The sequence below is a fragment of the Castellaniella sp. UC4447_H14 genome (assembly GCF_052978285.1).
The window spans coordinates 3,161,443-3,218,345 of the sequence record NZ_CM129666.1 but is presented as its reverse complement, the minus strand read 5'-3'; the positions used below and the strand labels follow the sequence as shown (position 1 = coordinate 3,218,345).

Annotated in this window: 52 protein-coding genes, 3 tRNA genes and 1 other RNA gene (2 of these 56 only partly in view); 26 read left to right on the top strand and 30 right to left on the bottom strand. The window is 64.9% G+C overall.

Annotated features, from left to right (window positions below; all coding sequences use genetic code 11):
- The 4 genes from ACVCMJ_RS15450 to carA all read right to left on the bottom strand — a co-directional run.
- Positions 1-1,224, bottom strand: partial view of a solute carrier family 23 protein gene (locus ACVCMJ_RS15450; RefSeq protein WP_447082280.1) — the 5' portion only. It extends 135 nt beyond the left edge of the window; the window shows 1,224 of its 1,359 coding nt (coding positions 1-1,224); it begins with the start codon at positions 1,222-1,224; its stop codon lies beyond the left edge, outside the window.
- Between the two features lie 163 nt (positions 1,225-1,387).
- The gene (locus tag ACVCMJ_RS15445) at positions 1,388-2,233 is read right to left on the bottom strand and encodes an SDR family oxidoreductase (RefSeq protein WP_447082279.1); all 846 of its coding nucleotides are present in this window, start codon (positions 2,231-2,233) and stop codon (positions 1,388-1,390) included.
- Positions 2,234-2,239: 6 nt separating this feature from the next.
- Positions 2,240-5,482: a carbamoyl-phosphate synthase large subunit gene (gene carB, locus ACVCMJ_RS15440; protein ID WP_447082278.1), complete on the bottom strand. Its 3,243-nt coding sequence runs from the start codon at positions 5,480-5,482 to the stop codon at positions 2,240-2,242.
- A gap of 16 nt (positions 5,483-5,498) precedes the next feature.
- Positions 5,499-6,668 carry a glutamine-hydrolyzing carbamoyl-phosphate synthase small subunit gene (gene carA / locus ACVCMJ_RS15435; protein WP_447082613.1) on the bottom strand — a complete coding sequence of 390 codons (1,170 nt, stop codon included), beginning with the start codon at positions 6,666-6,668 and terminating at the stop codon, positions 5,499-5,501.
- A 224-nt stretch (positions 6,669-6,892) separates the two neighbouring features.
- Between carA and tal the strand changes: the two genes are divergently transcribed.
- The gene (tal, locus tag ACVCMJ_RS15430) at positions 6,893-7,846 is read left to right on the top strand and encodes a transaldolase (protein WP_447082277.1); all 954 of its coding nucleotides are present in this window, start codon (positions 6,893-6,895) and stop codon (positions 7,844-7,846) included.
- A 6-nt stretch (positions 7,847-7,852) separates the two neighbouring features.
- On the opposite strand, the gene ACVCMJ_RS15425 is transcribed toward tal, so the two are convergent.
- The 10 genes from ACVCMJ_RS15425 to tkt form a co-directional block, all read right to left on the bottom strand.
- Positions 7,853-8,641, bottom strand: coding sequence for an ABC transporter permease (locus tag ACVCMJ_RS15425; protein ID WP_447082276.1), 789 nt, complete (start codon positions 8,639-8,641; stop codon positions 7,853-7,855).
- On the bottom strand, positions 8,638-9,447 hold the full coding sequence (locus tag ACVCMJ_RS15420) for an ABC transporter ATP-binding protein (RefSeq protein WP_447082275.1): 810 nt from the start codon (positions 9,445-9,447) through the stop codon (positions 8,638-8,640). The genes ACVCMJ_RS15425 and ACVCMJ_RS15420 overlap by 4 nt, the downstream gene beginning before the upstream one ends.
- Positions 9,440-10,486 (bottom strand): ABC transporter substrate-binding protein, encoded by a 1,047-nt coding sequence (locus ACVCMJ_RS15415; RefSeq protein WP_447082274.1) that lies wholly within the window; start codon positions 10,484-10,486, stop codon positions 9,440-9,442. The genes ACVCMJ_RS15420 and ACVCMJ_RS15415 overlap by 8 nt, the downstream gene beginning before the upstream one ends.
- Before the next feature lie 134 nt (positions 10,487-10,620).
- Positions 10,621-11,229: a recombination mediator RecR gene (recR, locus tag ACVCMJ_RS15410; RefSeq protein WP_447082273.1), complete on the bottom strand. Its 609-nt coding sequence runs from the start codon at positions 11,227-11,229 to the stop codon at positions 10,621-10,623.
- Positions 11,230-11,232: 3 nt separating this feature from the next.
- A complete protein-coding gene (locus tag ACVCMJ_RS15405; protein ID WP_447082272.1) occupies positions 11,233-11,559 on the bottom strand; it encodes a YbaB/EbfC family nucleoid-associated protein in 327 nt (108 codons plus the stop codon).
- 79 nt (positions 11,560-11,638) lie between these two features.
- The gene (dnaX, locus tag ACVCMJ_RS15400; RefSeq protein ID WP_447082271.1) at positions 11,639-13,684 is read right to left on the bottom strand and encodes a DNA polymerase III subunit gamma/tau; all 2,046 of its coding nucleotides are present in this window, start codon (positions 13,682-13,684) and stop codon (positions 11,639-11,641) included.
- 28 nt (positions 13,685-13,712) lie between these two features.
- Positions 13,713-13,810, bottom strand: an RNA gene (ffs, locus tag ACVCMJ_RS15395) — signal recognition particle sRNA small type.
- A 168-nt stretch (positions 13,811-13,978) separates the two neighbouring features.
- On the bottom strand, positions 13,979-15,166 hold the full coding sequence (locus tag ACVCMJ_RS15390) for a phosphoglycerate kinase (RefSeq protein WP_447082270.1): 1,188 nt from the start codon (positions 15,164-15,166) through the stop codon (positions 13,979-13,981).
- A gap of 8 nt (positions 15,167-15,174) precedes the next feature.
- Positions 15,175-16,185 (bottom strand): type I glyceraldehyde-3-phosphate dehydrogenase, encoded by a 1,011-nt coding sequence (gene gap / locus ACVCMJ_RS15385; protein WP_447082269.1) that lies wholly within the window; start codon positions 16,183-16,185, stop codon positions 15,175-15,177.
- A 14-nt stretch (positions 16,186-16,199) separates the two neighbouring features.
- The gene (tkt, locus tag ACVCMJ_RS15380) at positions 16,200-18,245 is read right to left on the bottom strand and encodes a transketolase (protein WP_447082268.1); all 2,046 of its coding nucleotides are present in this window, start codon (positions 18,243-18,245) and stop codon (positions 16,200-16,202) included.
- A 94-nt stretch (positions 18,246-18,339) separates the two neighbouring features.
- On the opposite strand from tkt, the gene ACVCMJ_RS15375 reads away from it, so the two are divergent.
- On the top strand, positions 18,340-19,062 hold the full coding sequence (locus tag ACVCMJ_RS15375) for a 16S rRNA (uracil(1498)-N(3))-methyltransferase (protein ID WP_447082267.1): 723 nt from the start codon (positions 18,340-18,342) through the stop codon (positions 19,060-19,062).
- A 76-nt stretch (positions 19,063-19,138) separates the two neighbouring features.
- Here the strand turns inward: ACVCMJ_RS15375 and ACVCMJ_RS15370 are convergent, their stop codons facing one another.
- From ACVCMJ_RS15370 to ACVCMJ_RS15355, 4 genes are all read right to left on the bottom strand, one after another.
- A complete protein-coding gene (locus ACVCMJ_RS15370; RefSeq protein ID WP_447082266.1) occupies positions 19,139-19,609 on the bottom strand; it encodes a barstar family protein in 471 nt (156 codons plus the stop codon).
- A complete protein-coding gene (locus ACVCMJ_RS15365; RefSeq protein ID WP_447082265.1) occupies positions 19,597-20,811 on the bottom strand; it encodes a patatin-like phospholipase family protein in 1,215 nt (404 codons plus the stop codon). The genes ACVCMJ_RS15370 and ACVCMJ_RS15365 overlap by 13 nt, the downstream gene beginning before the upstream one ends.
- Entirely contained in the window at positions 20,786-23,080 is a 2,295-nt protein-coding gene (locus ACVCMJ_RS15360; RefSeq protein WP_447082264.1) for an NADP-dependent malic enzyme, read from the bottom strand. Before ACVCMJ_RS15360 ends, ACVCMJ_RS15365 begins: the two co-directional genes overlap by 26 nt.
- Positions 23,081-23,245: 165 nt before the next feature.
- Positions 23,246-24,154, bottom strand: coding sequence for a hypothetical protein (locus ACVCMJ_RS15355; protein ID WP_447082263.1), 909 nt, complete (start codon positions 24,152-24,154; stop codon positions 23,246-23,248).
- A gap of 60 nt (positions 24,155-24,214) precedes the next feature.
- Between ACVCMJ_RS15355 and ACVCMJ_RS15350 the strand changes: the two genes are divergently transcribed.
- Positions 24,215-25,420: a pyridoxal phosphate-dependent aminotransferase gene (locus tag ACVCMJ_RS15350; protein WP_447082262.1), complete on the top strand. Its 1,206-nt coding sequence runs from the start codon at positions 24,215-24,217 to the stop codon at positions 25,418-25,420.
- A gap of 17 nt (positions 25,421-25,437) precedes the next feature.
- Here the strand turns inward: ACVCMJ_RS15350 and ACVCMJ_RS15345 are convergent, their stop codons facing one another.
- On the bottom strand, positions 25,438-26,442 hold the full coding sequence (locus ACVCMJ_RS15345) for a transglycosylase SLT domain-containing protein (protein WP_447082261.1): 1,005 nt from the start codon (positions 26,440-26,442) through the stop codon (positions 25,438-25,440).
- Between the two features lie 80 nt (positions 26,443-26,522).
- On the opposite strand from ACVCMJ_RS15345, the gene ubiD reads away from it, so the two are divergent.
- On the top strand, positions 26,523-28,067 hold the full coding sequence (gene ubiD, locus ACVCMJ_RS15340) for a 4-hydroxy-3-polyprenylbenzoate decarboxylase (RefSeq protein ID WP_447082260.1): 1,545 nt from the start codon (positions 26,523-26,525) through the stop codon (positions 28,065-28,067).
- Positions 28,068-28,194: 127 nt separating this feature from the next.
- On the opposite strand, the gene ACVCMJ_RS15335 is transcribed toward ubiD, so the two are convergent.
- From ACVCMJ_RS15335 to dacB, 5 genes are all read right to left on the bottom strand, one after another.
- Entirely contained in the window at positions 28,195-28,560 is a 366-nt protein-coding gene (locus ACVCMJ_RS15335; RefSeq protein ID WP_447082259.1) for a hypothetical protein, read from the bottom strand.
- Positions 28,557-29,003, bottom strand: coding sequence for a phage holin family protein (locus ACVCMJ_RS15330; RefSeq protein WP_447082258.1), 447 nt, complete (start codon positions 29,001-29,003; stop codon positions 28,557-28,559). The genes ACVCMJ_RS15335 and ACVCMJ_RS15330 overlap by 4 nt, the downstream gene beginning before the upstream one ends.
- Before the next feature lie 4 nt (positions 29,004-29,007).
- Positions 29,008-29,334, bottom strand: a complete 327-nt coding sequence (locus ACVCMJ_RS15325; protein WP_447082257.1) for a DUF883 family protein — start codon at positions 29,332-29,334, stop codon at positions 29,008-29,010.
- 102 nt (positions 29,335-29,436) lie between these two features.
- Positions 29,437-30,075, bottom strand: a complete 639-nt coding sequence (gene upp / locus ACVCMJ_RS15320) for a uracil phosphoribosyltransferase (RefSeq protein ID WP_447082256.1) — start codon at positions 30,073-30,075, stop codon at positions 29,437-29,439.
- Positions 30,076-30,218: 143 nt separating this feature from the next.
- Positions 30,219-31,676: a D-alanyl-D-alanine carboxypeptidase/D-alanyl-D-alanine endopeptidase gene (gene dacB, locus ACVCMJ_RS15315; protein WP_447082255.1), complete on the bottom strand. Its 1,458-nt coding sequence runs from the start codon at positions 31,674-31,676 to the stop codon at positions 30,219-30,221.
- A 182-nt stretch (positions 31,677-31,858) separates the two neighbouring features.
- Between dacB and queA the strand changes: the two genes are divergently transcribed.
- The 10 genes from queA (at position 31,859) to lnt (ending at position 43,116) form a co-directional block, all read left to right on the top strand.
- Positions 31,859-32,905, top strand: a complete 1,047-nt coding sequence (gene queA / locus ACVCMJ_RS15310; protein WP_447082612.1) for a tRNA preQ1(34) S-adenosylmethionine ribosyltransferase-isomerase QueA — start codon at positions 31,859-31,861, stop codon at positions 32,903-32,905.
- The gene (gene tgt, locus ACVCMJ_RS15305) at positions 32,902-34,038 is read left to right on the top strand and encodes a tRNA guanosine(34) transglycosylase Tgt (protein WP_447082254.1); all 1,137 of its coding nucleotides are present in this window, start codon (positions 32,902-32,904) and stop codon (positions 34,036-34,038) included. Before queA ends, tgt begins: the two co-directional genes overlap by 4 nt.
- Positions 34,039-34,117: 79 nt before the next feature.
- Positions 34,118-34,462, top strand: a complete 345-nt coding sequence (yajC, locus tag ACVCMJ_RS15300; RefSeq protein WP_447082253.1) for a preprotein translocase subunit YajC — start codon at positions 34,118-34,120, stop codon at positions 34,460-34,462.
- A 54-nt stretch (positions 34,463-34,516) separates the two neighbouring features.
- Positions 34,517-36,394 (top strand): protein translocase subunit SecD, encoded by a 1,878-nt coding sequence (gene secD, locus ACVCMJ_RS15295; RefSeq protein ID WP_447082252.1) that lies wholly within the window; start codon positions 34,517-34,519, stop codon positions 36,392-36,394.
- A gap of 12 nt (positions 36,395-36,406) precedes the next feature.
- Entirely contained in the window at positions 36,407-37,342 is a 936-nt protein-coding gene (secF, locus tag ACVCMJ_RS15290; RefSeq protein WP_447082251.1) for a protein translocase subunit SecF, read from the top strand.
- Positions 37,343-37,569: 227 nt separating this feature from the next.
- Entirely contained in the window at positions 37,570-39,042 is a 1,473-nt protein-coding gene (gene miaB / locus ACVCMJ_RS15285; protein WP_447082250.1) for a tRNA (N6-isopentenyl adenosine(37)-C2)-methylthiotransferase MiaB, read from the top strand.
- Positions 39,039-40,073: a PhoH family protein gene (locus ACVCMJ_RS15280; RefSeq protein WP_447082249.1), complete on the top strand. Its 1,035-nt coding sequence runs from the start codon at positions 39,039-39,041 to the stop codon at positions 40,071-40,073. Before miaB ends, ACVCMJ_RS15280 begins: the two co-directional genes overlap by 4 nt.
- Positions 40,063-40,548 (top strand): rRNA maturation RNase YbeY, encoded by a 486-nt coding sequence (gene ybeY / locus ACVCMJ_RS15275; RefSeq protein ID WP_447082248.1) that lies wholly within the window; start codon positions 40,063-40,065, stop codon positions 40,546-40,548. Before ACVCMJ_RS15280 ends, ybeY begins: the two co-directional genes overlap by 11 nt.
- 59 nt (positions 40,549-40,607) lie before the next feature.
- Entirely contained in the window at positions 40,608-41,498 is an 891-nt protein-coding gene (locus tag ACVCMJ_RS15270; RefSeq protein WP_447082247.1) for an HlyC/CorC family transporter, read from the top strand.
- Positions 41,488-43,116, top strand: a complete 1,629-nt coding sequence (gene lnt / locus ACVCMJ_RS15265) for an apolipoprotein N-acyltransferase (protein ID WP_447082246.1) — start codon at positions 41,488-41,490, stop codon at positions 43,114-43,116. Before ACVCMJ_RS15270 ends, lnt begins: the two co-directional genes overlap by 11 nt.
- Here lnt and ACVCMJ_RS15260 read toward each other — a convergent pair.
- From ACVCMJ_RS15260 to ACVCMJ_RS15245, 4 genes are all read right to left on the bottom strand, one after another.
- Entirely contained in the window at positions 43,104-45,989 is a 2,886-nt protein-coding gene (locus tag ACVCMJ_RS15260) for an EAL domain-containing protein (protein ID WP_447082245.1), read from the bottom strand. The two genes, lnt and ACVCMJ_RS15260, sit on opposite strands and share 13 nt — an antisense overlap.
- A gap of 215 nt (positions 45,990-46,204) precedes the next feature.
- Positions 46,205-46,281: transfer RNA gene (locus ACVCMJ_RS15255), tRNA-Asp, on the bottom strand.
- Positions 46,282-46,300: 19 nt separating this feature from the next.
- Positions 46,301-46,376, bottom strand: a tRNA-Glu gene (locus ACVCMJ_RS15250).
- Positions 46,377-46,398: 22 nt separating this feature from the next.
- Positions 46,399-46,474 (bottom strand) — tRNA-Ala (locus tag ACVCMJ_RS15245).
- Between the two features lie 220 nt (positions 46,475-46,694).
- Between ACVCMJ_RS15245 and ACVCMJ_RS15240 the strand changes: the two genes are divergently transcribed.
- The 8 genes from ACVCMJ_RS15240 to ACVCMJ_RS15205 all read left to right on the top strand — a co-directional run bounded on the left by ACVCMJ_RS15240 (position 46,695) and on the right by ACVCMJ_RS15205 (position 52,831).
- A complete protein-coding gene (locus ACVCMJ_RS15240; protein WP_447082244.1) occupies positions 46,695-47,153 on the top strand; it encodes a curli production assembly/transport protein CsgE in 459 nt (152 codons plus the stop codon).
- Positions 47,154-47,534 (top strand): curli assembly protein CsgF, encoded by a 381-nt coding sequence (locus ACVCMJ_RS15235; RefSeq protein ID WP_447082243.1) that lies wholly within the window; start codon positions 47,154-47,156, stop codon positions 47,532-47,534. It abuts the gene before it with no gap.
- Between the two features lie 80 nt (positions 47,535-47,614).
- Positions 47,615-48,583: a CsgG/HfaB family protein gene (locus ACVCMJ_RS15230; protein WP_447082242.1), complete on the top strand. Its 969-nt coding sequence runs from the start codon at positions 47,615-47,617 to the stop codon at positions 48,581-48,583.
- Between the two features lie 356 nt (positions 48,584-48,939).
- Positions 48,940-49,638, top strand: a complete 699-nt coding sequence (locus ACVCMJ_RS15225; protein WP_447082241.1) for a hypothetical protein — start codon at positions 48,940-48,942, stop codon at positions 49,636-49,638.
- A 105-nt stretch (positions 49,639-49,743) separates the two neighbouring features.
- Entirely contained in the window at positions 49,744-50,286 is a 543-nt protein-coding gene (locus tag ACVCMJ_RS15220; RefSeq protein WP_447082240.1) for a hypothetical protein, read from the top strand.
- Between the two features lie 26 nt (positions 50,287-50,312).
- Positions 50,313-50,624, top strand: coding sequence for a curli-like amyloid fiber formation chaperone CsgH (gene csgH, locus ACVCMJ_RS15215; RefSeq protein ID WP_447082239.1), 312 nt, complete (start codon positions 50,313-50,315; stop codon positions 50,622-50,624).
- A gap of 108 nt (positions 50,625-50,732) precedes the next feature.
- Entirely contained in the window at positions 50,733-51,665 is a 933-nt protein-coding gene (locus tag ACVCMJ_RS15210) for a LuxR C-terminal-related transcriptional regulator (RefSeq protein WP_447082238.1), read from the top strand.
- A 257-nt stretch (positions 51,666-51,922) separates the two neighbouring features.
- On the top strand, positions 51,923-52,831 hold the full coding sequence (locus tag ACVCMJ_RS15205; RefSeq protein WP_447082237.1) for an EamA/RhaT family transporter: 909 nt from the start codon (positions 51,923-51,925) through the stop codon (positions 52,829-52,831).
- On the opposite strand, the gene ACVCMJ_RS15200 is transcribed toward ACVCMJ_RS15205, so the two are convergent.
- On the bottom strand, positions 52,814-54,121 hold the full coding sequence (locus ACVCMJ_RS15200) for an MFS transporter (protein ID WP_447082236.1): 1,308 nt from the start codon (positions 54,119-54,121) through the stop codon (positions 52,814-52,816). The two genes, ACVCMJ_RS15205 and ACVCMJ_RS15200, sit on opposite strands and share 18 nt — an antisense overlap.
- Before the next feature lie 75 nt (positions 54,122-54,196).
- On the opposite strand from ACVCMJ_RS15200, the gene moaC reads away from it, so the two are divergent.
- Genes moaC through ACVCMJ_RS15180 form a run of 4 tightly spaced genes read left to right on the top strand, consistent with a single transcriptional unit; the run spans position 54,197 to position 56,631 of the window.
- Positions 54,197-54,694, top strand: a complete 498-nt coding sequence (moaC, locus tag ACVCMJ_RS15195; RefSeq protein WP_447082235.1) for a cyclic pyranopterin monophosphate synthase MoaC — start codon at positions 54,197-54,199, stop codon at positions 54,692-54,694.
- The gene (locus ACVCMJ_RS15190) at positions 54,672-54,926 is read left to right on the top strand and encodes a MoaD/ThiS family protein (RefSeq protein ID WP_447082234.1); all 255 of its coding nucleotides are present in this window, start codon (positions 54,672-54,674) and stop codon (positions 54,924-54,926) included. The genes moaC and ACVCMJ_RS15190 overlap by 23 nt, the downstream gene beginning before the upstream one ends.
- A gap of 4 nt (positions 54,927-54,930) precedes the next feature.
- A complete protein-coding gene (locus ACVCMJ_RS15185) occupies positions 54,931-55,416 on the top strand; it encodes a molybdenum cofactor biosynthesis protein MoaE (protein WP_447082233.1) in 486 nt (161 codons plus the stop codon).
- Positions 55,417-55,425: 9 nt separating this feature from the next.
- Positions 55,426-56,631, top strand: coding sequence for a molybdopterin molybdotransferase MoeA (locus ACVCMJ_RS15180; protein ID WP_447082232.1), 1,206 nt, complete (start codon positions 55,426-55,428; stop codon positions 56,629-56,631).
- A 111-nt stretch (positions 56,632-56,742) separates the two neighbouring features.
- Here the strand turns inward: ACVCMJ_RS15180 and moaA are convergent, their stop codons facing one another.
- A protein-coding gene (gene moaA, locus ACVCMJ_RS15175; RefSeq protein WP_447082231.1) for a GTP 3',8-cyclase MoaA crosses the window boundary here: on the bottom strand, positions 56,743-56,903 show its final stretch. 922 nt of this gene lie beyond the right edge of the window; only the last 161 of its 1,083 coding nucleotides appear in the window; its start codon lies beyond the right edge, outside the window; it ends in the stop codon at positions 56,743-56,745.

The following is a 56,903-nucleotide window of genomic DNA, read 5'->3' as shown; positions in this document are numbered from 1 at the left end:
CAGGGAGAAATTGCCGGCACCCAGGACGAGAGTAACGGCGGCAACAATGAGATTGCGGCTATCGCTGAAATCGACCCGGTTCACCACCCAGATGCGCGCCCCGGCAATCGCAATCAGGCCGAACACCACGACCGACATGCCGCCCAGCACGGGGCCGGGGATGGCATGGATGACGGCACCGAATTTGGGCGAGAAGCCCAGGACCAGGGCCACCAGAGCGGCCACCACGAACACCAGCGTGGAATAGATCCGGGTGGCAGTCATCACGCCGATATTCTCGGCATAGGTGGTCACGCCGGTCCCGCCAAAGGAGCCAGAGATCATGGTCGCGACGCCATCGCCCATGAAGGCACGTCCCAGATAGCGATCCAGATTCTGCCCCGTCATCGCGCTGACCGCCTTGATGTGGCCCAGGTTTTCCGCCACGAGGATGATGGCCACCGGCGCAATGATGCTGATGGCATGCGACTCGAACACAGGATGGGTGATGTTGGGCAGGCCCAGCCACGGCGCGGCGGCGATGGCGGAGAAATCGATGGGTTTGCCAAGCCCAAGCCCATTGGTCAGAATCACATAGATGACGCAGGCCGAGAAGAGGCCCACCAGAATGAGCAGCCTCTGAATCAGTCCGCGAGTGTAGACGGCCACCAGGCCGACCGACAGAATGGTGAGCAAGGCCATGCCGGATTCGAACAGCGAGCCGCCCATGGCGCCCTTCGCGGCCAGAGGAGCCAGATTCAGGCCGATGACGGCCACGACCGCGCCCGTTACTACCGGCGGCATCCAATGGTCGATCCAGTCGGCCGCACCACCCTGCCACGCATTTACCAGCGCCGTCAGCACCCCAATACCGGTGTAGATCAGCCCGCAGATGATGATCGCGCCCAGCGCAACGCCGATATTCAGATTGGGACCGCTGCCGGAGTAGCCGCTGACTGCGACCACGCCGCCGATGAAGGCAAAACTGGAGCCCAGATAGCTGGGCACCCGCCCGCCGACGAAGAGGAAAAAGATCAGCGTGCCGACCCCCGACATCAGGATGGCCATGTTGGGGTCGAACCCCATGATCAGCGGAGCCAGGATGGTGGAACCGAACATGGCGACCACGTGCTGGGCGCCCATGGCGACGGTCTGCGGCAACGGCATCGTTTCATCGGGTTGCACGACGGCATCTTCCGTCGTGCCGGAGACCAGCCGCCAGCGGGGGAAATAGGATGTGTTCATCGAAGGACGGCTCGAAGCCGTTCACAAGGGGTTAAGAAAATGGGTATTGAAGAAGGCGCAACAAAAGTTTCGCGACAGTTTACGGCGACTTGTTTCCGCATGGAGCAGCGGCCTGCGACCGCGCCTCACGGATTCCGTCCACGCGACTCCGGAAACGCGTGAATCATGGTGAAACCTGGCGCGGCTTGCGCTCGCGCCGGGCTGCCACGGCATCGAAGAGCGGACGCGGCACGCACTGAAGCAGTCTGGCCAGCCAGGCCATGGGCCAGGGAATCACGCGATAGCGGTCGCCCGACGCAATCGCGCGCGCAGCGCGCTCGACGAAGCGATCCACCGGCATGAGAAACGGCATGCGGTACGGGTTGCCGGCGGTCATGGGAGTGGCGATGAAACCGGGCGCCAGCGTGACCACCCGCACGCCCGTCCCCCGCAACTCCACCCGCAGACTTTCACAGTACAACCGCACGGCCGCCTTGGAGGCACAATAGGCGCCGGCCCCCGGCAGTCCGCGTACGCCGGCGACGCTGGCGATGCCGACCAGCGTTCCTTGCCCGCGCGCCTGCATGGCGGCTGCAAACGGCGCGAAGGTAGCCTCGGTTCCGACCACATTGGTGTCGAAGACTGCCTGAAAAGCGGCGTGATCGTCGGACTCGGTGGTCAGCGTGCCGACGCTGATGCCGGCACTGGCGATGACGACGTCCACCGGTCCCGCCTCCAGGAAGTCCTCTGCGGCCGCCCGCAAGGCAACCGCGTCCCGGACGTCCAGGGCGTAGGAGCGATGCCCGTCGCCCGGCAGCCGGTCGGACAGTGACTGGAGGATCCCGGCGCGGCGCCCCACCAGCCCCAGCGTGGCGCCCCGGACCGCATAGTACCGGGCAAAGGCTTCGCCGATCCCGCTGGTCGCGCCGGTAATGAAAATCCTGCTCCCCGCGAGCGGAGAAGCAGGATTTGGAGGAGGCTCCGTTGAGGAGCCGCCAGGAGCGACGGACGGGATGGCCGCGCCCGCCATGGCGGCTCAGGCAGCCTGCGCGGCAGCGTGCATGGCCTGCAGCGAGTACACCGTGAGGCCGCTGCCATGACGCAGATATTGCATCCCCTCGACGGCCGCACTGGCACCCGCAATGGTGGTGTAGAAGGCCACCCTATTGGCCAGCGCCTGCGTGCGAATGGCCCGCGAATCGGCAATGGCGTTGCGCCGCTCCTCGACCGTGTTGATGACCAGCGCGATCTCGCCGTTCTTGATCATGTCCACGATGTTGGGACGGCCCTCGGTGACCTTGTTGACGACCGCAACCGCGAGGCCCGACGCCTCGATGGCTGCCGCCGTCCCGCGCGTGGCAATCAGTTTGAAACCCATGCTGATCAAGCCGCGCGCCACTTCAACCGCACGCGGCTTGTCCTGGTCGCGCACGCTGATGAAGACCTGCCCGGACTCGGGCAGGTTCACCCCCGCCGCAATCTGCGATTTGACGAAGGCCTCGCCAAAGGACTCGCCCACACCCATGACCTCGCCGGTCGACTTCATCTCCGGACCCAGGATGGTGTCCACGCCCGGGAACTTCACGAACGGGAAGACGGCCTCCTTGACGCAATAATGTCCGGGACTGGGAATGGAGGCCACGCCCTGAGCTGCCAGCGAATCGCCCGCCATGATGCGGGCCGCGATCTTGGCGAGCGGCTTGCCGGTCGCCTTCGAGACATACGGCACAGTCCGCGAGGCGCGAGGATTGACTTCCAGCACGTACACGTCGCCGTCCTGGACCGCAAACTGCACGTTCATCAGGCCCTTCACGTTCAGGGCCTTGGCCATCAGCGTGGTCTGGCGCTTGATCTCGTCCACGATCGCGGGCGACAGCGAATACGGAGGCAGGCTGCAGGCCGAGTCGCCGGAGTGCACGCCCGCCTGTTCGATGTGTTCCATCACCCCGCCGATCAGCACCTGCTCGCCGTCGGCCAGGCAATCCACATCGATTTCGGTGGCGTGGTTCAAGAAGCGATCCAGCAGCACCGGAGAGTCGTTGCTGACCTTGACCGCTTCGCGCATGTAGCGCTCCAAGTCCTGCGGCTCGTGCACGATTTCCATGGCGCGGCCGCCCAGCACATAGCTGGGGCGCACGACCAGCGGATACCCGATCTCGCCCGCCAGGGCCAGGGCTTCGCTTTCGGTGCGGGCCGTGCGGTTCGACGGCTGGCGCAGCCCCAGCTTGGTGAGCAGCTTCTGGAAGCGTTCGCGATCCTCCGCGACGTCGATGGAGTCCGGGCTGGTGCCGATGATGGGCACCCCATTGGCCTCCAGGGCGCGGGCGAGCTTCAGCGGCGTCTGGCCGCCGAACTGCACGATGACGCCGACGGGGTTTTCCTTGTGGACGATCTCCAGCACATCTTCGAGCGTCAGCGGCTCGAAATACAGCCGGTCCGACGTATCGTAGTCGGTGGACACGGTCTCGGGATTGCAGTTGACCATGATGGTCTCGAACCCGTCGTCGCGCAGCGCAAACGCGGCGTGCACGCAGCAGTAGTCGAATTCAATACCCTGACCGATTCGGTTGGGACCACCCCCCAGCACAATGATTTTCTTGCGGTCGGTGGGATCGGCCTCGTCCTCGTCCTCGTAGGTCGAATACAGGTAGGCGGTGGTGGTCGCGAATTCGGCCGCGCAGGTGTCCACACGCTTGTAGACCGGCCGCACATTCATCTGATGGCGCAGCTTGCGGACCTCGGATTCAGTCGTGTCGAGCAGGAACGCCAGGCGCCGATCGGAGAAGCCGCGGCGTTTCAGCCCGCGCATGGTTTCGTCGTCGAGTTCGGTCAGCGTGCGCTGCTCCAGGGCGAGTTCGATATCGACGATTTCCTTGATCTGGGCCAGGAACCACGGATCGATACTGGTGAGGTTGTGGACCTCTTCGAGGCTGAAACCCTGGGCAAAGGCATCGCCCACGTACCAGATGCGTTCCGGACCGGGTTCGCCCAGCTCCACCTGCAACCGCTCGCGGTCGGTGGTCTTCTGGTTCAGGCCGTCCACGCCGACCTCCAGGCCGCGCAAGGCTTTCTGGAAAGCTTCCTGGAAGCTGCGGCCGATCGCCATGACCTCGCCCACCGATTTCATCTGGGTCGTCAGGCGGGCATCGGCCTGCGGGAATTTCTCGAACGTGAAACGGGGGACCTTGACGATCACGTAGTCCAGCGTGGGCTCGAACGAGGCGGGCGTTGCGCCGCCCGTGATTTCGTTGCGCAGCTCGTCAAGCGTGTAGCCCACCGCCAGCCGAGCCGCGACCTTGGCAATCGGGAACCCCGTCGCCTTGGAGGCGAGCGCCGACGAACGCGACACACGCGGGTTCATTTCGATCACGATCATGCGGCCGTTCTTGGGATTGACGGCGAACTGGACGTTCGACCCGCCCGTCTCGACCCCGACTTCGCGCAGGATCGCGATCGAGGCGTCCCGCATGATCTGGTATTCCTTGTCGGTCAGCGTCTGTGCGGGCGCCACCGTGATGGAATCACCGGTATGCACCCCCATGGGATCCAGGTTCTCGATGGCGCACACGATGATGCAATTGTCGGCGCGGTCACGCACGACCTCCATCTCGAACTCTTTCCAGCCGAGCATGGACTCTTCGATCAGCAGTTCGTGGGTCGGAGACAGATCCAGGCCACGCTTGCAGATGAATTCGAATTCCTCGGGGTTGTAGGCAATGCCGCCGCCCGTGCCGCCCAGCGTGAAACTGGGGCGAATGACGACCGGGAAACCCGAACCCCCGGTATAGACGGCGATTTCTTTCTGTACCGCCCAGGCCTCGTCCAGCGTGTGGGCGATGCCGGACTTGGCCGACTCCAGGCCGATGGAGGTCATGGCCTCCTTGAACTTCAGGCGGTCTTCGGCCTTTTCGATGGCATGCGCGTTGGCACCGATCAATTCGACGTTGAACTTTTTCAGGACACCATGGCGATCCAGATCCAATGCCGTGTTGAGTGCCGTCTGCCCGCCCATGGTCGGGAGCACGGCATCGGGCCGCTCGATCTCGATGATTTTTTCCAGCGCCTGCCAGGTGATAGGCTCGATGTAGGTCACGTCGGCCGTCTCGGGGTCCGTCATGATGGTGGCCGGATTGCTGTTCACCAGAATGACGCGGTAACCGTCGCCCTTCAGGGCCTTGCAGGCCTGAGCGCCGGAATAGTCGAATTCGCAAGCCTGGCCGATGACGATGGGGCCTGCGCCGATGATGAGGATGCTTTTGATGTCTGAACGCTTGGGCATGAGGAAGCTGTATTCTTTATTTGGGTGACCGGGCCTGATGCTGCGCCATCAGGTCGATGAATTTGTCGAAGAGCACCAGGATGTCATGGGGCCCGGGACTGGCCTCGGGGTGGCCCTGGAAGCAGAACGCCGGTCGATCCGTCAGCTCGAAACCCTGGAGGGTGCCGTCAAACAGCGACACGTGCGTCACCCGTGCGTTGGCGGGCAGCTTGCCGGCATCCACGGTGAAGCCGTGATTCTGGCTGGTGATGAACACGCGGCCCGTGGCGACTTCCTGGACCGGGTGGTTGGCACCATGGTGCCCGGCCTTCATCTTGATCGTGCGCCCACCCAGCGTCAGCCCCAGGATCTGCTGACCCAGGCAGATGCCGAACATGGGGATACGGCGTTCCAGCACCTCGCGGCAGGTATCGATGGCGTAGCTGCAGGCCGCCGGGTCCCCGGGACCGTTCGACAGAAAGATGCCGTCGGGGTTCTTGGCCAGGATGTCGGCGACCGGCATGGTGGCGGGCACCAGCGTGATATGGCAGCCGCGGTCCGCCAGCAGGCGAAGGATGTTGGACTTGATCCCGTAGTCGTAGGCAACCACATGGAAGCGGGCCTGGCCCGGACGCCGGAAACCCTCGCCCAGCTGCCACGTCCCGTCCGTCCAGGACTCGGCCTTGCTGGTCGAAACCTTCTGGGCCAGATCCTGACCGTCCATTCCGCTGTAACCGCGAGCGAACTCGACGGCGCGCGCACTGTCCTCGCCCACCAGAATGCAGGCGCCTTGGGCGCCGCGGTCGCGCAGGATGCGGGTCAGCTTGCGGGTGTCCACGCCGCTGATCGCCACAATGCCCTGGGATTTCAGATAGTCGGGCAGCGACTGGTGAGCCCGGAAGTTGGAGACGTAAGCGGGACAGTCGCGAACGACCAGGCCGGCAGCCTGGACGCGGCTGGATTCGACGTCCTCGGCGTTGACGCCGGTGTTGCCGATATGTGGATAGGTCAGCGTGACGATCTGGCCGTTGTAGCTAGGGTCGGTGAGGATTTCCTGGTAGCCGGTCATCGCGGTGTTGAACACGATTTCGGCGATGCTGATGCCTTCCGCACCAATGGAAATGCCCTTGAATACCGTACCGTCAGCCAAGGCGAGAATTGCTGGAACGTGGCCGTAAGGACCCACTGGAAAGATTGACGGCAGCAAAGTAAACCCCGGTTGTAAAGTCAACAATTAAACCTTCCTATTATACAGCGGACGCTGCGTCTTCCTCCGGTCGGGAGCGGGCGGAATACGCAGAGGCGGGCACGCCGGTGCCATCCGCCACCTGCAAGCGGGCCGGCTCTCCCGCCGCCCCGCCCGCTCGACCGACAATCACCGCGAAATGGTCTACAGTAAGTCCTTTGTGACCTTCCGCCTCGCCTGATGCCATGAGCAATCAACTGGACGCTCTCAAGACCCTGACCACCGTGGTGGCCGATACGGGCGACTTCGACGCCATGCTGACCTACCGGCCGACCGACGCGACAACCAATCCGTCGCTGATCCTCAAGGCCGTACAGCAGGATGCCTACCGTCCGTTGCTGGAGCAGGTCGGGCGCGACCACCCGTCAGCCCCGCTCGCCGAGCAGGTGGACCGGCTGCTGGTCGCCTTCGGCTGCCGCATTCTGGATATCGTGCCGGGGCGCGTTTCCACGGAAGTGGATGCGCGGCTCTCGTTCGACGCCCAGGCCAGCATCGAACGGGCGCGCCAGATCATCGCGCTCTACGAGTCCCAAGGCATCGATCGGGAGCGCGTGCTGATCAAGCTGGCATCGACCTGGGAGGGCATCCAGGCCGCCCGTGTGCTGCAGGCCGAGGCCATCCAGTGCAACATGACGCTGCTGTTTTCGCTCATACAGGCCATCGCCTGCGCCCAGGCCGGCGTGCGATTGGTCTCTCCCTTCGTGGGCCGAATCTACGACTGGCACAAAAAGGCCGCCGGCGCCGGCTGGGACGAGTCGGCCCACGCGGGATCAGCAGATCCCGGCGTACAGTCCGTCGCCCGCATCTACCAATACTTCAAGGCTTACGACATCCCGACCCAGATCATGGGTGCGAGCTTTCGCAACATCGGCCAGATCCGCGCACTGGCCGGTTGCGATCTGTTGACCATCAGCCCCACGCTGCTGGGCGAGCTGGCGTCATCGAACGACCCTCTGCCGGCCGCGCTGACGGTGGCGACAGCGAAGGAACACGCGCCCGAACGTGAGGCAAGTCACGAGGTCGCCTTCCGCACCCAGTTGAACCTGGATGCCATGGCCACGGAAAAGCTGGCCGAGGGCATCCGGATCTTCACAGCCGATGCCCAGAAACTGGATGCGCTGATGGCGCAGGCCGGCTGAACGCAATCAGGTCTTGTCGGTCACCCCCTGACCGGGTTGCCAGACCAGCAGCCGCCGCTCGGCCAGCGATACGAGCCCATCGAGCAGCAGCGCGAAGATCGTCAGGACCACGATCCCGGCAAAGACGGTATTGACATCCAGCGTACCCTCAGCCTGCAGGATCAGATACCCTACGCCCGCCGCTGACCCCAGGTACTCACCCACCACTGCGCCCACGAAAGCCAGCCCCACCGAGGTGTGCAGGCTGGAGAACACCCAGCTCGTGGCCGACGGAATGTAAACGTGGCGCAGCAACTGGCGCTGCGTGGCGCCCAGCATGCGGGCGTTGTCCAGCAGTGTGGCGCTGACCTCGCGCACGCCCCGGTAGACGTTGAAGAACACAATGAAGAACACCAGCGTGACCGCCAGCGCGACCTTGGACCAGATGCCCAAGCCGAACCACATGGCAAAAATGGGGGCCAGGATGACCCGGGGCATCGAGTTGGCCGCCGTGACGTAGGGCTCCAGCAACGCACTGGCACTGCGCGACAATCCCAGCCACAGGCCGAAGGCCAGGCCACCCACGGTCCCGATGATAAAGGCCAGGACCGTTTCGGTCAGGGTGATCCAGAGGTGGCGGTAAATGCTGGCGTCGGTCACGAACCACGCCCAGATGACCTTGGCCACTTCGATCGGTTGACCAAAGAAGAACGCGATGTTGCGGTTCAGCGACGCCCACCACCAAACCACCAGGATCAGGACGAGCAGCGCGACCTGCAGCACGCGCAGCACCGGTCTGGAGAGTCCGCCCGTCATGAGGATGCCCCGAGCTGCCGCTCGTAGCCTTTGAGGACCTCGTCGCGCAATACCTCCCAGATCGCCCGATGCAGCTCCACGAAGCGGGGTTCCATGCGGATCTCTGCGACGTTACGTGGACGCGGAATGTCGATGTGGAATTCACCGATGGGGTGCGTATCGGGGCCCGCCGACAACACGACGACGCGATCACTCATGGCAATCGCTTCGTCCAGGTCGTGCGTGATGAACAGCACCGCCTTGCGGCGCGCCATCCAGAGGTCCAGGACTTCGTTCTCCATCAACTGGCGCGTCTGGATGTCGAGTGCCGAAAACGGTTCATCCATCAGGATGATGTCCGGATCGCGGATGAGCGTCTGCGCCAGCATGGTGCGCTTTCGCATGCCGCCGGACATCTGGTGCGGATAGCGGTTCTCGAATCCCCCCAGCCCGACGCGGCGCAGCCACTCGCGGCCTCGGTCGGAGGCCTCGGCCGGCGCCACCCCCGCGAATTCCAGGCCGGCCGCGACATTGGCCAGGGCGTTGCGCCACGGCATCAGGGCTTCGCCCTGAAACATGTAGCCGGCACGGGCGTTGACGCCGCGCAGCAGCTCGCCGAAGACGTCCACAGTGCCCGCCGTCGGCTGGAGAAGGCCCGCGGCCATGTTGAGCAAGGTGGATTTGCCGCAGCCCGTCGGCCCCACCACCGACACGAACTCGCCCGGCGCCACCGCGACGGTGGCATCCCGCATGGCCGTGTACGCCCCGCCGTCGGGCGAGGCGAACGTGCAGGTCACACGGTCCAACAGCAGCGCCGCCTCAGGCATGGGGATATTTCTGGTTGGCCTTGATGGCGAACTGATTGGTCCAGATGCGCGAAATGTCGATCTTGGTCCGGTCGAAATGCGGCACATATTCCGCCAGCGCATTCAGCGCGGTCTGCGGGCCGTCCTCGGGCACCATGCCGTCGGGCGACAGGGCCTCGCGGTTGCCCTTCAGCGCCAGTTTGTACAGTTCCGGATCGCCCAGCAGGTAGGACTCGGGAACCAGCTTCGCAATCTCGTCCGGGGTGACCGACTGGATCCATTTGTCGGCACGCACGATGGCGTTGGCCAACGCCTGTGTCGTCAAAGGATTGGCATCGATGAACGACTGCGAGGCGTACAGGCAACCCGCCGGCATGTTGCCGCCGAAAATGGCTTGGGAATCCTTCAGCGTGCGCGTGTCGGCGATGATGCGTAGCGCATCATCCTTGACCAGCGTGCTGGTCACGGGGTCCAGATTGGACATGGCATCGACCTGCCCCGAGCGGATGGCCGTGACGGCACCCGCGCCCGCACCCACGCCCACATAAGACACATCGGTGGGCTTGAGACCATGCTGCGCCAGGAAGAAGCTGGCCATCATGTTCGTGGACGAACCCGGCGCCGTAACGCCGATCTTCTTGCCCTTCAGGTCAGCCGGCGACTTGTAGTCGGGCATTGTTTTTTTGGAAACGCCCAGCACGATCATGGGCGCTCGGCCCTGCAGGGCGAAACAGCGGTAGAACTGACCTTTCGCCTGCAGGTTGATGGTGTGCTCGAAGGCCCCCGACACCACGTCCGCACTGCCACCCACGACCGCCTGCAAGGCCTTGGAGCCGCCGGCAAAGTCGGCAATGGTCACATTCAGGCCTTCGTCCTTGAAGTAGCCCTTCAGGTGCGCCACGGAAAGCGGCAGGTAATAGATCAGCGCCTGCCCGCCCACCGCGATCGTCAGCGACGGCTTTTCCGGCTTGACGGCCTGGGCGCGCGCCGCTACCGGCAGCATTCCGGCCAGCCCGGCGGCGCCGGCGGTCTTCAAGAGTTCACGACGGGAAATGGGCATGGTGCTGTCTCCGCAGAATTCGTTGTCTGAGCTCTGAATAATAACCCGCACGCCGGCCAGACCAGCAAAATTCAACGAGCGCTGCAACGCGCGCCCCGCCATCCGGATGCGCCCCGAAACGTCGGCGGAAAGCCCTACTGCGAACGCCGCTCCATCAGCGCCCATGCAATGGTGCCGGCGTCGACATACTCGAGTTCGCTGCCGCTGGGGACGCCGCGCGCCAGGCGGGTCACGGTCAGCCCCCGGGCGCGCAGCATGTCGGCCAGGTAATACGCCGTGGTCTCGCCTTCGGCGGTGAAATTGGTCGCCAGGATGACTTCGCGCACCTGACCGTCCGTGGCGCGCTCCATCAGCTGCGCGAAATGGACCTGATCCGGGCCCACGCCTTCCAGCGGAGCCAGTCGGCCCTGGAGGACATAGTACAAACCCCGATAGCCATGGCTGGCTTCGATCATGTTCTGATCCGCGGGGGTCTCGACCACGCACAGCAGCGCGCCGTCCCGCTCAGGGTTGCGGCAGGTGGGGCAGACCGGCTCCTGCGAGAAGGAATTGCAACGTTCGCAGTGGCGCAAGTCCGTCACGGCCTCGTTGAGGGCCGCGCCCAGGCGCAACGCGCCTTCCGGGTCCCGCTGCAGCAGATGGTAGGCCATGCGCCGGGCCGATCGCACCCCCACGCCGGGCAGGCAGCGCAACGCTTCCACCAGCGTGAGCAAGGGCTCGGGTTCGGGCAGGCCGGTTGCCATGGCTCAGAACGGGAGCTTCATGCCCGCCGGCAGCGACATGCCTGCGGTGACAGCCGACATCTTTTCCTGGGCGGCCGCTTCCGCCTTGCGCTGTGCATCGTTGAAAGCGGCTGCGACCAGATCCTCGATCATGTCGCGATCGTCGTCATAGAGCGAAGGATCGATGCTCACGCGCTTGACATCGTATTTGCCAGTCATGGTGACCTTGACCAGGCCCCCGCCCGCGGCGCCCTCGACCACGAGGTCCGCCAAGGACTCCTGGGCCTTCCTCATGTTTTCCTGCATCTGCTGGGCCTGACGCATCAAGCCCGCAATCTGTCCTTTCATCATGTTGATGTCCTGATGAGATGAGTCGATCAATCAAAGAACGCGACTATACCGCAGCAGCCGACCTGATGACGCGGCGCGCTCAGCCTGGCGCCCGAGGCGGCGGCTGCACGGAACCCGGCACGACGCGCGCCGCGAACTCCCGCGCCAGCGCCTGGACCAGAGGATCCTGCGCCACGGCCGCTTCGGCCGCCTCCTGGCGACGGCCACGCTCGGCCTGATCGACCGCATAAGCAGTGTCGTGTCCTGTGCTCCCGTATTCCACGTCCAGCCGCAGCACGCGCCCGAAGTGTTCCGACAGCACGGTTCGCAACCGGTCCTGGCCGCTGCTTTCCACCAGGCTGTGAATGGCAACCCGAAGCCGGATCTGCCGTTCATCGCCCGAAATCCATTCGCTGTTCATGGCCAGCGCGCGCGCCGCGCCGCCGGCCGGCAGACTCGCCGCGAGCATCGGCCATTCCTGAGCCGTGACGCGCGCGGGATCCGGCGTTTCAGCCTCGGTGTGCCTCGATACCGGAGAAAGCGCCGACAAGTCCGGCATATGTTCGATGTCGGCTGCGCCCAAAGGCACTGCAGAATCGAAATCCTCGGCCGGCACAGGCACGTCCTGCGTCCAGTCGCCGGCATCCTCGGCTGTAGCCGGCACCGCGCCTTCGTCGGGCGACGCGGCGTCCGCAACAGCGGGACTGGCCGCCGCGAAAGCACGCGCCGGTTCGACTTCCGGTCCAGATCGAGATTCGGAGTCGGATTCAAATTCGGATTCGGGCGCTGACCCGCCTTCCGCTTCGGATTCGAGCATAGGTTCGGGTTCGGCCACTGTCACTTTGGAGGCTGCGGAAGCCTCCAGGGTCGCTGAACGCATCGAAACGGCAGGAGTGGCCGGCCGTTTCGGACGCCCCGGAACGGCGGAGCCCGCTGACGCCGCCGGGGCCTCTGAAGGCTCCGGAGCCGAAGCCTCCCAGGCTGCGGGTTCCTCTGAAGAAGATTCGACCGCGGGCGGAGACTCCACCGACGGAGAAGGCTCCGCCAGGGTAGCCGGCACGCGATCCGCCGGCAGCAGTGCGAGCATGCGCAGGCACGCCATGACAAAGCCGGCATACTCGTCGGGAGCCAGGCTCAATTCATGCCGGCTGTGGACGGCCACGGTGTAAAAAAGCTGGATCTCGTCGGCGGCGAGCACCCCGGCGAGCGCCTGGATATCCGAAGCCATAGGATCATCGGGCTGCGCATGGCCCAGGCGCTGCGCGATGGCCACGCGGGACAGCAGGAGCGCCAGCTCCGCCAGTGCCGACTGAAACGACAGGCCGCGCAACGCGAGATCGTCCGCCACACCGACGGCCGCCGCCGCATCCCCCGCAGCCAGGGCGCGCACCAGGCGAACCAGATGGTGCTGGTCCAGCGTGCCCAGCATCTCCCCGACGGACGCCGCCGTCAGGTGGCCGGCCGAGTAGGAAATGGCCTGGTCCGTCAGCGACAGCGCGTCCCGCATCGAACCTGCGGCCGCCTGGGCGATCAGCCGCAAGCCCTGGGGTTCCACAGGGATGGCTTCCTCGGACAGAATGTGCTGCAGGTGCTCGACGATCGCAGGCACGGTCATCTGCTTGAGATTGAACTGCAGGCAGCGCGACAGCACGGTCACCGGAATTTTCTGCGGGTCCGTGGTCGCGAGGATGAACTTGACGTGTTCAGGCGGCTCTTCGAGCGTCTTCAACATGGCGTTGAAGGCATGACCGGTCAGCATGTGGACTTCGTCGATCATGTAGACCTTGTAGCGGCCGACCGACGGTGCATAAACCGCCTGCTCCAGGAGCTGGGTCATCTCGTCCACGCCCCGGTTCGAGGCCGCATCCAGCTCGATGTAGTCGACATAGCGGCCCGCATCGATCTCGGTGCAGGCCTGGCAATGCCCGCACGGCGTCGCGGTCACGCCTGTGGCGCAATTCAGGGACTTGGCCAGGATGCGGGACAAAGTGGTCTTGCCTACGCCGCGTGTACCGGTGAACAGCCACGCATGGTGAAGCCGCCCCGAAGACAGGGCATGGGTCAGGGCCCGCACCACATGATCCTGCCCGATCAGCGTCTCAAAGGAGCGGGGGCGCCACTTGCGCGCCAGAACGAGATAGCTCATGAATGGCCGCCCAAAAACGAGGAAATGAAGTGGCGAGCCTGACTTCGGCACTGGTTCTGCACGGCTATGGCTGCTTCGTTCCCGACCTGACCAGGTTCACCGCCGAACCATGCGAAGGGGCCCGCCTCTGGCATTCTAACCTATCGCGGTGATCCGCGAACACGTGGCGGCCGGGACCCTGGGCTTCGTGATAGTGCCGCGCGGTCCATCCACCCCGCTGATGCCGCTGAATCAGCTCGGGACCGGGCCGCGGTGGCGATGCGCGCCGCCCGGTTACCGGATGCCCACGGACGTTTATGCGGCGCGCGCCTCAAGCGCCGCCACGGCGGGCAGCGTCTTGCCTTCCAGGAATTCCAGGAACGCGCCACCGCCTGTCGAGATATAGCCGACATGATCCGCGACGCCGAATTTGGCGATCGCCGCCAGCGTGTCGCCTCCGCCGGCGATCGAAAACCCGTCGGAATCCGCAATCGCACGGGCGATGGTCTCCGTCCCCTGCGCAAACGCCTCGAACTCGAAGACCCCGACCGGACCATTCCAGACGATAGTGCCCGCCTGGCGCAACTGCGCCGCGAGGCTTTCCGCCGTACGCGGACCAATATCGAGGATAAGGTCCTCGGGACTCACCTGCGCCGCGTCCTTGACCGTCGCCGGCGCATCGGCCGCAAAGGTCTGCGCGACAACCACGTCCACGGGTATGGGGACCTCGACCCCGCGCGCGCGCATGGATTGCATCACGGCACGCGCCTGATCGACCTGGTCCGGCTCGGCAAGGGACTTGCCGATCGGCAGGCCGGCCGCCAGCATGAAGGTGTTGGCAATGCCGCCGCCCACGATGAGCTGATCGACCTTGTCCGCCAGCGACTGCAGGATGGACAGCTTGGTGGAGACCTTGGATCCGCCGACGATGGCCACCAGCGGATGACGGGGGGCCCGCAACGCGCGTCCCAGCGCCTGCAGCTCGGCTTCGAGCAAGGGACCGGCGCAGGCCATGGGCGCGAACTGCGCCATGCCCGCTGTGGTGGCCTCGGCCCGATGCGCCGTTCCGAACGCGTCGTTCACGTACACGTCGCACAGCGCTGCCATGCGGCGCGCCAGCACCGGGTCGTTCTTCTTTTCACCGGGGTTGCAGCGGCAGTTCTCGAGCAGCACGACTTCGCCCGGCGCCAGTTCCACGCCGCCCACCCAGTCGGCGACCAGGCGCACCGGCTGTCCGAGCAGGTCCGAGAGGCGCTGCGCAACGGGTGCCAGGGTATCGTCTGGCCCCACCACGCCCTCTTTGGGGCGCCCCAGGTGCGAGGTCACCATCACCGACGCGCCGGCGTCCAGCGCCATGCGGATCGCCGGCACGGACGCGCGCACCCGCGTGTCCTCGGTGATGTGGCCATCCTCCAGCGGTACGTTCAGGTCCGAGCGAATGAATATGCGCTTGCCCTTCAGGGCTCCTCGCTTGGCCAGCGCGGACAACGTCAGAATAGACATCGATTTCGCTATTTCGCCGACATGAAGGCAACCGTGGTATCGAGCATGCGATTGGAGAAACCCCATTCGTTGTCGTACCAGGACCCGACCTTCACCAGCGAGCCTTCGACCTTCGTCAGGCCGGCATCCACCGTGCTGGAGAGCGGGCTGTGGTTGAAGTCGCCGGATACCAGCGGCTCGGTGGTGTAGGCCAGAATGCCCTTCAGGGAACCATTGGCGGCCTCTTCCAGAATGCCATTGACTTCCTCGACCGACGTATCGCGCTTGGCAACGAAGGTCAGATCCACGATGGAGACATTCAACGTCGGCACGCGAATGGCGAAACCGTCGAGCTTGCCATCGAGTTCCGGCAAGACCAGGCCGACGGCCGAGGCTGCGCCCGTCTTGGTCGGTATCATGTTGTGCGTGGCCGAACGGGCGCGGCGCAGGTCCTTGTGATAGACATCCGTCAGCACCTGGTCGTTGGTGTACGAGTGCACGGTCGTCATCAGGCCATGCACGATTCCAAGCTTTCCATGCAGCGCGTACGCCAGGGGGGCCAAGCAGTTCGTGGTGCAGGAGGCGTTGGAAATCACCGTGTCGGAAGCCTTCAAGACCTTGTGGTTCACGCCATAGACGATGGTGGCATCCACGTCCTTGCCGCCCGGCGCCGAAATGACGACCTTCTTGGCACCGCCGCGCAGGTGGGCCGACGCTTTTTCCTTGCTGGTAAACAGACCCGTGCATTCCAGCACCACGTCGACCTTCAGGTCGCCCCACGGCAGTTTGGCCGGATCACGCTCGGCCAGCACACGGATGCGGTCTCCGTTGACCACCAGGTATTCGCCATCAACCTCGACTGTACCGGGGAAGCGGCCATGCGCGGTATCGTGGCGCGTCAGATGGGCGTTGGTGTCCGGATTGCCCAGGTCGTTGATGGCGACGATCTGGATATCGTGCGTCTTGCCGTCTTCGTAGTGAGCACGCAATACATTCCGGCCGATACGGCCGTAGCCGTTGATTGCAACGCGAATCGTCATGATGGTTCTCCTGTTTACAAAAGCTGCTCGACGGTGGCGGCCACATGGGCCGCCGTCAGATTGAAATGCTTGAACAGCAGGCCGGCGGGCGCGGATTCACCAAAGGTATCGATCCCCACCACAGCACCGGTCGTGCCAACGTACTTGTACCAAGTGGCTGTCCCTCCGGCCTCGACCGCCACGCGCGGCAGCTCCGGCGGCAATACGGCGGCCTTCCATCCGGCATCCTGCGCGTCAAATCGTTGCGTGCAGGGCATGGACACCACCCGCGTCGCCACTCCCCGTTCAGCCAGGCTGTCCTGGGCCTGAAGGGCCAGTTCGACCTCCGAACCCGTCGCAATGATGACCGCGCGGGCCCCCACCATATCCCGAAGCACGTAGCCGCCGCGGGCGATGGCCTCGGTCGTGGCGGCATCGCGCGCGACGAAGGGCAGGTTCTGCCGCGACAGCAGCAGCGCGGACGGGCCGCCGTCCTGGACATCCATTCCGACGCTGGCTGGGCGAGTCAGGGCCATCTGCCAGGCCACGGCGGTTTCCGTGGTGTCGCAAGGGCGCCACACATGCAGGTTGGGAATCAGGCGCAGGCTGCCCGCGTGCTCGATCGGCTGGTGCGTGGGCCCGTCTTCGCCCAGCCCGATGGAATCGTGGGTGAAGACATGCACGACACGCTGCCGCATGAGTGCCGCCATCCGCAGCGCGTTGCGCGAATAATCCGAGAAGGTGAGGAAGGTCCCGCCAAAAGGCAGATATCCGCCATGCAGGGCAACGCCATTCAGGATCGCCGCCATGCCGAATTCCCGCACGCCGAAATTGATGTGCCGCCCGGCATGGAGGTGCCGATCGCCTCGGCGGACCGCCTGCACACCCGGCCAATCGGTGAAGTTCGAACCGGTCAGGTCGGCGGATCCTCCCAGCAGTTCCGGGAGCACGGCGGCAAAGGCCTCGATGGCCTGCTGGGAGGCCTTGCGCGTGGCGATGGATTCTGCCTTGTCCTGTGTGGACTGCACGAAAGCCCGCGCGTGTTCGGCGAAATCCGCCGGCAGCTCGCCCGCCATGCGGCGGCGCAGCTCCGCCGCCAGATCGGGGTATTCCGCCGCATAGCGATCGAAACGCGCCTGCCAGGCGGATTGCTGCTGCGCACCGCGGGCCCGGCCATCCCAGTAAGCGTACACGTCCTGGGGAATTTCGAAAGGCGGGAGGGTCCACCCCAGTGCCTTGCGGGTCGCAGCGACCTCTTCGGCTCCCAGCGGAGAGCCGTGAACCTTCTCAGTCCCTGCCTTGTTGGGCGCCCCGCGCCCGATGACGGTCCGGCAGCAGATCAGGGTCGGACCCCGACCGGATGCCGCATGCGCGCGCGCCTGCGTGATGGCCGCTTCGATGGCGCCCATGTCGTGGCCGTCCACACCGCGCAGCACGTTCCAGCCATAGGCCTGGAAGCGCGCCGGTGTGTCGTCGGCAAACCAGCTTTCCACCCGGCCATCGATGGAAATGCCGTTGTCGTCGTAGAACACGATCAGACGCGACAAGCCCAGCGTGCCGGCCAGCGAGCAGGCTTCGTGGGAAATGCCTTCCATCAGGCAGCCGTCACCCACGAACGCGTAGGTGTCGTGATCGATGATGGTATGGCCGGGCCGATTGAATTCCTGTGCCAGGAGGGCCTCGGCGAGCGCCATCCCGACGGCGTTGGACAATCCCTGGCCCAGCGGCCCGGTGGTGGTCTCGACGCCCGGTGTGACCCCGACCTCGGGGTGTCCGGGCGTGCGGGAATTCAATTGCCGGAACTGGCGCAACTCGGCCATGGGAAGGTCATACCCGGTCAGGTGCAACAGCGCGTAGATCAGCATCGAGCCATGGCCGTTGGACAGCACGAAACGGTCGCGATCGATCCACGTCGGATCCGCCGGATTGTGCCGCAGATGGCGCGTCCAGAGCACGTGCGCAATATCGGCCATCCCCATGGGAGCGCCCGGGTGCCCGGATTTGGCTTGTTGCACGGCATCCATGGCCAGCACACGAATGGCATTGGCCATGGAGGGATCAGGGGCGGGCAAAACGCTCATAGGAATCTCGGTGGGGAAGGCGCCCTGGCACATGCCATGCGCCCACCCTAAAATACTGGGTGACAAAGCCTCGGATTTTACCATCCAAGCCCCTATGCCCGCTCCCCGCTTTTTCTGTGCCATCCCCCTGCAGGCGAACACGACCATCGAGCTGCCTGCCGCCACCAGCCACCACGCCTTGCGCGCATTGCGGCTGGCCGACGGCGATCCCGTGATCCTGTTCGACGGCCGGGGTGGCCAGTACCCGGCGACCCTCAGCGGTTCCGGTACGGCGCTGCTGGCCCGGATCGGCCCGCACGAGGCCACCGACTGCGAGTTGCGGGGGCATGTCTGCTTGATCCAGGGCATCGCCGCCGGAGACAAGATGGACTGGGTGATCGAAAAAGCCGTCGAGCTGGGGGTCAGCGAGGTTTACCCGGTCGCGGCCGATCGCAGCGTGCTCAAGCTGGCCGGCCCACGGCTGGACAAGCGCCTGGAACATTGGCGCGCCATCGTACGGGCCGCCAGCGAACAGTGCGGCCGCAACCGTCTGATGGTCGTTCATGCTCCGGTGACACTCGCCGCCAGCCTGGCTGCGCTGTCGGGGCCCGCCCTGTTCTGCCACCCCGACGGGGCACAGCCCCTGGCGCCGGCGCTACAGCGAGTGCAGGACAAAGTGACCTTCGTGATCGGGCCCGAAGGCGGATGGTCGGAGGGTGAACTCGCCCAGGCGCGCCGCCAATCTTTGCAGGCGGTCCAGTTCGGGCCGCGCGTGCTGCGCACCGAGACGGCGGGGCTGGCCATCGTGGCGGCCGCCGTGGCGTTGCTGGACTGGTGAGAACGGTCGGGCATCAGCCCACCCGAATGGCCCCGACCACGCTTGCACACGGGGGAGCCGGCAGGATGAAGAAAGGTCAGACTTCGGCGCGCCCCGAATATGGGGTGGGATCCACGCCGGGCTCGGGAGCCGGATGGGCGCCCGCGTGCTGGATGGCGTAGACGAAGTGCCGCTCGTTGTTCTGGCCGAACTCGACCACGTCATTGCAGACCCCGGCAATCGCGTCGGCATCATCGGCCAACGCCGGATCGCCCGAATGCAGATGGCGAAACCACAGGAACAAGCCCGTCTTCTGGTCCAGCAAGGTATCGCATAGGCAATCGTAGAGCGCATCCAGATTGCCGCCGAAGAACTCGGGATAGTCGATCGCCTTGACGACCGCCCGCAGGACGGCGGAGCGATTGCGCGCCCGATCGCAGTTCACGACGAATGCTGACAGACCGGCCTCGGCCGCAGCGGCCAAAGCGTCCTGCTCCGAAACTCCGCTGGCATCCAGGGTGCCTTGGGCGAGCATTTTTTTGATCTGGGCCGAGCTCATGCGGACCACTCCTTGAAAAAAGCGATGACTTCTCCAGCATGACTCATGCCGTCTGCCCTGCCCAAAGCGATCAGATTCCGGGTGTAGCCGGACTCGAACAACAGGTAGGATGCAAGCGCCCCACTTCCAGCCTCGACTTTTCGCGGCGAAATTCCCAGCACGCGAAACAGCGTACGCACGGCGCGCGGCAGTTCATCCAGATGCTCAAGCGCGAGTTCGTCCAAGGAGCGGCTCGGTGTGATCGTCAAGGTGTGGATGGATCGCAGTGACTCGCTTTTTAATCCATTTGTCGGGATTCGTGCAAGCAGCGAATTGATGCGCTCTGTCGACTCCAGGTCAACGGACACGCCATCGAGGAATATGTTCGACAGAGTGTGCCCGGCGATCTGCGCGAGATTGGGATAAGGCGGGTTCAGTTCACGCACCTCGGGGTGGATTTCCTCGTTGAAATTCGTGCTGATCACGCACACCCGCTTGGCGCCCAGGTGGATGACCGGGCTGATGGGGGCGAGCTGACGCATGGAGCCATCGCCGCACCACAGGGTATGGTCGCCCATGAGCACCGCCCGCGCCGGAAATATGAAAGGAATGGCGCTGGAGGCCATCAGGTGGTCGACGCCGATCGCACCCGTCACGGCGCGGCGCAACGTGCGCTTCCAGGGTTTGATCGTCTGACGCGCCTGATAGAACGTCAGGTGTTCACCGGTGGTATAGGCGGTCGCGGTAATGGCCAGAGCGTCCAGGTGCCCGCGCTCCAGGTTCGTGTTCAGACGGGAGAAGTTCAGCGTGCGGGTGAGCAGCCCGACCAGAGGCTCGTTATTCAGGAGGGAGTGGGGGGCATGATGGCGCGCGAGCCTGGGCCGGATCCACCCCAGGCCGAACACCGCCAGCCATTGCAGCCCCGATGCGAGCAGATGAGCCGGATCCGAGTAGTAGACATCGTCGGTGCGCAGCGATCCCCACAGGCGGCAAAGGTGGTCGACGGCACGGTGAACCTGATGGGCACGGCAGGCCAGCGCGGCGGCGTTGATGGCGCCGGCCGAGGTCCCGCTGATGATGGCGAACGGATTGCGGAACCCCGGAGTTCTGTCCGGATCCAGGACTTCCAGGATGCCGGACAATACACCCGCCTGATAAGCGGCGCGCGCGCCGCCACCGGTCAGGACCAGCCCGACAGCCGGTCGTTCAGGTGTGGCGCGGCTTGTTCGCATCGACCACGGTCAGCGCGGCCATGTTGACGATACGGCGGACCGTCGAACTGGAGGTCAGGATGTGGACCGGCGCATTTGCGCCCAGCAGGAACGGCCCCACCGCCACGTTGCCACCCGCCGCGGTCTTCAGCAGGTTGTAGGCGATATTGCCCGCGTCCACGCTGGGGCAGATCAGCAGGTTGGCTTCTCCATGCAAGGTCGTGGACGGCAGGATGCGTTCGCGCAACGACGGATCCAGCGCGCAGTCGCCGTGCATTTCACCGTCGATTTCCAGTTCGGGATCCCGTTCGCGCACAAGCGCCAACGCAGCGCGCATCTTTTCGCCCGACGAGGAGCTGCCGGTCCCGAAATTCGAGCGCGACAGCAAGGCGACCTTGGGTTCGATGTTCAGGCGGCGCATTTCTTCGGCCGCCATGAGCGTGATCTCCGCGATTTGGGCAGCGTCCGGATTGTCGTTCACGTGCGTATCAGCCAGCGCAATGGTGCGTTCGTCGAGCAGCAGAATGTTCATGGCCGCATAGGTGTGCGGCCCCGACCGGTGCCCCAGCACCTCGTCGATGAAGCGCAGATGGTTCCCATAGGTGCCCACTGTCCCGCAGATCATGCCGTCGGCATCGCCCAAGTGCACCATCATGGCGCCGATCAGCGTCAGGCGCCGCCGCATCTCGACCCGGGCCATTTCCTTGGTGATGCCACGGCGACACATCAGTTCCCAATAAGTCGTCCAGTACTGGTGGAATCGTTCATCGTGCTCGGGGTTGGTGACCTCGACGTCCTCGCCCAGATGAATCCGCAGGCCGTATTTCTCGATGCGCGCGGCCAGTACCGCCGGTCGGCCAATCAGGATGGGGCGCGCCAGACCTTCGTCCACCACGATCTGGACGGCACGCAGCACGCGCTCGTCCTCGCCCTCGGCAAATACGATACGAGATTTTCCGCCCTCGCTCACCATGGTGCGCGCCGCCGAGAACAGCGGCTTCATGAAGGCGCCCGAATGGTAGACGAACTGTTCGAGCTGGCTCGCGTAGCCCTTCAGGTCGGCGATCGGACGCGTCGCCACGCCGTCTTCCATCGCCGCCTTCGCCACCGCCAGGGAAATCCGCACGATGAGGCGAGGATCGAAAGGCTTTGGAATGAAATACCGAGGTCCGAACGACACATCGTACAGGCCATACGCAGCGGCCACCACATCGTTCTGTTCTTCGCGGGCGAGCTTGCACATGGCAAGAGCGGCCGCCTTTTCCATGCCGCGCGTGATCGTCGTCGCCCCCACGTCCAGGGCGCCGCGGAAAATATAAGGGAAGCACAGGACGTTGTTGACCTGATTGGGAAAGTCCGACCGCCCCGTGGCAATCACCGCGTCCGGGCGGGCTTCAATGGCATCCGACGGCAGGATCTCGGGGTTCGGGTTGGCCAGGGCCAGGATCAGCGGGCGGTCGGCCATTTTCTTGACCATGGCTGGCTTGAGGACACCGCCGGCAGACAGCCCCAGGAAAACATCGGCATCGCCGATGATGTCATCCAGCGTGCGGGCATCGGTCTTCTTGGCGAAGTGTGCCTTTTTCTCGTCCATCAGGACGGTGCGGCCCTCGTAGACTACGCCCTCGATGTCGGACACCCAGACGTGCTCGACCGGCAGACCCATGTCCATCATCAGGTCCAGGCACCCCATCGCAGCCGCACCGGCTCCCGAGACCACGACCTTGACCCGTGAGATGTCCTTGCCCACGACCTCGAGCCCGTTGATGAACGCGGCCGTGACGCAGATAGCTGTCCCGTGCTGGTCATCGTGGAACACGGGGATCTTCATGCGCTCCCGCAGCTTGCGCTCGACCTCGAAACATTCGGGAGCCTTGATGTCCTCGAGGTTGATGCCGCCGAAAGTGGGTTCCAGACCGGCGATGATGTCCACCAGCTTGTCCGGATCGCGTTCGTTGATCTCGATGTCGAACACGTCCAGACCAGAGAATTTCTTGAAGAGGACGGCCTTGCCTTCCATGACCGGCTTGGCAGCCAGCGGCCCGATGGCACCGAGCCCCAGGACGGCCGTGCCGTTGGTGATCACCCCCACCAGATTGCCCCGGCCGGTGAAGCGGAACGCGTTGTGCGGATCGGCGACGATCTCTTCGCAGGCAGCGGCTACACCCGGCGTATACGCCAGCGCCAGATCACGCTGATTGGATAGCTGCTTGGTCGGGGTGACAGAGATTTTTCCGGGACGGCCATGTTCGTGATATTCCAGGGCCGCGACACGCAACGATTCGTCCATGATGATGTTGCCTTGATCCGTGAGGGAGAGTGACTATGCCAGCCATTCTAGCCGCTTGTGACACACCATGACACGGACGGGCCGACTGCCTGCGCGCCGGCCGCGATGCAGCGAAGGGGCGTCCAGTGCGGCGCGGCGGCATCAGCCCCAAAGCGGGCGTGCCAGTTAGGAAAACTGCTGGGCGTGCGCGGGGAACAGGCAGTCCGGGTCGAACAGCGCCTTCACTTCCTGAACCAGCGCAGTGTCGGCCACGGCGCTGCCGGGGCGCTGGCCAAAACGATCCGCATAGTCGCGCTGCAGCGGCTCGCCGAGCCGCTCGTCGAAGACCAGCCACTCGACCCAGCCGAGTTCGCCGCCGTGGCCCAGCAGCAGATGCGCCAGATTCAGCGGTTGTGAGCCGGTGGCCTGCAAGGCATCGAGCCGGTAGCGACCGTTCCAGCAGGCACCCTGCCGCAGGCCGGCCACCGCTTCGCCGCTGCCCAGTTCAAAGAGACTGGACACCATGCGCTGCACGCGCAGATTGTCGAGCGGCTTGCGATTGTCCGTGCCAAAGGCACCCAGGTTCGCCTGGGTGCCATCAGCGAGCAGGACCAGCGCGTGCACGAGCCCGCTGGCAGCCGTATTCCTGAAGTCCCAGTCGCACAGGCTGCGATCCGCCAGCCAGGCCGCGACCGTCAGATGCGGCGGCTGATCCCGGAACTGAGGCAGGCCCGCCTGTTCCAGTTGGCCTATCATGCACCCGGGCTGCACGAACCAGCGCGGGTCGCCGGGCCCCAGCCGCTCGTAGCGTTCCATCTCGTGGCCGGGTTCGACCCACAGCACCGGTTGATCTTCCAGGCGCGATGCATGGGGAACGCCATCCAGTGCCAGGCAGACACCGAACTCCAGACACAAGGCACGGGCACGATAAACGTCCTGCATGTGCTGCGGAATCAGCCGGGCACTGCCCATTGGCGTGGAGAAGTCATACACCCGGCCTTCGGCCACGCGATGCAGACGCGCGAGAAAGGTGTCCCACGGCGAACCCTGAGTGCGGCGTCCGGACAGAAAGGCGCGGCGAGACGGGGACTGCATGGCACTGGCTCCTGGGGTGGCGGGCTACAATCGCATTTTGAACCGAGCCGAGATTCATCCATGCCCCGACTGGCCGATAGAACTGAACGTACGGTGCCATTCTACGCTGTGGAAGTCCTCAAGCAGGCCCAGGCGTTGGCGGCCCAGGGACACGACATCATCAGTCTCGGCATCGGAGAACCCGACTTCAGGGCGCCGGCCCGCGTACTGGAAACGCTGAACCGCGCCGCCGAAGCGGGACTGAGCGGCTACACCGCTCCGGCCGGCATTCCGGCGCTGCGTGAGGCGATTGCCCACTACTACCAGACTTCCTTCGGCGCTGTGGTGGATCCGGCCCGCATCCTGATCACGTCCGGGGCGTCGGGGGCGTTGATGCTGGCCGCGCTCGCCCTGGTCAACCCGGGCGACGAAGTGCTGATGCCCGACCCTTCGTATCCCGCGAACCGCAACTTCATCACGGCGGCGGGGGGCACCACGCGCCTGGTGCCCACGACGGCCGAGCACCGCTTTCAGCTCCAGGCTGACGACATCGTTGCCCACTGGGGACCGCGCACGCGAGGCGTCCTGATTGCGTCACCCAGCAATCCCACGGGAACCTCCATGCCGCGCAAGGCGCTGCGGGCGCTGATCGAGGCCGTGCACGGACGGGGCGGCTACGTCATCATGGACGAGATCTATCTGGGCCTGTACTACGACGATGCGCCGCAAAGCGCCCTCACGCTGGACGACGACCTGCTGGTCATCAACAGCTTCTCCAAGTACTTCCACATGACCGGCTGGCGCCTGGGATGGCTGATCGCGCCCGAAGCCATGATGCCCGCCATCGAGCGACTGGCGTCCAGCCTGGCGATCTGCGCTCCCGCGCTGGCGCAGCACGCGGCCCTGAGCTGCTTCGAGCCGGAAGTCATGCGCATCTACGAACAGCGGCGGCTGTCCTTCAAGGAGCGCCGCGATTACCTGCTGCCCGCTTTCGCGGAGCTGGGTCTGAGCGTGCCCGCGGCGCCGGATGGGGCCTTCTACATATTCGCCGACGTCCGCAACTTTGGCCTGGATGGTGCGGCTTTCTGCCGGCGGCTCCTGAACGAAGCGCACGTCGCCGCCGTCCCGGGACTGGACTTCGGCGAGGCCTTTGCCCGGAATACAGTCCGCTTTTCCTACGCCACGGGGCTGGATCGCCTCAAAGAAGCGGTCCAGCGGATGGCAGGATTCCTGGGAGACTTGCGGCCTCGCACGGCCAGCACTACCGGTACGGCCGATACAGTCTGAAACAGAGAGACGGCCGGTCAGCCCTGGCCGAGGGGGATGCCGGAAGCCAGGGCGATGCGGCGGCGTTCGGCCAGTACCCGCGAGCCGTAGCCGCCATCGCCGACGCCGGTTGCACCGACATAGCAGGCCAGGCCGCCCTGCACCGAGCCTCGGCGGCGAATGCAGTCCGACAGGATTTGCGCGCCCACCCGAATGTTCACGACGGGATTGAATGCCGCCGCGCGCCCGCCGCGGGTCTTCAGCTTGTCGCGGTGGACGTTGCCCATGATCTGCATCAGGCCCTGGGCCCCCGCGGCACTCTCCACGAACGGGTTGTAGCGCGATTCAATGGCAATCACGGCCAGAAGCAACTGGGGATCCACACGCTCATCGTGTCCCACGGCAAACGCCGTCCGGATCAGCGCTCCCGCCACGCTGGGCGCAATGCGGTATTTACGCGCCAGATAGCTGCGCAAACCGTGGTCCTGGGACCGCGTCATGCCTTTGACCGGTCTGTCCTGCATGCTGGCGAGCAGCGCCTGGGCAAACGTGAGCTGGCCTTCCTGCACCGCCTTCTCCTCGGGCTCGGCCGCCGGGGGGCCGACAGCCGTGTTCTTGCCAGCCTTCTGGTTCGGGGAACCCGCGGCAGAGCGAGGACCCGCACCGGCACTCGGGGCAACTGCACTGGGGGCAACTGCACTGGGGGCAACGGCACGGGGAGCAACGGCCACGGCGGGGGGTGTCGCAGACGAGGGAGCCGGCGGCGCGGGTGCGGACGGTTCCAAGGGAGGCGCGGCCCAATCGGGAGCGTCCGAGTCGTCCTGCGTCTCATACCCCCCGTCGTTGGCCTGGAACATGGTCAGGACGACTTCGTGCAGCTGCTGGGATTGCTGCCGCATTGACGGCAGCACCAGACTCAGGCCCAGCGTCGTAAGGACCGCGAGCCCCATGTAGATAGCGCTGACATGGATGAATTCGCCAATAGGCGCAATCCCGGCCCGCAAACCCAGCGCCAGCCGTTCTTGCGCGGAAGGGTCAGACATGGGAAGCTCCGGCAGCCGATCGGTGGTGGTCGGTGGTAATCTTTGGCACGACGCCACTGTAACCCGATTGACGATCCCCTGTGAAATACCGCGACCTCAGAGACTTCATCCAGCAGCTCGAAAGCCAGGGCGAGTTGAAACGCATCACGCACCCGGTCTCCACATCGCTGGAAATGACCGAGATCAGCGATCGGGTGTTGCGGGCGGGTGGCCCCGCCCTGCTGTTCGAATGTCCGCTGCATGGCGGCACCCAGAGCGCCACCCCCGTCCTGACCAACCTGTTCGGCACGCCGCGGCGCGTGGCTTGGGGCATGGGAGCCGCCGACGTCAGTGCGCTGCGCGAAACCGGCGAGCTGCTGGCCTCGCTGCGCGAGCCCACCCCGCCCCATGGCATGCGCGATGCGCTCTCCAAGGTCTCCGTCCTGAAATCGGCCCTCTGGGACATGAATCCTCGCACGGTCCGTTCGGCACCGTGCCAAGAGACCGTGCTGGAAGGCGGCGACGTGGACCTGTCCTCGCTGCCGCTGCAAAGCTGTTGGCCAGGCGATGTCGCACCGCTGCTGACCTGGGGGCTGGTGACCACGCGCGGCCCTCGCGCGCGGCGTCAGAACCTTGGAATCTACCGGCAACAGCTCATTGGCCGCAATAAGGTCATCATGCGCTGGCTCTCGCACCGTGGCGGGGCGCTGGACTTCCGCGACCACGCGCTGGCGCACCCGGGCGAACCGTTCCCCATCGCCGTGGCGTTGGGGGCGGACCCAGCGACCATCCTGGCGGCCGTCACACCGATCCCGGACAGTCTTTCCGAATATCAGTTCGCCGGGCTGCTGCGTGGGTCGCGCACGGAACTGACGCGGGCGCTGGGCAGCGAGCTTCTGGTCCCGGCCACCGCCGAGTTTATTCTCGAAGGCCATATCCTGCCGGCCGGCCACCCTGGCGCCCGGAAAGCCTCGGTGCCGGAAGGCGCTGCGCCGCCGCCCGACACCGGCTACGAGATGGCGCTGGAAGGTCCTTTCGGCGACCACACGGGGTATTACAACGAACAGGACTGGTTTCCGGTCTTTACCGTGGAGCGCATCACCCATAGACACGCGCCCATCTACCACAGCACCTACACCGGCAAGCCGCCCGACGAGCCCGCCATCCTGGGGGTCGCGCTCAACGAGGTCTTCGTGCCGCTTCTGCGGCGGCAGTTTCCGGAGATTGCGGACTTCTATCTACCTCCCGAAGGCTGCAGCTACCGGCTGGCAGTGGTCTCCATGCGCAAGCAATATCCCGGCCACGCGAAGCGCATCCTGTTCGGCCTGTGGAGCGTCCTGCGCCAGTTCATGTACACCAAGTTCATCATCGTGGTGGACGAGGACATCGACGTGCGTCAGTGGAAGGAAGTGGTGTGGGCCCTGACCACCCGCATGGACCCGGTACGGGACACCGTGCTGGTCGAGAATACGCCCATTGACTACCTGGATTTCGCCTCGCCGGTGTCGGGGCTGGGCGGCAAGATGGGACTGGACGCCACCAACAAGTGGCCCGGCGAAACCGGGCGCGAGTGGGGGCGACCCATTCAGATGACCGCCGCCGTCAAGGCCAAAGTGGACGCCATGTGGGGGGAACTCGGCCTCTAAGCCGGAACTCGGCCGCCGCGGCCGAAACCGTGCTCCGCAGCGCTCCGGCCCGGCCGCTGCGACTTGCCGCGGCGACTTGCCGCTGCGACCCGCGTTGCCACCCACCGCTGCCATCACACCGTTGTGGTCAGCCCAGACGGGCCGCCCGGGATTTTTCCACCTGATGTTTTCCCAGCAGGAAAAGGCCGCCCGCCAGGGCTGCCTTGACCAGCATGCGGCGCCGGCGCGCGCCTGACAATAGCGTGGACGCCAGAGACAACAGCACCGGAAAACGACGCAGCGTCCGCAAACTGTGGCCGACCCAGCCCAGCCCCATCGATTTGAGGCCGTCGCGCGCCTCGGCAACGAGGGCCCGCGGCTGCAGTTCGTCGCCAATATGGCGGGCCGTACGCTGCATTTCCACACGCTGGTAAGCAGCCCGCAGCCGCAGCAATTCAATGCGGATGCGGCGCTCCTGGGGAGACAACTTCGTCAATGCGGCGCGGGTCGTCATAACCGGTCTCCGTCCATCTGTGTCGGTTCCTGCGATGGAGGTGGAGGCTCCGAAGGCGGCTCACCCGGTGCGGCCGCGGCGCCGCTGAGCATCCGGGCATCGGCCTTCAGCACTTCGGCAGTCGCCTCGAAGGGTTCGGGCCCCCGGAGGTAGCGCGCCCATAACCACAGCAGAAGCAGCGCTCCCAATACAGCATATCCGGCCGCCAGCAGACTCAATGCAAGCGTGCGCTGTTCCGTGGGCCACACCGACAGCGCAAAGGCCACGGTCGCCACCAGTAGCGCCAGCATCAGCAGAAAGACGGCCGCGAGCAGCACGGCGAGGCGCCACAGCAGGCGATCCCGCACCTGCAACGCCTCCAGCCCGAGGAGCTCCAGGCGGGTGGCTACGAGAGTGACCACCTGCGATGCGATATCAGCCAGTGATCGTCCGAGCGCCACCATGGCGTCAGCGCCTGGAGAGGAACGCGCCCAGCAGCAGGCCGGCGACACCCGCAATTCCGACGGCCTTCCAGGGATTGGACTGCACGTATTCATCGGTATCGTGCGCGACACGGCAGCCCTGTTCGATCAGCTTTGCCTGCGTATCGGAGAGGGCGGCACGCGCCTGGTCCAGCGCCTCCAGCGCGCGGGCCCGCAGGTCTGCCGCTGCGTCGCCGGTGGCGTCAGCGGCATCGCGCAGGAACTTCTCGGCTTGATCCAGGCTGCCTTTCAGATCTTCGACCAGCGCATCACTGGCGGATTGGGTGGGAATGGACTGATTTTGAGGGGTCATGCCTGTGTCTCCTGAGAGTCAACGTGCAGCCCATCCTACCCGAACCCGGCCCAGCGCGTGTGTCGAAACATGAACGCTGCGACACCCGGAAACGGCGACGGATCAGTCCGCTTTCTGGCGCGTCCCGAAGATCCGGTCGCCGGCGTCACCCAGGCCCGGGATGATGTACCCGTTCTCATTCAGGTGATCATCGATGGCAGCGGTATAAATGTCCACATCGGGATGGGCCCGCTCGACGGCCGCAATTCCTTCGGGCGCCGCGACCAGCACCAGCGCCCGCACGTTGCGGCTACCGGCCTGCTTGAGCATGTTGATCGCCGCCACCATGGATCCACCGGTCGCCAGCATGGGATCCACGATGAGCGCCAGCCGCTGGTCGAGCTGGCCGACCAGTTTCTCCAGATACGGCTGCGCCTGAAGCGTCTGCTCATTGCGAGAGATCCCGACCGCACTGACCTTGGCCCCCGGAATCAGGCTGAGCACCCCATCCAGCATGCCGATCCCGGCCCGCAGGATAGGCACCACCGTGACCTTCTTCCCGGCCAGCTTCTCGACGTCGAGCTCACCTGCCCAGCCGGTGATGCGGGCGGGCTCCAGCGGCAGATCCTTGGTCGCCTCGTAGGTCAGCAGCGCACCGATTTCCTGCGCCATTTCGCGGAAGTTCTTGGTGCTCAGGTCGGCGCGCCGCATCAATCCCAGCTTGTGGCGGATGAGGGGGTGGCGGATTTCGTGGATGGGCATGACAGCGTAATCTCGATCAGGGATGGCCGACAGTGTAACGCCCGGAGCCGGCCCACCGCGACCCAACGCGCCACCCGGTGCGCGATTCGGAAACCCGGCGGTCCCGATCAGCATCGCCGAGGCCACCGGTGCCGGTTGCCGATCTATTTGGACGCCAGCCAGCGCACGATCGCATCGTCGAAATTGCGCACGGCCCAGGCGCTGGGGTCATTGACGAGACTCACGAGGATATAGCGCTTGCCGCTGGCCCCGCGCACGAAGCCGGCCAGCGCGCGGGAATTGCGCAGTGTCCCAGTCTTCAGGTGCGCCTGCCCCCGCGTGTCGCCAGCGCGCAAGCGCTTGCGCACCGTGCCGTCCACCCCGGAAATGGCCAGTGACGAGACGAACTCGGGCATGAGCGGCGAGCGCCAGATATTGTCATACATTTGGGCCAGGCCGCGCGCGGTCACGCGCCCCTGGCGCGAAAGGCCCGAGCCATTGACCAACACCCAGCCGGCGGTGTCCACCCCTTGGTTCTTCATGACCTCGAGAACGGCCTGGCCGCTGGTGGCCAAGGTCGCCCCCGGTCCCTTCAGTTCTGCGCCCAGGGTCAGGAACGTCATGCGGGCCATCACGTTATTGCTGTTCTTGTTGATCTGGCGGATCACGTCCGACAGCCATGGGGAGTCGTGCCAGACCAGCATCCGGGCGCTGGAGGGCGCCTTGCCCGAGGTGAAGCCATGCGCAATGGTTCCGCCCAGCTCCTGCCAGAGCAGGCGGAACAGACCTTCGAAATGATCGGCCTGCGAGCCGATCAGCCGGTAGTAACTGAACTCGCCGCAGGCGCCCGCGACCTTGCCCCCAATGTGGACGACCGCCTGATGGTCGCGCACCTGGATATTGGCCATCACCGCCGGGGAGGTGGTGCAGCGCCCGTCCAGCCACTGCAACTGGCCCTCGATACGCACGTTGCGAGTCGGCGGATCCACGATGGGGATCCACTGGCGCGTCTGGGCATCGGGATAAAACAGGATGCGGCTGGCCCCGAAGCCCACCATCAGGGCATCCGGACTGGCGTTGTACGGGCTGTCGGCGGATCCGTCGAAGTCTCCCGGATCGATGGTCACGTCACCGAACCGGCTGCGATCCACCACCACCTCGGACAGATTCTTGATGCCCCGCAGCCGCATCTGGCGCAGCAGGCCCCAGAGGTCTTCAGAGCGGAAATAGGGATCGCCGCCGCCCACCACGTAGAGCGGCCCCTGCAGGGTGCCCTGAGCGTCGACACGGGCGCCCGGATCGCTCATGAGCCGGGTTCGCCAGGCGAAATCCGGCCCCAGCGCCGACAGCGCCGACCACGTGGTGACGGTCTTCATGACAGATGCGGGATTGCGCGGCACGTCGGCATTGACGCGCGCGATGACCGGGCCGCCCGCCTCGCGGATTTCGAGCGACAGGGAAGCATCCGGCAGTTTCGTAGCCTTCCAGGCCTTCTGGAGTTCCGGCGGCAGCGCCTGTGCCGCGACCGCCAGTGAAGCCAGGCCCAGCACGATCGCGCATCCCGCGCGCGCCCAGCCCCGCGCGAGCCCCGCCCGGACTGGGCGAGGGCGCTGTTCCTTCATGAGATCCCACCAGCGGATTGCCCGCCACCGCGCCGCACCTTCCATACTGCCGTCCGACAAAAAAACATCAGCATAATCCAAAGCTGCGCTTGGTCAGAAGCCCCCGCCGGCCGCAGCGCTAAAATGGCCCGTTCCAAACCGTCATCGGCCCTCCGGCCTCTGAATTTCTCGTGATCCCCTCCATGGACATCGCGCAGTTCGACTATGAACTGCCTCCCGACCTCATTGCCCAACACCCCGCTGAACGGCGCGACGCCAGCCGCCTGCTGCATCTGGACGCCGCCGGCGAACAGCACGACTTGCGCTTCACGGATCTGCCGGGGCTGCTGCGCCCCGGCGACCTGCTGGTATTCAACAATACGCGCGTCATCAAGGCACGCCTGCGCGGCCACAAGGACAGCGGCGGCCAGGTCGAGGTTCTGGTCGAACGCATCCTGACCCCCACCCGCGCCCTGGTTCACCTGCGCTCCAGCAAATCTCCCCGCGCCGGTACCCGGCTGCTCCTGGCGGACGGCGCCATTCAGGCCGAGGTGCAGGGCCGGCAGGGCGAGCTGTTCGACCTCGTTTTCCCGTCATCGCTCCTGGACTTGCTGGAGCAATACGGCGACGTGCCGCTGCCGCCCTACATTACCCATGCCCCCGCGCCCGAGGACGAAGCCCGCTACCAGACCGTCTACGCCGAAAAGCCGGGCGCCGTGGCGGCGCCCACAGCCGGGCTGCACTTCGACCAGGCCATGCTGGACCGGCTGAAGGATCAAGGCATCCGCGAGGCCTTCGTCACGCTGCACGTGGGAGCCGGCACCTTCCAGCCCGTGCGGGTGAGCAACATCAGCGAGCATGTCATGCACTCGGAACGCTATGTCGTTCCCGAGTCGGTGTTCACGCACATCCGCGAGACCCGGGCCCACGGAGGCCGGGTGATCGCGGTGGGCACCACCAGCGTGCGTTCGCTGGAGGCGGCCGCCCAGGAGGGCGACGGTGTCCATACCTGCGAAGGAGACACACGTCTCTTCATTACTCCGGGCTACAGGTTCCGGAACGTGGATGCCCTCATCACCAACTTCCACCTGCCGCAGTCGACGCTCCTGATGCTGGTTTCGGCCCTGGCGGGGATGGAACCGATCCGCCGGGCCTATGAGCACGCCGTACAATCGCGCTACCGCTTTTTCAGTTACGGCGACGCGATGTTCATCGAGGCCGCCCAGTCTTCCCCCACTCCAGCCCCATGACCGGACTGCACTTCGAACTGCTGCACACCGACGGCGCCGCACGGCGGGGTCGCCTGGCGTTGAATCACGGCACGATCCAGACGCCGATCTTCATGCCCGTGGGAACCTACGGCAGTGTGAAGGCCATGCTGCCGGAGGAACTGGAATCCATCGGTGCACAGATCGTGCTGGGCAACACCTTCCACCTTTGGCTGCGCCCCGGCACGGAAGTGCTGGACGCCCACGGCGGACTGCATGGCTTCATGCAATGGCCGCGGCCGATCCTGACGGATTCGGGCGGATTCCAGGTGTTCAGCCTGAACGGCATGCGCAAGATCACGGAGGAAGGCGTGAAATTCGCCTCTCCCATCGACGGCTCGCGGCTGTTTCTCTCGCCCGAGGAGTCCATGCGCATCCAGCGCAGCCTGAATTCCGATATCGTCATGGTGCTGGACGAATGCACGCCCTACCAGATCGGAGGGAGGCCGGCCACGCACGAAGAAGCGGCAACCTCCATGCGCATGTCGCTGCGCTGGGCGCGCCGTTCGCGCACTGCCTTCCAGGCGCTGCAGAACCCCAACGCGCTGTTCGGCATCATCCAGGGCGGCATGTACGAGGACCTGCGCGACGAGTCGCTGGCCGGCCTGACCGACATCGGCTTCGAAGGCTACGCCATCGGCGGCCTTTCCGTAGGCGAGCCCAAGGAGCACATGATGCGCATGCTGGCCCACGTCACGCCGCGCATGCCTTCCCAGGCGCCGCGCTACCTGATGGGTGTGGGGACGCCCGAAGACCTGGTCGAGGGCGTGCGCATGGGAGTGGACATGTTCGACTGCGTGATGCCCACTCGCAACGCCCGCAATGGGTGGCTGTTCACCCGCCACGGAGACGTCAAGATCCGCAACGCGCGCTACCGCGACGACACCCGGCCGCTGGATCCCGATTGTGCCTGCCACACCTGCCGGCATTTTTCCCGCGCCTACCTGCACCACCTGCAACGCGTTGGCGAGATCACCGGCGCGCGGCTGAATACCCTGCACAACCTGCACTTCTACCTCAATCTGATGACGGAGATGCGCACTGCCATCGAGAATGACCGCTTCGACGCGTGGCGGGCGCAGTTCCAGGCGGATCGCGCCGGTGGCATCGATTGACGCGCAGTCACCAATATCTCGCTACAATCAAAAGTTAACTTTCCTCCCATTTCACGACTGATTTTCTTCAGGAGCCTTCATGTCCCTGCTTGACACCCTGACCCTGATGCCAGCCCAGGCCGCTGGCGGCGAACCGAATGCGTTGATGAGCATGCTGCCCATCATCCTGATGTTCGTCATCCTGTACTTCCTGATGATCCGCCCCCAGATGAAGCGGCAGAAGGACCACAAGAAGATGGTGGAAGCCCTGGCCAAGGGCGACGAGGTCATCCTGTCCGGCGGGATCCTCGGCAAGATCAGCAAGGTCGGCGACAACTACGTGACCCTGGAGATCGGCCAGGCCGGCGACAAGCCCATCGAAACCGTGGTGCAGCGCAGCGCGGTGACCTCAGTGCTCCCCAAGGGCACCATCAAGTCGCTCTGATCCGGCGCGGGCGCCTGCTGGCGCCGCATCCCTATTGTCCGTCCCTGGTCGACCATGAATCGCTATCCTCTCTGGAAATACCTCATCGTCCTGGCCGCCGTGCTGATTGGCGCGCTGTACGCGCTGCCCAATCTGTTCGGCGAATCACCCGCCGTCCAAGTCGCGGGCGCCAAGGCAACCGTGAAGGTCGATCAGGACACGCTGGTGCACGCCGAGCAGATCCTCAAGCAGGCCGACATCCCTTCCACGGCCAGCTCGCTCGAGATGAACGGCCCGGTGGGCACGCTGCGATTCCGCTTCGACTCCACCGACACGCAGCTCAAGGCCAAGGACGAGCTGGAAAAGGCTTTGAATGCCGACCCGAAGAATCCGAACTACACGGTCGCGCTCAATCTCATGTCGGCCTCGCCGAACTGGCTGACCGCGCTGGGTGCCAACCCGATGTATCTCGGCCTGGACCTGCGCGGCGGGGTGCACTTCCTGCTCCAGGTCGACATGAAGGGGGCCCTGACGGGCCGGTATGATTCGATGTCGGGCGAGGCGCGCTCGGCCCTGCGCGACGCCAAGATCAAATTCGACGACGTCGAGCGCAACCAGATGTCGGTTCGAGCCACTTTCGCGACCGAAGAGGCCCGCGACGCCGCTTCCAACGCACTGCGCCGGGCCATTCCGGAACTGGTCTTTTCGCCGGCCCGCGCCGGCGATCAGTGGCTGCTGGACGGCAAGCTCAGCGATACGGCCACCACGCAGGTGGAATCCAACGCGCTGAAACAGAACATCCAGACGCTGCACAACCGGATCAACGAACTGGGTGTGGCCGAACCCGTGATCCAGCAACAGGGTGCGGACCGCATCGTGGTCGAGCTGCCGGGCGTGCAGGACATCGCCAAGGCCAAGGAGATCCTGGGCCGCACGGCGACCCTGGAAATCCACATGGTGGATGACTCGCCCAGCGCCATGGCCGCATTGAGCCAGGGCAAGGTGCCGTTCGGCCTGGTGCAATACAAAGACACCGACGGCCGGCCGCTGCTGCTGCGCCGCCAGGTGATCCTGACGGGCGAAAACCTGCAGGATGCTCAGCCGGGCCGGGACCAGCAGACCCAGGAACCCACTGTCAACCTGACGCTGGACTCCAAGGGCGCACGGATCTTCCGCGACGTCACGCGCGACAACATCGGCAAGCGCATGGCCATCGTGTTGATCGAGAACGGCAAGGGCCAGGTCGTGACCGCGCCTGTCATCCGTTCCGAAATCCCCGGTGGGCACGTGCAGATCTCGGGCGCCATGACGGCCCAGGAATCGGCCGACGTCTCGCTGCTGCTGCGGGCCGGCGCGCTCGCGGCCCCCATGCGCATCATCGAGGAACGCACCATCGGCCCGAGCCTGGGCGCCGCCAACATCCGCCAGGGTTTCGATTCCACGCTGTATGGTTTCACGGCCATCGCGATCTTCATCATTCTCTACTATCACCTGTTCGGGCTGTTCTCCACGCTGGGCCTGTCCTTCAACGTGCTGCTGGTGGTCGCCATCCTGTCCATGCTGCAGGCCACGTTGACCCTGCCTGGCATCGCAGCCATGGCGCTGACGCTGGGCATGGCGATCGACGCCAACGTGCTGATCAACGAGCGCATACGAGAAGAATTACGCGAGGGCTATTCGCCCCAGCAGGCGATCCACCTGGGGTTCGAGCGGGCGTGGACGACGATTTTCGACTCCAACCTGACCAGCCTGATCGTCGGCGTCGCGCTGCTGGCCTTCGGGACGGGCCCTGTCCGGGGCTTCGCCGTGGTTCACGTCATCGGCCTGCTGACCTCGATGTTCACGTCGGTCGTGGGGGTGCGGGCGCTCGCCAATCTGTACTACGGACGCAAGCGCAAGCTCAAGGCGATTTCCATCGGTACGGTGTGGCACCCCAACAAGCAGCAGAATTGAGCAGGACGCATCATGGAATTTTTCCGCATCCACAAGACCATCCCGTTCATGCGCCCGGCACTGGCGCTGAACATCATCAGCCTGATCACGTTCCTCCTGGCCGTTTTCTTCATCGCCACGCGCGGTTTTCACCTGTCGATCGAATTCACCGGCGGCACGGTGATGGAAATGCACTATGAGCAGTCCGCGCCGGTCGACGACATCCGCTCCGCCGTGGACGCATTGGGCTACAGGGACTTTCAGGTCCAGAACTTCGGCACCTCCAAGGACGTCATGATTCGCCTGCCCGTGCGGGCGGGCGAGGACACGGCCGCGCAAAGCCAGACGGTCCTGAAGGAACTGCAAAAGGCGCACCCCGAGGTGCGGCTGCAGCGGGTGGAATTCGTGGGCCCGCAGGTGGGACAGGAGCTGCTGCACAACGCACTGAAGGCGCTGGCGTTCTGCGTGATCGGCATTCTGCTCTATCTGGCGGTGCGATTCGAATGGAAGCTCGCGGCGTCCTGCGCTATCGCCAACCTGCACGACGTGGTGATCATCCTGGGGTTCTTTTCGTTCTTCCAGTGGGAGTTTTCACTCTCGGTGCTGGCGGGGGTGCTGGCCGTACTGGGGTATTCGGTGAACGAGTCCGTGGTGGTGATGGACCGGATCCGGGAAAATTTCCGCAAGCAGCGCAAGGCGCCGGTGCGTGACATCATCGACGCGGCGATCACGCAGAACATTTCGCGGACGATCATCACGCACGGTTCGACGCAGATGATGGTGCTGTCGATGTTCTTCTTCGGCGGTCCGACGCTGCACAACTTTTCGCTCGCGCTGACGATCGGGATCTGGTTCGGGATCTATTCGTCGGTGTTCGTGGCGGCCGCTCTGTCGATGTGGATGGGGATCAAGCGGGAAGACTTGGTGAAGCACGTGAAGAAGGACGGGCCGGAAGTCGAGCTCGGCTGATCGGCTTCTTTCGCGGGATCGGTTCGCCTTTCTTGTGAAAGGCGGGAGGGGGTGCGAGGGGGAAGTGCGCCCTACCCGGCGGTCCTCCCGCCACCTCGCGTCTCAAGAACTCGAAACCTGGTCCCTCGGCCCAAAATACAGTCACCCCACCGAACCCAGTACAATAGCCAGTTCTCATAGAACCCACACACCGCCCCCGGGATATAAACCCGTCCTGGCGACCCGCCATGCAAGAAACCACCGCGCGCCGCCCCGGCGTCATCCACCACGCGCCCGTTGCCGCCGCCCTCACCCCTGAAGCCGAAATCACGGCCATCGCCCGCGCCCTGCAGCCCACCGAACCCGGTGAACACAAAAAGCTCTTCATCCGCACCTTCGGCTGCCAGATGAACGAGTACGACTCGGAAAAGATGGCCGACATCCTACAGGCCGCCCAAGGCGTCGAACTCGCCCGGACCCCGGAAGAGGCCGACATCATCCTCTTCAACACCTGTTCCGTGCGCGAAAAAGCCCAGGAAAAAGTCTTCTCGGACCTGGGGCGGGTGCAACACCTGAAAGACAGCAATCCCGACCTCGTCATCGGCGTGGGCGGATGCGTGGCGAGCCAGGAAGGCGAAGCCATCGTGCGGCGCGCGCCCTACGTGGACGTCGTGTTTGGCCCCCAAACCCTCCACCGGCTGCCGGAACTCATCGACCGCCGTCGCCAGACCGGCCAGTCGCAGATCGACGTCTCGTTTCCGGCCATCGAAAAGTTCGATGCGCTGCCTCCGGCCCATGTCAACGGCCCCACAGCCTTCGTCTCCATCATGGAAGGCTGCAGCAAATATTGCAGCTTCTGTGTGGTGCCCTACACCCGCGGCCCCGAAGTCTCCAGGCCCTTCGACGACGTCCTGACCGAGGTCGCCGATCTGGCGGACCGTGGCGTGCGCGAGGTCACGCTGCTGGGGCAGAACGTCAATGCCTATCGCGGCGCCGCCGGCGATTCCGGTGAAGTCGCAGACTTCGCCATGCTGCTGGACTACGTCCACGACATCCCCGGCATCGAGCGTATCCGCTACACCACCTCGCACCCCAAGGAAATGACGGACCGCCTCATTGAAGCCCACGGCCGCCTGCCCAAGCTCGTCCCGTTCCTGCACCTGCCGGTCCAGGCCGGCAGCGATCGCGTGCTCGGTGCGATGAAGCGGGGCTACACGGTGCTGGAATACAAATCCATCATTCGCCGGCTGCGCGCCACCCGTCCCGACATGACGTTTTCGTCAGACTTCATCGTCGGCTTCCCGGTCGAAACCGAGGTGGACTTCCAGAAGACGCTGGATCTGGTACGAGACGTGGGTTTCGATCAGTCCTTTTCGTTCGTCTATTCGCCGCGACCCGGCACGCCGGCCGCCATGCTGGTCGATTACACGCCGCAGGAAGTGAAGCTGGACCGGCTGCACCGGCTGCAATCCCTGATCAATGAGCAGGCTGGCGCCATCAGCCAGTCCATGGTCGGCAGCGTACAGCGGCTGCTGGTCGAAGGCCCGTCGAAAAAGGATCCGCACGACATGAAAGGCCGCACCGAAAACAATCGCATCGTGAATTTCGCGGGCGAGCCGCGCCTGATCGGACACATGGTGGACGTGCGCATCACGGCCGCGCTGACCAACACGCTGCGCGGCGAAGTCCTGACGCGCGACACCACGCGGATCCCGGCATGAGCGCTGATTCCACGGGCAAGCCGCGCACCGCCGCCGCGCGCCAGCGGCCGATCAGCCTGCAACTGGCCGGCAGCAACATGCAGCTCGCCAACCTGTGCGGACCGCTGGACGAGAACCTGCGGCAGATTGCGCAGGCCTATGGCACCACCATCAGCCGCCGGGGTAGCCGGCTCAGCATTCGCGGCGCGCAGGCCCGCCGCACGGCCGACGCGCTGCGCTGGTTTCACGAGCGGGCCGCTGGCACGCCCCTGTCGCTTGAGACTCTGCAGCTCGGCCTGGTGGAGCTGGAGGCGAAACCCGAGGCAACGGTGCAAGGGCGGCCCGACCTGCCGGACCTGCCGGACCTGCCGCCAGTGGACGATGCCACTCTGCGCCTGCACACGAACAAGACTGACCTGCGGCCGCGCACGCCACGCCAGCGCGACTACCTGAATGCCATCCTGAAGCACGACGTGACCTTTGGCGTGGGGCCGGCCGGCACGGGCAAGACATGGCTTGCCGTCGCCTGCGCCATCGACGCGCTGGAGCGCGAAACGGTCTCGCGCCTGGTGCTCACACGCCCGGCCGTCGAAGCCGGCGAGCGTCTGGGCTTCCTGCCCGGCGACCTCGTCCAGAAGGTGGATCCCTACCTGCGGCCGCTGTACGACGCCCTGTATGACCTGTTCGGCTTCGAGCGCACGCAGCGCCTGTTCGAAAAGCAGACCATCGAGATCGCCCCTCTGGCCTACATGCGCGGGCGCACGCTCAACCAGGCATTCATCATCCTGGACGAGGCGCAGAACACCACGCCCGAGCAGATGAAGATGTTCCTGACGCGTATCGGCTTCGGCAGCAAGGCCGTCATCAATGGGGATCCCTCCCAGGTGGATCTTCCCAAGAATCAGCAAAGCGGCCTGCTGCATGCACTCGATGTGCTGGACGGGGTACCGGGCATTGCCCAGACCCGCTTCACCAGCCGCGACGTGGTCCGCCACCCGCTGGTGGCCCGCATCGTGGATGCCTACGAACAGGCGGGCGATCATGTATCCTGATTTTTCGCTGTCCATACAGTATGCCGTTCCGGCCGCCGAACTGCCGCGCTGGCGGCTGCGCCGCTGGGTCGGCCACGCGCTGGAGCAGGCGCTGGCGGCACCGGATCCGCGCGCCGGCCAGCCCGTCGCCCTGACGCTGCGCATCGTCGATACGGACGAAGGCCGGGCGCTGAATGCCGGCTACCGGCAGCGCGACTACGCCACGAACGTCCTGACGTTCGAATATGGGGCGGCCCCGGACGGCAGTCTCAGCGGCGACATCGTCCTGTGTCTGCCCGTTCTGGTTCGCGAAGCGGCCGAACAACACAAGCCGCTCCTGCATCATGCGGCCCACCTGGTCACCCACGGCGTCCTGCACGCTCTGGGGTGGGACCATATCGAGGCCGACGAGGCCGAACACATGGAAGCGCTGGAGACCCGCATCCTCGCGGCGCAGCACATCCCCGATCCTTACCGGCCCGGCCCGCAGCCCTGAAGCCGATTCTCCGACGTTATCGGTTATGCTAAGAAACCTAGTTACTCGTCCTTCGGACAATGCCAGAATCACATTCCGACCCTGAGCCTCGACCTGAACCGTCGGCGCCCAAATCCCTGCTTTCCCGTCTGAAATCCCTTCTGCGGCCCGACCCGCCTACGGGTCGCGCGGAGATCCGGGCAGTGCTCGAGGCCGCACACGACCATTCCATTCTTGACGGCGAATCCTACGCCATGATCTCCGGCGCCCTGACGGTGGCGGACAAGACCGTGGCCGACATCATGGTTTCACGCTCGCGCATGGACATGCTGGACATCTCGCGGCCGCTGGCCGAACTCATGCCCGAGATCATGGATACCGGTCACTCGCGCTTCCCGGTCTATGAAGGCGACCGCGACAACGTCGTCGGCGTCCTGCTGACCAAGGACCTGCTGCTGGCCCTTTCGGACCACGCCCTGGATATCCGCGCCCTGATCCGCCCTGCGGTCTTCATCCCTGAATCCAAGCGCCTCAATGAGCTGCTGCACGACTTCCGCATGAGCCGCAACCACTTGGCCATCGTCGTCGACGAACACGGCGGCATCAGCGGGCTGGCGACCATGGAGGACGTGCTGGAACAGATCGTGGGCGACATCGAGGACGAATTCGACGACACCGACGAGAAGACCATCTTCCGCACCGGTGAAAATAGCTGGCGGGCCATGGGCACGACCGAAATCGAAAACTTCAACGAGACTTTCGGCGTGCATCTCCCGGACCAGGACTGCGACACCCTGAACGGCTGGCTCGCCGCCGAAATCGGCCATATTCCGCGCCGTGGCGAGCGCCTCGAATCCCAGGGCCTGGCCTTCACCGTGGTCGGCGCCGACGGGAAACGGGCACGCTGGCTGCATGTCCAGCGCCTGAACTCGACCTCTTCCGCCCCCACTGCGCAACACGATGCCGCCTGACCGCCGCACGGGCTGGCGCCAGGGGCTGTCGATCGTGCTGGCCGGCGGCGTCCAGGCGCTGTGCTTCGCGCCCGGGCCGCTGCCGGCCTGGAGCCTGCCGTTTGTCCAGATCGGTTCGCTGGCGGTGTTGGCCGCCTGCACCTGGAGCGCGGAGCGCATCCGCGAAGCGGCGCTGAACGGCTGGCTGTTCGGCCTCGTCCAGTTCGCCATCGGCGTGTACTGGTTCACCATCAGCATGCACACCTTCGGCGGGCTGGCGTTACCGCTCGCGGTGGCGGCGCTGGTGATGTTCGCCGCCACCATGGGCCTTTACTCCGCCTCGGCCTGCGCCTTGAGTGCCTGGCTATGTGCCGCCTGGCGATCGCCGCGCCAGCAGGCCCCGAGGCAGATCCTGAACGCCGTGGTCTGGGCCTCGTCGTGGACGCTTTTCGAGTGGCTGCGTGGCACGCTGTTCACGGGCTTTACCTGGCTGGACGCCGGCTACGCCCACGCCGAGGGCATGTTCGCCGCCTGGGCGCCGGTGGTCGGCGTCTATGGCCTGACCTGGCTGGCGGCGTTCTCCGCAGCCGCCGTCGCGCTCATGGCCCGGGCGAAGGACTGCGCTCCCTACGACCGCAGCGCAGCCGCGGTGGTCGCCGTGGCGCTGGGCTGCGGGCTGGCCGGCATCGCGGGGCAGCATATCCAGTGGGTCCAGCCGCTCGGGTCGCCGCTGATGGTACGCCTGATCCAGCCCGCTACCCCCCAATCGGAAAAATTCGACCCCCGGCTGTTCGAAACCGCCATCGACCAAAGCCTGCGCCTGGCCGACCTGCCGGTGAAGGGCGAGTCCACGGCTCCGTCCCTGATCGTCTTTCCCGAAACCGTGATGCCGATCTTCCAGGACGAGATCCCGGCCGCGATCTGGTCACGCTGGCAGGCGCTGGCGCAACGCCAGCAGGCTACGCTGCTGATGGGAATCCCGTTGCACCAGCGCACGGCGGACGGGGACCGTTACACGAACGGCGCAATCGCACTCCCGCCGGACGACACGTCGTTTCCGCGGACTCCCGCGCCCTGGCATTACGACAAGCACCATCTGGTCCCCTTCGGCGAATTCATTCCTCCCGGATTCCGCTGGTTCGTGGATGCCCTCCAGATTCCGCTGGGCGACTTCAATCGAGGCCCGCTGATCCAGCCGCCTCTGCGATTGTCCGGACAGTCCATCGCCGTCGACATCTGTTACGAGGATGCCTTCGGCGAACAGATCGCCGCGCAGGTCGCGCCGCCCCCGGATGGCGCGGGTGCCAGCATCCTGGTGAACATCAGCAACCTGGCCTGGTTCGGGAACTCGTGGGCCTTGCGCCAGCATCTGTGGATGGCCCGCATGCGTGCCCTGGAAACTGCGCGGCCGCTCGTGGCAGCCACCAACACCGGCATGACAGTGGCGCTGGACCCCTACGGCCAGGTGCGCGGCTCGCTGGATCCCGGCATCCCCGGGGTGCTGGATGTGGAAGTCCTGGGAACCCAGGGGCTGACGCCCTATGTGCGCTGGCGCAATGCCCCCGTGCTTGCCTGGCTGGGGCTGTGGCTGATTGTCGGATTCTGGCGCAAGGCCGGCCGCCGCCGTCAGGGACGCTGAGTCGAGTCCCGCAAACGCTGCTCCAACGTCTCGGGGTCCAGCGGTTCGTCCAACCAATAGCCCTGGCCCGCATCGCACCCCGCCCCCAACAGGAATTCGTACTGCTCACGGGTGGCGATGCCTTCCGCCACGACCGACAGCCCGAGCCGATGGGCCAGTGTGATGATGGATTCACAGACCACGGGCGCATGATCGCTGGCCAGGAGCTGCTCGGTCGCCTCGCGTTCGAGTTTGAGCGTCTCGAACGGCTGTTGCGGCATGGCGAGCAGCGACGACATCCCCAGCGACACGGCTCCGACGCTGAAGCGCATGCCGGCCGCGCTCATGCGCTGGAGGCGGGAGCGGATCTCCGCGTCCATGTTCAGGAATAGATGCTCGCTGCATTCCAGCGAGAGGCAATCGGGCGGCAAGCCGTGGGAGTTCAAAAGATCGAGGACCGCCTGCAGATCAATCTTGTCCTCCGCCAGTTGCCCGGGCGACACGTTCATCGTCAGGCGCAGCTGCGGGGACAGCACGCGCCAGTCGGCGAGCTGGCGCGCGGCCTGCGCGAACACCCAGTCACTGAGCGGCCGGATCAGATGGCGCTCCTCGGCGTAGGGAATGAAATCCAGCGGGCTGATGATGCCGAACTCGGGATGGCGCCAGCGCAGCAGGATCTCGGCGCGCACGAGGCGCCGGGTGTCGAAGGAATAGATGGGCTGGTACAGCAGGAAGAACTGCCCCGCCGCGATGGCCTGCGGCAGCGAGTACAGCAGATCGCGCCGCATGCGCACCCGCTCGCGCATGCTCACATCAAAGTAATGGTAGCCATTGCGGCCTGATTCCTTGGCCACGTACATCGCCATGTCCACATGGCGCAACAGCATCTCGGCGCTCCCGGCATCGAGCGGATACAGCGCCACGCCCAGGCTGGCCGACACGTGCAGCGCCTTGCCCGCGAGGGCATAGGGCTGGGTGATGCGCGCGAGGATATCCTCGCACAAGGCGTCGATGCGGGCCCGATCGGGCGCGTTGCCGACGATCACCACGAACTCGTCGCCCCCCAGCCTGGCGACGAAACACGTGTCCACGGACGCGGCGGCCCGCAGTCGCTGCGCGACTTCGACCAACAACTGGTCCCCCACGGCATGTCCCATGGAGTCGTTGACTTCCTTGAAGAGGTCCAGGTCGAGGAACAGCAACGCCAGCGGATGGTGCGTGCGGTCGGAGGCCTCGACCGCGGCCTGCAGGCGCTGGTTGAAATACTGACGATTGGGCAGGCCGGTCAGGGGATCGTGATGGGCCTGATTCCAGATCTGCGCCTCCACGTGCTTTTTCTGCGTCACGTCGCTGAGCATTGCCACGCGGCAATTGATGGATCCATCGTGATTCCACGCGGTATCCATGACGACGCGCTCGGCGTACTCCTCGCCGGACTTCCGATGGCCCCAGTATTCGCCTTCCCAGCGTCCCTTGGTGTTGATGGCGTGCCACATCTCGTCGTAGAAGTCGCGGTTGTGGCGACCCGGGCGGAGCAGCGGAAGCATCTCGCCCGCCACTTCGTCCGCCCAGTACCCGGTCATGCGCGAATAGGCGGGGTTGACGTCGATGACCACACCGCTTGCATCCGTGATCGCGATGGCTTCGCTGCTGTTCTCGTAGGCAATCGCCGCGAGCTGGGCCGAGGACTCCGCCTGCTTGCGCTCGGTCACGTCCTGTACCAGGCCGATGATGGACACCTTGCCGTCGACCGCGATGGCCGTTCCGAACACTTCGATGTCGATGACCGTGCCGTCCTTGCGGCGGCCCTGGCGCTCGAAACGCAGCGTCCCGTCCTGCCGGGACTGGCTCGCCTTGATCGCCTCCGCCACGAGATAACGTTCCCGGGGCACGATGATGCTCAGCAGCGGCATCGGCTCGGTCATCTCGGAAGCCTCATACCCGAAGATCTCGGCCATCTTTTGGCTGACGAAGCTGAAGCGCTCGCCCTCGACCAGGAAGATCCCCACCAGCGAGTTCAGCGTCAGGCCCCGGAAAATGATCCCGGAGCGTTCGAGCCCGGCCTGTTCCTCGCGGATCTTGTCCGTCAGACCGCGCAGCTGCACCGAACCCGCGTTGAAGGCCCGCGCGACCATGCCGAGTTCGCTGGCGCCCTGTACGCGCACCTGAGCGTCGTAGTCACCCGCGAGCCAGCCTGCACTCGCGTGGCGCAGCTCGCGCAACGGCAGCACCAGGCTGCGCTGCAGCCACAGAAAGAGCAACAGCATCAGCACCAGATCGGCGGCCGCGAGGCCCAGCCCCAGGTTGGCCGCGCGTTCCTTGGTATCCAGCAGTTGCGGCACCAGCACGTCCGAGCAGGCGTTCAGAGTGTCGAGCAGATTCTTGGCGTCGTCGGCGATCCACTGGCGCTGGAGGACCCGCGGCGCCCCCGTCGGGTCATCGGCGCTGCTGTCCTGCGCATAAGAGCCGAGAATCACCGCCTGCAGGCGGCCTCGCATGATTTTCCAGTTGCGACGGATCTGGGGCAGAAAGTCCCGGGCCTGCGGCTGCGAGATCGGCGGGACCTCGCGCCCCGCCACGACTCCACCCTGATCAAGGGCCTGCAGACCGTTTTCCAGGGCGTCAATGTCCTGGCTGAGCCTGGCCGTCTGAATGTAGGAACCATCGGACAGCCGCATGGCCTGGACGGCCAGGCGCTGGCTGAGCGTCCGGATATCGTCGAGCGTCGTGATCTGGCGGATGGAACCCTCGTACCCCGACATCAGCGAATACACGGCAACCGCATTGCCCAGTACGAAGACCAGCATCGCCAGGAAAAACACGGCAGACATGACTCCCAGCCCGAACGCGTCGCGCAATGCAGGCCAGGACGCCCGCAACGATTGTGAGTTCATGCAGCGCCTGTCAGTGGTAACAGCAGCGCACCCCGTGCTTCACGCCAAGCACAATGCGCCCAAACCTATATTAGCGGACCACCCCGATATTCCACCCGGACAACAACCGGAATTCACGGGCGGAGATCGGGCTTTTGAAAACGCCGTGAAATGCGGTCCGGAAATGAAAAAGCCCTGCAATCAATTGACTGGCAAGGCTTTTCGGATGTGCAATATGGCGGAGCGGACGGGGCTCGAACCCGCGACCCCCGGCGTGACAGGCCGGTATTCTAACCAACTGAACTACCGCTCCGCAGCGGCCCAGGTATCCCTGGCGTCCCCTAGGGGATTCGAACCCCTGTACTCACCGTGAAAGGGTGATGTCCTAGGCCTCTAGACGAAGGGGACCGGACATTCAATGACAGAAGTTTGGTGGAGGTAAGCGGGATCGAACCGCTGACCTCTTGCATGCCATGCAAGCGCTCTCCCAGCTGAGCTATACCCCCAAAGCTTCTCCATCACTGAAGAAGCGAAATTATGCATGAATTTTTTTGGGCACGCAAGTTGAGGCGATCCCCCTTTTGCCCCATATGGCGAGGCTCGACGCGGACCTACATTAAATGCCCACAGACGCAAGAAATTGTCACGCCCATGAAACCACTATGTATCACTCGCCCCGCTGCCTTCGCCGGGGCCATTGCCCCCGGATGCCAGGGGGCCCGTGACATGCTGCGCACATCGATTTCCCGCGGACTGATCCTGCTGGCGCTTGGCTGCCCTACCGTGATGGCGCAACCTCCCGAACAGCTCCCTCCACCGCCTCCGGGCAAGGGCCTGGACCAGGGCAACATCAACCAGGAGCCGCTGGGCGGGATCGTGATCAACCGCACCATCACCGTACTGGGGTGGGACTTCTACAGCGGCTTCTCGTCGATCTGGCAGTCCCTGCACCCGAACTCGCCATACACGCTCACTGTGGTGGAGCGGCCAACGGCGGAATTCGGCAGCGAAATCTGGATTGATTACCGCAGCATTCGCATCTACCACACGTTTTTGTCTCCGGCACGCTCCGGAGTAAAGGAGGCCAGCAAACAGGCGGTCAACATCGCCTACGAGAACGTCCAGAAAATTGAACAGGCCCGCAAAGAGTTCAAGAGCAACGATCTTGGGCCAGAGGAAATGTAAATGAAAACCTTCAAATTCCCACGCATCCCCCGTCATCCCGGGACACTGGCTGCCGTGGCGGCCGTTCTGTGCCTGGCGGCGGGATCAGCCAGCGCCAGTCAGCTTGTCTACACCCCGGTCGATCCCTCATTCGGCGGCAACCCGCTCAACGGTTCGTTCCTGATGAGCATCGCCAGCCAAGGCGCGCAGGCAAACGCGCCCAACCCGCTGGACGGTCTGGCCGGGCTGGACCTGACGACCCTGGGCACCAGCCTGGACAGCCTGGACAAGGATATCAACAAGCTGAACGGCAACATCTGCAGCCAGGCGGGTTCGAACTGCCCCACGACCGGAGCCAGTACCAATAGTCTCCTGAATGGCAACGATCCGGCCATCAATTGATTCGCACAAGAACTGGTTCCCCCAAGCGCCGGGTGACCCCGGGCCGAAGGGCCCTCCAACGCACCCAAAGAGCCGACTCCATGAACGCAAGCCCACTTTTCTTTCGCTACCCAGCCCTGCGCACTTCGCGACTTTGCCTGACGGCATTGGCGGCGCTGATGCTGTCAGCCTGCGCCGTCCCGCATCCGCCCTCGGACGTCTCCGACCGGGCCACACTCACCCCCATTACCCCGTCTGCACTGGACCTGAGGCAATTGCCGGCTCCCCGCCACAAGATCGTGGCCGCCGTCTACGGTTTTCGTGACGAGACGGGTCAGTACAAACCGTCGCCCGACAGTGCGTTCTCCACCGCCGTCACTCAGGGGGCTGCCTCCATGCTGATGGAAGCCCTGAAAGAATCAGGCTGGTATGTACCCGTGGAACGCGAAGGGCTGCAGTCGCTGCTCACCGAACGGCGTGTCCTGCGGGCCGTGGATGAGTCCGAGGCCAAGGCCGGCGAGCAGGTCCAGCCCGTTCCGAATCTCATGCCCGCCTCTGTCATCCTGGATGGCGGCATCGTGGCCTACGACAGCAACGTGCGAACCGGAGGAGTCGGCGCGAAATTCCTCGGGATCGGCCTCTCGACCAAATACAGCGTGGACCAGGTCACGGTCATCCTGCGAGCGATCGACGTGAACACCGGGCGCGTCCTGAACAGCGTCTCGACGAGCAAAACCGTCTATTCGTATGAAGTCCATCCCAGCTACTTCCGGTTCGTGAACTTCTACGACCTGCTGGAGGCCGAAGCGGGCTACACGCACAATGAGCCGGCGCAGCTCTGCGTCAAGGAGGCCATAGACGCCGCCGTGGCCCATCTCACCGTAGAGGGCATCAAGGACGGCGTGTGGCCGCTGCGCAACCCGGCAGACATGGGTTCGCCCATGATCAAGCATTATCTGGAGACGCAGAACGACTACACGCGGACCACGCCCGTCAAACTGAGCAATGCCGCTCCGTCGCCCGCCGCGGACTCCGGCCCCAACTGGAAGGTCGCCTCCAACGAGCGGTAGCGTTCCGATCCATACCGCGGCACTCCACCTCCATCGCCCCTGCTCCAGCAGGGGCGACGTCTTTCCGGCCGTTTCAGCTTACCTTCAGCTACACATCACCTCCAGCGACATCACGCCTTCGGCCAGACCGAACATCCGGAGCGGCACCGCCCCCGCTCGTCCTTGCGTACTAGTACGCGCGGCCCGTCGGGCCTTGGTCCAACGAACGTTCTAATGCTTCCGTCTCATTTTGCCAGCGGCCAGCGAGTCCTAAAGTACACATCCGGTGGCGTCTTCCGCCGCACCGACACATCCGGAACCAAGGCCGCCGGATTTCGTAATTCCCTCTACGGTCTTGAGGTTATAGGACAGGCAAAATGAAAATCAAGCTCTGCGTCATCGCTTCCACTCTCGCCCTGGCGTTCGCCGGGACTTCCGCGTTTGCGGGCGGCACGGCAAACACGTTCCAGCTTGGTCAGGACAACGACGCCCGCATCAATCAGACGCTGCAGGGCGCCAGCAATTTCGACGCCGACATCGCGCAATTCGGCGACACCAACAGTGCGAGGGTCGTTCAGACCGGCGCCGGGACGGACACGGCAAGGTCCACGCAATTCGGCGACAGCAACAGCAGCAATATCCGGCAAACCGGCACGGGCCATGAAACCGCCAACGTGATCCAGGGCGGCCACGACAACGACAGCACTGTCTTCCAGAATTCGTCGGGCCACGTCTCGGCCACCGCCTTGCAATTCGGCCATGACAACGACAGCAGCATCCGGCAGACCGGCTGGGGCACCGCCAGCGCAACCGCCGTCCAGTTCGGTCATGACAATGACAGCACCATCCGCCAGAACACGATGGGCGGCAACAACAACACCGCCTTCGCGCTGCAGGTCGGCTATGACAACGACAGCATGATCACGCAAAACACCTCCGCGAACCAGGCTCACGCGTCGGCGCTGCAATTCGGACATGACAACACCAGCCGCATTACCCAGACCAGCGCATACACCATGAATGCGACCGCCTTCCAGGTCGGTTCTGGCAACAACAGCGTCATCACGCAACACTAAGCTCAATGCCCGTCACCCGCGCGGTCGCCTCGACAGCGCGGGTGACGGACACCGGCACGGGAGATGGAAACCATCTCCCGTGCCACTCGCAGCACGGGGAGCATCATGAAGAATCCGACACATCCCGCGACGTTCAGCCGTCTCTTTCAGCGACAGAGCCTGATGCCCATTGCAACGGCACTGCTGTTGTCCGCAAGCCCGCTGTCCGCCTATTGCGCCGACCCGGATCTGGCAATGCCTGAATTGCAGGGCAATACCGATTCCGCCGTGGTGCTTCAAGTGGGCCATCAAAACGTCGCACACATTACGCAGAGCGGGAGCACCAAGGCTGCACAAATTGCCCAGGTAGGCGCCGGCAACAGCGCCAGCATCACGCAGCTCGGGATGGCGGACCAGGCCGCCACCGCGCAATACGGCGCCGGCAACAGCTCCACGATTCATCAGACGGGCAACAACGACCAGGCCGCCACCGCGCAGTATGGGCTGGGTAATCAGTCGTACGTCGGACAGACCGCCAGCAATGTCAGTGCCCAGGTGAACGAACTCGGGCTTGGCAACAAGACGATCCTGCTGCAGACGCACCCGGGCGCCACGCCGGTGACCCTGAACGTCGCCGGCATCGGCAAGACCATGCTCTACATTCAGTGAGCGGCGCCTGAACGGATGGAACTGCCATGCTGGCCGCCAACGTCAACCTCCAGGTCTGGCTGGACACCGTGCCGGACACCCACCCAGCGGTGGTGATTCCCTACGTCCGCAGTCCGAGGGACGGCCGAGTTGAATATCAGATGAAGGTCATCAAACACGGGCCGGGCGGCGCCTCCAACATCGGCCAGAGCGGCGAGGTTCAGGCAGCGGCCAACCACCCCACTGCCCTGTCGAAATTCTCTCTCAACGTCGGCGTACAGGACCAATGCCGGATCGAAATCACCGTCGCGATCACCGGCGCTCCGGGCGGCACCTACCGCTTCGACTGCCCTCGTTGACAATAAACATTAATTGTTACTCAATTAACGTTTAGTTAGGACTTTGTACACAGACTGCGGTCTAGAATATTTTCCTGTTTGATCACTATTTGAGTGATTGGGAACAACGTGACCGCCATCATTGTCGTGGAGCCCAACGCGCTGCTCCGGCTGGGTATCCTGCAGCTGTTCCAGAAACTCGCGTCGGAAATTTCCTGCGACGGAGTCGACTACACGCGGCTCTTCGGCCACAGCGAGGCGGCATCCCCACCCGTCGACCTGATGCTGTTGTCGGCGCCCGAAACCTACGAGCAGACGGCCGAGCTCATCCAGGCCGCCCAAAAGGCCTACAACCCCACCCGCATCCTGCTCCTCTGCGAGCCTTCCCACCCCACGTTCACGCTCCAGAGCCTGTCACCCAAACTGGCAGGATATGTCTCCAAACGCGCGCCCACCGCCATGCTGACGGCCGCCATCAATCTGGTATTGGCGGGCGGCACCTGTTTTCCAAACCCGGACTCCCATCCTCAGCGGCCGGCAGGCGCTTCCGCAGAGGCCACCCCCCATTTGCGGCGCCGCTGGTACGAGCGGGCGCAGCCGCTCCCGCACCCGGACACGTCGCCTATTCGAACGGGGGGGGCAGCGCCCCCCGTTCATCCGCCGATTGCCATCCACCCGCAGTTGCTCGCCCCGGCGGAGCCGTCCATTCAGCCCCGTCCGCGCCTGACGAGCCCCCTCCGGCAGCCGTCGGCCGGCACTCCAGAGGACCGCGCCCTTCCCCGCGATCTGATCAACTCCGAATCGCGGATGCTCAATCTGACCTCGCGCCAATATGAAGTGCTGGCCTTGCTGGCACGCGGCTACCCGATCAAGACGGTCAGCCGCGAATTGCATATCTCGATTTCAACGGCGAAGACCCACGCCGATACGCTCTATCAGCGGCTGTCGGTTCACAACAGCCTGGCTGCCGTCTACGAGGCTCTGACCCGAGGCGCCACCCTGGGCCTGAGCCAGAATCCGCTGGCGCAGCTTGGTACCCCCCAGACACAGCCTCGTCTGTAACAGTGAGCCGCGTCTCCTGGCGGGTTCCCCTGGCCCCACCGGGCGGAAGATCGAGACACCCAAACGATTTATTACAATTCCATCGCGACCTTCAGTACGCTGGGCTCGGAAACGTCCCGGTCCACGATGAATCCGCAATGTGTGTCATTGCACGCGACGAGCACTCTGCTCACAACCGTTTGATGGAAGCCCGGCTTGCCCGACCGGACTGCACAGGCCTACCATCCGTGGCTGATTCGGACTAGCCGGAGCCGTCCTTGCATACGCTCGCCATCAGCATCGCATTCAGCGTTTCAGTCTCGATTTTCCTGAAACTGGCGCGGCGCTTCCGCATCCAGGTGGATCAAGCCATCGCCGTGAACTACCTCGTAGCTGCCTTCCTGTGCCTCTGGCTGTTCCATCCGCCGCTGGCTGCGCTCCGGTCCATGACGGTCCCGGTGTGGGTCATTCTCGGATTGCTGGGCGTGCTGATGCCTGCCGTTTTTCTCATCATGGCCGCAGCCGTGCGCCAGGCCGGCATCGTGCTGAGCGATACAGCCCAGCGCCTCTCTCTGATTCTGCCGATTCTGGCGGCCTTCCTGCTGTTTCACGAGGTACTGTCCGGCCGCAAGGCGCTGGGCATTGCCCTGGCGCTGGCTGCGCTGGGATGCCTCATCGCCGGGCCCCGGAAGCATGCCCCGGAGATCCGTTCAAGACCCGGCGCTCGCCAGGCACCCGCCGCCACGCCGGAGGCCGCGGCGCCGGGGCGCCTGGCGTGGGTCACGCTGCTGGGCGTCTGGGTGGGGTACGGTGCCATTGATATCCTGTTCAAGCAGATGGCACGGCTGGGAGCGGGCTTCACCAGCAGTCTGTTGCTGGTCTTCATCCTGGCGGCCGTGCTGATATTCTGCTGGCTCGCCTTCTTCAGGCGCACCGCCTGGGACGCCCGCAGCCTGGGATCGGGCCTGCTGCTGGGCGCCATGAATTTCGGCAATATCTACTTTTACATCCGCGCCCACCAGACCTTCCCGGACAATCCGACCCTGGTATTCGCCGCCATGAACATTGGCGTGATCTCGATTGGCACGCTGGTGGGCGCAGGCGCGTTCCGCGAGCGGATCAGCTGGCTGCAGGCTGCCGGCATCGCGCTCGCGCTGATGGCCATCCTGTCACTCTTTCCCCTCTAAGGCCGCCTCGGTGGGTGGCTCCTCCGGGGCCACGGGATCGTGGGAGACGTCGCGCTCGACGTCCACGCGGGGGTCCAGCACGGCCATCACATGTGAATTCTGCAACGTATCGGCCATGGGCACGAACTGGGTCGGCGCATCGTCGCTCAGGTGCGCCCCCGTGACGCGCTGCTCGCGCACGAACGCCACCAGCACGGCGGAGCAGACGGAAATGAACACGAAATACAGGCTGCCGCCCCAGCCCCGCATCAGCGCCCCGGCCAGCAGGGGCCCGATACAGGCTCCCACGCCATACACCATGTAGAGCAGCGCACTCAGGCCGACCCGCCGTTCGGGTGCGACATTGTCGTTGGCAAAAGCGGCTCCCATGGGATAGAGCGTGAACTGGACAATGCCCTGCACGGCCGCAAACAGGATCAGTATGGGGTATGGGAAATGCAGCCACCCCCACAGCGGCACCCCGAGCAGACACAGCAGCAGCGCTCCAAGCCGGATCAGGCGCACGCGGCTGACGCGGTCGGCGAGCCATCCTATCGGCCATTGGCACACCAGGCCCGCCGCGATGGAGACAGCGATAAAGATACCCACCTGCCGATTGTCCATGCCCTGGTGCAAGCCATACACCGGCGCCAGACCGTAGAAGGCGCCATTGAGCATGCCGGCCACGAACAGCACCGTCAGCGAAAGCGGCACGCGCGAGACGTAATAGCGCCACGCCAGCGGTGCCGGGATCTGCAAGGCCGGATGCACACGACGCGTGAGCGCAATAGGCATGAGGCTGAGCACGCTGCAGATGGCCACGAACACCAGCGGCCCATCATCGAGCGCGGGAAAGAGTCCCAGGACCAGCTGTCCCAGCACGGTGCCCAATCCCGTCGCCACCATATAGAGCGCGAAAACCATCCCGCGCGAGGCATTCTCTGTCTGCTCGTTGAGCCAGCTTTCGATCGCGACGAACAGGCTCACCATCGCCATGCCCGCAACGAACCGAAGTCCGAGCCAGACCCAGAGGTCGTCGAGCAGGATCATGACCAGCACGGTCACGGTGACCGCCGCGGCACAGGCGGCGTAGGTGCGGATATGCCCAACCTGGATGATCAGGCGGTGCGCATAGCGCGCGCCCAGCACCAGCCCCAGATAATATGAGGCAATCATGGCGCCCACCCAGACTTCGGACACCGAAAGTTCGGTCAGCCGCAAGCCGAGGTACGTATTGAAGAGCCCCGAGCTCAGCAATAGAATCAGCGTCGCCAGATACAGGGAAAAGAATGCGCCGATCGTCTTGGCCATGGAAGGTCTCTGCAAAGGGCGCAAAGGGCGTGGATCGCACTGCGTCAAGGCACCGATTTTGTATATCATAGAACGATGAGCGAATCTGACATTTCACCGGTCCTGACCCATCTGGACGCCCAAGGCCGGGTGCGCATGGTGGATGTGGGGCACAAGACCGCCACCGAACGCACAGCCATCGCGGAAAGCGAAGTGCACCTGAGCCCACACGCCTGGAAGCTGCTGTCGGCGCAGGCCAACGCCAAGGGCGAGGTGCTGAACACAGCCCGCATCGCGGGGATCCTGGCGGCCAAACGCTGCGCCGAGCTGATCCCGCTGTGCCACAGCCTGCCGCTTTCCTTCGTGGGGGTCGACTTTGCGGCGGACGAGTCGCGCCACGTGCTCGCCATTCGCAGCACCTGTCACACGCATCACCAGACCGGGGTGGAAATGGAAGCCATGACGGCGTGCACGGTTGCCGCGCTCACCGTCTACGACATGTGCAAGGCCGCCGACAAGGGCATCGTGATCGATCGAGTCCGACTCATCTACAAATCCGGGGGTAAAAGCGGTGAATGGCAGCGCGACCATTGAAGTCCTGTACTTCGCACGCATCGCCGAGCAGACCGGCACGCGCGCAGAAACCCAGGCGCTGACGGCCCCCATCGAGGCCGGCGCCTGGTTGACCGCGCTTGTGCGGCGATACCCGGGCCTGGAGCCCATCGACCGGCTCAAGATCGCCATCAACCAGGAATACGCCGGCCGCGCCGCCCTGATCCACCCGGGCGACGAGGTCGCCCTGTTCGAACCGGTGACCGGAGGCTGACGCCATGGTCATCGTCCAGACGGAGCGCTTCGATGTCGCCGCCCTGACGGAGCGGCTGCAGGCTGCATGCGTGGGCCGGGCCGGCGCCTATGTGCACTTCATCGGCACGGTGCGCGACTTCAGTCCGGATTCGGGCTCGCGCAGCCTCTTCCTGGAACACTACCCGGGCATGTGCGAACGCGAAATCCAGTCCCTGTGCGCGCAGGCCGCGCAGCGCTGGGACATCCTGGACACACTGGTCGTCCACCGCGTGGGCGAGCTGCCGCTGGGCGATCCCATCGTGTTCGTCGGCGTGGCGAGCATGCACCGCAGCCAGGCCTTCCGCGCCTGCGAATTCCTGATCGACGCGCTGAAGACGCGCGCTCCGTTCTGGAAACGCGAAACCCTGGCGGACGGGCGCACATTCTGGGTCCAGCAGCAACTCGCGGACGCCCGGAAGGCCGCCGCCTGGGACGAACCCGCAGCGCCCCACTCCTCTCACACTGGTTGACTGCATCCCATGCTTGATTTCGATACTGCGCAGGCGCGGCTGGCCGAGCGCGCGATCCCGCCTTCGGCGGAAGATTCCGTCCCCTTGGACGCGCTCCAACACCGCATACTCGCCACAGACATCGTGGCCGGACTGGATCTGCCGCCGGCCGACAACAGCGCCATGGACGGCTATGCGGTGCGCAGCGCCGACGTGACCCGCGCCGGCACGGTGCTGCCCATCCAACAGCGCTGCTTTGCGGGGCAGGCACCCGAACCGCTGCGCGCCGGCCATGCGATCCGGCTGTTCACAGGCAGCATCATGCCCGAGGGCGCGGACGCGGTGCTCATGCAGGAAGACTGCGTCGAGGCCGACAACCGGGTCACCCTGGGGCGTGTTCCGCGGCCCGGAGCCTACGTCCGCGCCAAGGGCGAAGACATGGCATGCGGCCAGACCGTGCTTCGGCGGGGCACCCTGCTGGAAGCCCCGCAAATCGCCGTGCTGGCAGCCCAGGGGTTCGCCCGGGCCCCGGTCTTTCCGGGCCTCTCGGTGGGCATTCTGACCACCGGCGACGAATTGATGCGGCCCGGCGAACCGCTGCGCCCGGCGGCCGTCTACGACTCCAATGGGCCCATGTTGGCCAGCCTCTGTCGGGAACTCGGTACAGCGCCCCCCACGGTCCGCCACGTCCACGACGATGCCGCAGCGATCGAACAGGCCCTGGCCGAACTGGCCGGCACCTGCGATCTGGTGCTCAGCGTCGGGGGCGCCTCCGTCGGCGAAAAGGATCTGGTCAAGCCCGCGATCGAAGCGCTGGGCGGCACACTGGACCTGTGGCGCGTACGCATGAAACCGGGCAAGCCCGTGGCCCTGGCCGAGCTGCACGGCCGGCCGCTGGTCTGCCTGCCGGGCAACCCGGTGTCGTCGTTCGTGGTGTTCGCACTGCTGGTAAGCCCGCTGATCCGGGGACAGCAGGGGCGGCACACCGTATTCCCACCCGTGCGGCGTGGGGTTCTGACCGACGATCGCGCACGAGGCGGGGACCGCGAGGAATTCCTGAGGATACAGGCCGATCTGACGGGCCCGACCACACGGCTCACGCCCTGCCATCAGCAAAGCTCCGGGGCCATCAGCAGCCTGAATGGAGCCACCGGACTGGCCCGGATCCCGGCCGGGACGCAAACCCCGCCGGGGGCGGAGGTCGCCTGGTACGCGCTGGCCGACTGGCTGCGCTGATCCGAAGCGGGAATCGCCGCACTGGCCTGCCGCCGGTCCAGCGGGTGCCGCACAGGCGACACCCGCCGCAGAACGGCACTCGATGACGCAGCACGCGCCGCCGGGCCCGGACTAGCCGCCGATGTAGCTCATCTCGATCTTGTTGTCGCGGTGCGCATGGCCGCGCTGCTCGGAATAACGGTCTTTCCGGGTCAACCACACTCCCGACAGATGCGCGGCGAGCACGCCATCGTCCGCCCCTGTGCGCATCAGTTCGCGCAAATCGTGTCCAT

Coding starts and splice junctions, on each gene's coding strand:
- yajC (WP_447082253.1), top strand. CDS start 34,118: ATGTCCCTGCTTGACACCCTGACCCTGATGCCAGCCCAGGCCGCTGGC.
- ACVCMJ_RS15325 (WP_447082257.1), bottom strand. CDS start 29,334: ATGACCCCTCAAAATCAGTCCATTCCCACCCAATCCGCCAGTGATGCG.
- ACVCMJ_RS15260 (WP_447082245.1), bottom strand. CDS start 45,989: ATGAACTCACAATCGTTGCGGGCGTCCTGGCCTGCATTGCGCGACGCG.
- ybeY (WP_447082248.1), top strand. CDS start 40,063: ATGTATCCTGATTTTTCGCTGTCCATACAGTATGCCGTTCCGGCCGCC.
- carB (WP_447082278.1), bottom strand. CDS start 5,482: ATGCCCAAGCGTTCAGACATCAAAAGCATCCTCATCATCGGCGCAGGC.
- ACVCMJ_RS15345 (WP_447082261.1), bottom strand. CDS start 26,442: ATGTCTGACCCTTCCGCGCAAGAACGGCTGGCGCTGGGTTTGCGGGCC.
- ACVCMJ_RS15335 (WP_447082259.1), bottom strand. CDS start 28,560: ATGACGACCCGCGCCGCATTGACGAAGTTGTCTCCCCAGGAGCGCCGC.
- ACVCMJ_RS15360 (WP_447082264.1), bottom strand. CDS start 23,080: ATGGACGAATCGTTGCGTGTCGCGGCCCTGGAATATCACGAACATGGC.
- miaB (WP_447082250.1), top strand. CDS start 37,570: ATGCAAGAAACCACCGCGCGCCGCCCCGGCGTCATCCACCACGCGCCC.
- dacB (WP_447082255.1), bottom strand. CDS start 31,676: ATGAAGGAACAGCGCCCTCGCCCAGTCCGGGCGGGGCTCGCGCGGGGC.
- ACVCMJ_RS15425 (WP_447082276.1), bottom strand. CDS start 8,641: ATGACGGGCGGACTCTCCAGACCGGTGCTGCGCGTGCTGCAGGTCGCG.
- ACVCMJ_RS15355 (WP_447082263.1), bottom strand. CDS start 24,154: ATGCAGTCCCCGTCTCGCCGCGCCTTTCTGTCCGGACGCCGCACTCAG.
- secD (WP_447082252.1), top strand. CDS start 34,517: ATGAATCGCTATCCTCTCTGGAAATACCTCATCGTCCTGGCCGCCGTG.
- ACVCMJ_RS15185 (WP_447082233.1), top strand. CDS start 54,931: ATGGTCATCGTCCAGACGGAGCGCTTCGATGTCGCCGCCCTGACGGAG.
- queA (WP_447082612.1), top strand. CDS start 31,859: ATGGACATCGCGCAGTTCGACTATGAACTGCCTCCCGACCTCATTGCC.
- secF (WP_447082251.1), top strand. CDS start 36,407: ATGGAATTTTTCCGCATCCACAAGACCATCCCGTTCATGCGCCCGGCA.
- upp (WP_447082256.1), bottom strand. CDS start 30,075: ATGCCCATCCACGAAATCCGCCACCCCCTCATCCGCCACAAGCTGGGA.
- ACVCMJ_RS15330 (WP_447082258.1), bottom strand. CDS start 29,003: ATGGTGGCGCTCGGACGATCACTGGCTGATATCGCATCGCAGGTGGTC.
- csgH (WP_447082239.1), top strand. CDS start 50,313: ATGCTGGCCGCCAACGTCAACCTCCAGGTCTGGCTGGACACCGTGCCG.
- ACVCMJ_RS15200 (WP_447082236.1), bottom strand. CDS start 54,121: ATGGCCAAGACGATCGGCGCATTCTTTTCCCTGTATCTGGCGACGCTG.
- recR (WP_447082273.1), bottom strand. CDS start 11,229: ATGGCAACCGGCCTGCCCGAACCCGAGCCCTTGCTCACGCTGGTGGAA.
- ACVCMJ_RS15225 (WP_447082241.1), top strand. CDS start 48,940: ATGAAAATCAAGCTCTGCGTCATCGCTTCCACTCTCGCCCTGGCGTTC.
- ACVCMJ_RS15220 (WP_447082240.1), top strand. CDS start 49,744: ATGAAGAATCCGACACATCCCGCGACGTTCAGCCGTCTCTTTCAGCGA.
- ACVCMJ_RS15270 (WP_447082247.1), top strand. CDS start 40,608: ATGCCAGAATCACATTCCGACCCTGAGCCTCGACCTGAACCGTCGGCG.
- tgt (WP_447082254.1), top strand. CDS start 32,902: ATGACCGGACTGCACTTCGAACTGCTGCACACCGACGGCGCCGCACGG.
- ACVCMJ_RS15405 (WP_447082272.1), bottom strand. CDS start 11,559: ATGATGAAAGGACAGATTGCGGGCTTGATGCGTCAGGCCCAGCAGATG.
- ACVCMJ_RS15240 (WP_447082244.1), top strand. CDS start 46,695: ATGCTGCGCACATCGATTTCCCGCGGACTGATCCTGCTGGCGCTTGGC.
- ACVCMJ_RS15365 (WP_447082265.1), bottom strand. CDS start 20,811: ATGCGAACAAGCCGCGCCACACCTGAACGACCGGCTGTCGGGCTGGTC.
- lnt (WP_447082246.1), top strand. CDS start 41,488: ATGCCGCCTGACCGCCGCACGGGCTGGCGCCAGGGGCTGTCGATCGTG.
- moaC (WP_447082235.1), top strand. CDS start 54,197: ATGAGCGAATCTGACATTTCACCGGTCCTGACCCATCTGGACGCCCAA.
- ACVCMJ_RS15180 (WP_447082232.1), top strand. CDS start 55,426: ATGCTTGATTTCGATACTGCGCAGGCGCGGCTGGCCGAGCGCGCGATC.
- tkt (WP_447082268.1), bottom strand. CDS start 18,245: ATGAGCGTTTTGCCCGCCCCTGATCCCTCCATGGCCAATGCCATTCGT.
- ACVCMJ_RS15350 (WP_447082262.1), top strand. CDS start 24,215: ATGCCCCGACTGGCCGATAGAACTGAACGTACGGTGCCATTCTACGCT.
- ACVCMJ_RS15390 (WP_447082270.1), bottom strand. CDS start 15,166: ATGTCTATTCTGACGTTGTCCGCGCTGGCCAAGCGAGGAGCCCTGAAG.
- ACVCMJ_RS15420 (WP_447082275.1), bottom strand. CDS start 9,447: ATGCCTGAGGCGGCGCTGCTGTTGGACCGTGTGACCTGCACGTTCGCC.
- ACVCMJ_RS15230 (WP_447082242.1), top strand. CDS start 47,615: ATGAACGCAAGCCCACTTTTCTTTCGCTACCCAGCCCTGCGCACTTCG.
- tal (WP_447082277.1), top strand. CDS start 6,893: ATGAGCAATCAACTGGACGCTCTCAAGACCCTGACCACCGTGGTGGCC.
- dnaX (WP_447082271.1), bottom strand. CDS start 13,684: ATGAGCTATCTCGTTCTGGCGCGCAAGTGGCGCCCCCGCTCCTTTGAG.
- ACVCMJ_RS15445 (WP_447082279.1), bottom strand. CDS start 2,233: ATGGCGGGCGCGGCCATCCCGTCCGTCGCTCCTGGCGGCTCCTCAACG.
- ACVCMJ_RS15375 (WP_447082267.1), top strand. CDS start 18,340: ATGCCCGCTCCCCGCTTTTTCTGTGCCATCCCCCTGCAGGCGAACACG.
- ACVCMJ_RS15235 (WP_447082243.1), top strand. CDS start 47,154: ATGAAAACCTTCAAATTCCCACGCATCCCCCGTCATCCCGGGACACTG.
- ACVCMJ_RS15415 (WP_447082274.1), bottom strand. CDS start 10,486: ATGCCCATTTCCCGTCGTGAACTCTTGAAGACCGCCGGCGCCGCCGGG.
- gap (WP_447082269.1), bottom strand. CDS start 16,185: ATGACGATTCGCGTTGCAATCAACGGCTACGGCCGTATCGGCCGGAAT.
- ACVCMJ_RS15280 (WP_447082249.1), top strand. CDS start 39,039: ATGAGCGCTGATTCCACGGGCAAGCCGCGCACCGCCGCCGCGCGCCAG.